This is a genomic window from Deinococcus phoenicis (assembly GCF_000599865.1).
GTDB lineage: Bacteria > Deinococcota > Deinococci > Deinococcales > Deinococcaceae > Deinococcus > Deinococcus phoenicis.
This window is the reverse complement of record NZ_JHAC01000025.1, coordinates 110,422-166,536: the sequence shown is the minus strand read 5'-3', so window position 1 is coordinate 166,536 and position 56,115 is coordinate 110,422. Positions and strand designations below refer to the sequence as shown.

Sequence of the window (56,115 nt, the reverse complement as noted above, 5' to 3'; positions counted from 1 at the left end):
ATGGCCCGCGTGCGCGAGGCCCGCCCCGGCACCATCGAGACGGCGGCCCAGGAACAGTTCGTGTACGATTTCGCCAGCCGCTAGCCTGCCGCATCCCCGTCTCCGAGGAGGACCGACCCATGATCACCGTCGCCAACCGTATTGCCGTCAAGCCCGAGTACCATGACCAGTTCGAGGCCCGCTTCCGCGACCGCGCCGGACTGGTGGACGGGATGCCCGGCTTTCTCGCCAACCACGTCTTGCGCCCCACGCGGGAGGGGGAACCGTTCGTCGTCCTGACCTTCTGGGAGAGCCGCGAGGCGTTCGAGGCCTGGACGCAGAGTGACGCTTTCCGGCAGGGACATGCCCGCAGCGGCAGCCTCCCCAAGGACGCCTTCAGTGGGCCGAATGTGCTGGAGGTCCATGAGGTGGTGCAGAGCAGCGGCATCCCGGCCTCGGCGCCCATCGCGCCTCACTAAGGCGGCGTGGCGGAACAGCTGCTGCGTGATAGGAAGTTGAGCGGAATCTGACAGAGCTGTCAGAATCGCCCCCTAGACTGAGAACATGATGAAAGCCATGCTGACCTGCCTGGGTTGTGCGGCGCTGCTTGCCTCGTGTGCCCCCACCCTGACGGCGCCCACCCTGGGCGGCATCGTGAATGCGGGCACCGGACAAGAGGGCGTCGTCACCTTCCAGCCGGGGACGCTGGGGGCCAGCGCAGGCAGCACGCTGGGCGCCAATAATGTCACCCTCCAGATCGGGGGGCAGACGTATACCGGGCGAGCGGCGCTGCTCGACACGGCAGTCGTTTTTCCGGCTCGCGCCGCATTCGAGTTGGGGTTCGGCTTCGGCTCGGGGGCCTGGAACCCCGGGGCCGACTGGATCTGGGGCAGCCGCCTGCGAACTCCCCCCACGCCCCAGGCCACCCTGCGCACCGGGAACCTGATCGCCAAGACCGCCGGGCCTGTTCCGCTCACCCTCACCTGTTCTCTGCAAGTGGACGCCTCGGAACACGGCATCGGGGACTGCTTGGGCAGCGACGGCGCGCGGTACGCCATGCAGTTCTGAGGGAGACGGTCAGAACCAGGGGCCAGCCGGGAAAGAGCTGGCCTCTGAACCTGCACCCCATCAGTAAGCCCAGAGCATAGGTAAACCAGGAGGGGCCGGGGTACCCGTGATGGACCCCGAGAAGCGGATGGTCGATCAGGCCCTCGGTCACATTGAACAGCTCCCGCTCCAGCAGCAGCGTGAAGGCTCAGGCCACCGGGTGAGCTTGAGGTTCTCCAGCGTATCCGGCGGATGGATGGCGCTGACCCTGGGGTGCCATTGCCGCAGCCGGCGAACCGCGAGGCCGTCGAAAAAGCTGCCCGGCCCCAGCAGCAGGCCAGCTCAGCGCCGCTCGCCTGCTGGCGAATCGTGTCGCGCGCCTGACCTCGCCTGTGCCCCTGTCGCCTCCCCGCGTTCCCCTGACGGTAGGGGAGACATGGGTACTTGAGCCGGGCTTGAGCGTCGGGGGACCACAGGAGAGGGGCGGAAGCCTGAGCCTCCGCCCCTCCTGGGTTGCCGGTAGTCGGCGGCAGTGCGCCGGTCCCTGGCCTTACGCCTGCTGGTACATCACGGCGCGCTTGACTTCCTCGATGATCGTGGTGATCGGGATGTCGCGGGGACACGCCTCGGTGCAGTTGTAGGCGGTGCGGCAGCGCCAGACGCCGGTGTTCTGGTTCATGATGTTCAGCCGCTGCGGGGTGGCCTGATCGCGGCTGTCGAAGATGAAGCGGTGCGCCTGCACGATGCTGGCCGGTCCCAGGTAGCTGCCGTTCACCCAGAAGATCGGGCAGGAGGTGGTGCAGCACGCGCACAGGATGCAGTTGCTGGAGTGCGCCATACGGTCGGCCTGCTCGGGCGATTGCAGGCGCTCGGCGGGCGGGGGCGGACTCTCGTTGATGAAGTAGGGCATGATGGCCCGGTAGGAGTCGAAGAACGGCTCCATGTCCACCAGCAGGTCTTTTTCGACCTTCAGGCCCCGGATGGGTTCCACCGTGATGGTGCCGCCGTCCTTGGCCACGTCACGCAGCAGCGTCTTACAGGCCAGGCGGTTGCGCCCGTTGATCAGCATGGCGTCGCTGCCGCAGATGCCGTGCCCGCACGAGCGGCGGAAGGTCAGGCTGGGGTCGAGGTACCACTTGACGTGGTTGATCACGTCCAGCACGCGGTCGCCGGCCTGGGCCTCGACCGGGTACGTTTCCCAGTGGGCTTTGCGGTCCTTTTCAGGATCGAAGCGCAGGATTTTCACGTTCACCCGCATCATCGCCACACCTTCGGCAGCGTTCGCGGGGGCGGGATAGGTTTCAGGCATAGGAGTTCCTTTGCTTGGTGAGGCTTGTGGCCTGCCACCCGCAGCTCGTGGAAGCGAGAGAGGCTTTTTCCCCTCCAGGCCCCACGGGCCGCAGGCGGCCTAGTACACGCGGGGCTTCGGCTCAAAGGCGCGGGTGTACCCCTTGAGGGCCACTTCCTTGTAGCCGATCAACACGTGGTCATTCTGGTTCAGATCCTTGTAGGCCATGGTGTGCTTGAGCCAGTTCTGATCGTCGCGCTCCGGGTAATCCTCGCGGTCGTGGGCACCGCGCGATTCCTGGCGGTTCAGCGCGCTCGCGGTCGCGGCCTCCGCACAGTCGAGCATGAAGCCCAGTTCCATCGCCTCGATCAGCTCGCTGTTGTAGCGGATGCTGGGATCGGAGACCCCGACATTCTTGTAGCGGTCCTTGAGTTCCTTGATGATCTCGACCTGTTTTTCCATGTCCGGGCCGTTGCGGAAGATGCCGACGTTGTTCATCATCGACTCCTGCAACTCCTTGCGGATCACGGCCGAGTTGTCCTTGCCGCTGGCATTTTTCAGGCGGCTGAGCATCTCGACGCTGTCGCGCTCGGGGTTTTCCGGCATCTCGGGGTAAGCGGCCTGACGGGCATACTCGGCCGCGAAGATGCCCGCGCGGCGGCCGAACACGATCAGGTCGCCCAGGCTGTTGGTGCCCAGACGGTTGGCGCCGTGCAGCGAGACACACGCCTGCTCGCCCGCCGCGTACAGCCCTTCCACGTTCGTGCCGTTGCCGTCCGCGAAGCACAGGCCGTTGATGTCGGTGGGAATGCCACCCATCGCGTAGTGCGCGGTCGGCTGCACCGCGACCAGGTCCTTCACCGGGTCCTGACCCAGATACGTGCGCGCCAGGTCGGTGATCTCGGCCAGCTTGCCCTCGATGACCTCGCGCGGCAGGTGCGTGAGGTCGATATGCACGGCGTCCTTGTCGCGGCCCACGCCCCGGCCTTCCCGGATCTCGGTGATGATGGAGCGCGAGACGATGTCGCGCGGCGCGAGGTCCTTGATGGTCGGCGCGTAGCGTTCCATGAAGCGCTCGCCGTCGGCATTGCGCAGAATGCCGCCCTCCCCGCGAATGCCCTCGGTGACCAGAATCCCCAGCTTGGCGAGGCCGGTGGGGTGGAACTGGTAGAACTCCATGTCCTCCAGCGGCAGGCCCTTGCGGTAATAGATGCTCATCAGGTCACCGGTCAGCGTCAGGGCGTTGGAGGTGATCTTGTAGACGCGCCCGTAGCCACCCGCCGCCAGAATCACGGCCTTCGCGTGGAAGGTGTGAATCTCGCCCGAGGCCAGGTGATAGGCCACCACGCCGCAGCAGCGCCCGTTCTCGATAATCAGGTCGGTGACGTGGAACTCGTTGTAGAAGGTGGTCCCGGCCTTCACGTTCTGCTGGTAGAGCGTTTGCAGAATCATGTGCCCGGTGCGGTCCTGCGCGTAGCAGCTGCGCTCGACCGCCGCCTTGCCGAACTCGCGGGTATGGCCGCCGAACTTGCGCTGGGCGATCTTGCCTTCCGGCGTGCGCGAGAAGGGCAGGCCCATGTGTTCGAGTTCGTAGACCGCCTCGATGATGTCCTTGGAAAAGATTTCCGCCGCGTCCTGGTCGGTGAGGTAGTCGCCACCCTTGACGGTGTCGAACATGTGCCATTCCCAGTGGTCCTCGGCGACGTTGCCGAGCGCCGCGCCGATGCCGCCCTGGGCCGCGCCGGTGTGGGAGCGGGTGGGATACAGCTTGCTGATGCAGGCAACCGACACGTTGCCCTTGGCGGCGTAGAGGGCGGCCATCAGTCCCGCGCCGCCCGCGCCGACCACCAGTACGTCGTAACGATGGTGCATATCAGTCCTTTGGTATGGAAGCTAGATAGAAAACTAGATAGAAAAGAGGCCGACCGTACCGAGCGTAAAGATCACGGCGCAGACGGTGTAGAAGATGCCCTTGACCCACGCGCGGTTGGGGCGTGAACGCACATAGTCCTCGATGGAGTAGCGCGCGCCGTTCACGCCGTGCAGCATGGCCAGCAGCAGGATCAGCCAGTCGTAGAACTTCCAGGCCGGATTCGAGAGCTTATTGACGACCGCGTCGAACGTCGCGTCGGATTCGCTGACCTGGATAAAGGTCATGTAGATGTGGCCCAGGATCAAGAAGATCAGGATCAGGCCGCTGATCCGCATGAAAATCCACCAGTTCAGCTCGGCGTTGGAGTGCGACTGCTGCCGGGCGTCGGTGAGGGTGCGTGCACGGATCATCAGTAGCCTCCCACCAGGCGCGGGTACAGGCGGACAGCCGTATACAGGGCCGCCAGCACGCTGATCGCCAGCACGCCGTACCACATCTGCCGCTGGTACGCGACGCCGGTGCCGGTAAAGTCCATCACGATGATGCGCAGGCCGTTGAACGCGTGGTACACCACGCCCGCCACGATCAACACCAGCCCGATGCGGAACAGCCAGAAGTCATACAGCCGGTGAACGGTCATGTAGGCGTTCTCGCCGAACATGAACAGGCTGATGCTGATGACGTGAATCAGCAGGTAGGCCAGAATGGCCAGCCCGGACAGGCGGTGAAGCAGGAAGGCCCACTGCCCTTCTCTTCCTCGGTACATTCCCTCTTCCTCCTCTTGCTCTTGCGCCTGCGTGCCTGCGCACTTTCCCCAGGTCAGGGCGGCGGGTTGCCGTGTGGGTGTGGCTTTAGGCCACCTTGACAGACGGCCCGAGCATACCACTCGCCCCTGCCGGTCTAGCCAGGGTGTCCCGCCTACGGGAATGCCCCCGGGCCGGTTCTGTGTCACTGCTGCGGTAAAGGCGCGGCGGGGCGGCGGTGAAATCCGGCCTTCCGGCCCTCCCCGGCCACCCTCCCCGTCCATCCGCGCTAGGGTGCGTATATGACGCGGCAAGGCGCGCCCACCCCTCCTCCTCCTTCTCCGGCAGATGTCGAGTACGTTCGCAAGTTGTCTCTGGCCATTCTCAGCACCCTACAGACCAAGGGCCTGCTGAGTGCCGACGAGGTGGACACCATCCTGATCACGGCCCGGCGCGCGGCCCAGGGGGTGCCGGGCCACACTCAGGCCGGTCAGAGTGGTCAGAGTCAGGCTCAGGCGGGCCAGGGGCAGCTCGACCCCGGGAGCAGCGGTCTTCCCAGGGACATCATGCAGGTCATGGTCCAACCGTCCCCGCCCCCGTCCAGCTTCACGTGGAGGGTCGGCACGCCGCCTGCCAACCCGGACACCACCCCGAAAGCGCAGGAGAGTCGGGAGCCGGACAAAGCGGAGGCCTCCGCAGAGGAGCAGGCGCGGCCCCTCTTCATCGACATCAAGCTCGACTGAAGCAGGGTTGGGGCTACCTGTCATTTCGACGGGCGGGCCGCAGCGTGGCAGACACAGGCCCGGGACGCCCGAGGTGCGCCGTAGAGACATCAGAGAACGGGAGCGCGGGCACTCGCCTCACGCTCCCGCTTCCCGCCTGGCCTTTAGAGGTTGACGGTGTCGTTCTTGCCCAGGTCCGTGGCGGGTTTGCCGGTCACGGCACCGCGCGCCATCTGGAACAGCGTCTTGATCTTGCCGTCGCTTTCCCAGTATTCGGCGCCGTGCGCGCTGATCTTGATCAGCTGGATGTTGGGATCGTCGATGCCCTGGGGAAAATACGCCTTGTAGAAGTCGCTCCAGAGTTCTTCCAACTTGGCGCGGTCCTCCACGAGCTGGGCCGTGCCACCGATGCTGACATAATTGCCCTTGCCGGGGTCCGAGTAGCTCACGTTGACCTGCGGCCGGGCCGCCATGCACTGCACCTGCTCGGTGTCCTTGCCGCCGATGAACCACACGTCGCCGTCGAACTCGGTCTGCTGGGTGGTCATGGGGTGCGCCTTGAGATGGCCCTGATCGGTCGTGACCGTCAGCATGGCGAACTTCACGCCCTTGATGATGCCGCCCAGGGTCTTGATGCTTTCCTCGCGGGTGGGTTGCTCGCTGTGCTCACTCATGGCCCGAGCATGGCAGGTGGCCTGCCTCACGTTCTGGCACAACGGGCACCGTCTAAAGGTTCCCGTCAGGTTGCGTGAGCGCGGGTGCGGACGACCTCCGGCACGTTCCGCACCAGGATGACCCCGGCCAGAAAGAACAGCGCCGCGATGCCGAAGACCAGGGTGTAGCCCAGGTTCCCGCCCTGCGCGTTGCCCCAGTCCAGCAGCGCACCTTGCGGCGCGCTGGAGAGCTGCGGCGCGACAAAGGCCACGTGCCAGATGCCCATGTCACGGGCATAACTGCTGGCGCTGGGCATGGCGTCGCTGCCCAGCGCCCAGTCCACGCTGGTAAAGGCGCCGAAGCCCAGGCCGAAGAACACCGCCAGCGCCAGCGCGACCGGGTAACTCGGCGCGATCAGCAGCAGCAGCGCGGCGGCCGCCATCGCTGTGCCCGCCACATAGATCACTGGCTTGCGGCCCACCCGGTCACTGATCCGCCCCCCGATCAGCGCCGAGACGATGCTCCCCACGATGATGCACACGAGCATGATGCTGGTGCTGGTCTGTGCGTCCCGCTGCCGCAGCACGTCCACGTTGTAGTACTGAAGGAACGGTTGCACGCTGTATTGCCCCAGCGCGAACAGCACCCGCGTCACGAACACCCACAGGAAGGGCTGATACGCGAACAGTTGCCGCCACGAGAAGATGGGGCCGCCGGACGCCTGCACGGGCTGGTCCACCTCGGCGGGCACGCCGCGCAGCGTGATCAGCGCCGGAACGAACAGCACCAGCGCGATCAGCGCGAAGGACACCAGCACCGGCAGATGCAGCAGTCCGACCACGAAGGCGGTGACCGCCCCCAGCAGTTGCCCGACCGCCTGGAGCAGCCCCATCACGCCGCTGTAGCGTCCGCGCTGCTCAGGCGGCACCAGCTGGGGAATCAGGGCGCTATAGGGCGCCGTCGCGTAGTTGTTTCCGAACTGCACCAGCAGGAAGCCCAGCACATATACCCAGAAGCCGCCCATGCCCCCCAGCGCCGAGGCCGCGAACGCCATCACCGCCAGGCCGACCAGATTCACGCCCAGGCCCAGGCGGATGTACGGGAGCCGCTTGCCCGTGCGGTCGCTGCGCGCGCCGATCAGGGGCGGCAGCACCAGCGCCATCACCGCACCCACGGCGGTCAGAACCCCCAGATATGTCCCTTTTTGCCCCTCGCCCACGAAACGTACGACGTTGGCGGGCATCAGGATCAGCAGCAGCAGCAGCCAGTGAAAGGCGGTGCCGAACCAGAAGGCGGACAGCACCCACGGATTGACGCGCGGGGCCGCGGAAGAGAAGGTCGTCATGTGCGGCGAGTATAAGCCGCCCCTTCAGCCACCCTTCACGCCCCCGCCGGGATGTGGTGAAGGCAGCAGTTCCCTTCCGGAAACGCCGGTCAGACTGCGCCCATGACCCCACGCCTGAACCTGCAAGACGCCCTGGCCGCCTTCCGCACTGCCTTCACCTACGACCACCCCGAGGGCCTGACCATCACGCCGCAGGTGGAGGGCGGCACCCTGCGCGTCGAGGTGCGTCATCAGGACGTGAACGCCCTGCGCGGCTTCGACGTGGTGGCCGAGCCGCTGGAAAGTGAGGAACGGAACGCCGCGCAACTCGGGGAGGACGTGGCGCGGGTGGTGGAGCAGGAACTGATGTACGGCCAGCTTCCCGCCGCTGATGAGGACGGCGCGTTCCGGCGCATCGTGGTGTGAGGCGGAGCGGAGGGGCGGGCCGGTGAGTCTGGTCCGCCCCTCCCGCGTTCCCCTCAGCGCACCCGCTTGAGGTACGCCTCGCCCCTGGGCGTGAGCTTCAGCAGGTGCAGCGGCGCGGCCTCGCCGTTCGCGTTGCGGCACATGCTTTTCAGGGCGCAGGGACCGCAGGCGCAGCCTTCCGTCTGCGGAGCGGCCTCCTGCACATAGCCGCCCGTTTGCAGGGTGAGCAGCATCCCCGAGAGCGCCGCCTCGCTGCTGCCCAGCGTGCGGGCCAGTTCGGTAGGGGTGCGCGGCTCACCCGCCACCGCGCCCAGAATGGCGGCCAGCGGCGCGGTCACAGCAGTCCCCGCATCACAGCAACCTCGCCGCGATCTGGTACACCAGGAAGGCCGCTGCCCAGGCAATCGCCAGCTGATACGCGACTGTCACCCACGCCGTCCGCCGCCCATGCTCCTGCGCGAGTGCCCCGACGGTGGCGATGCACGGCGTATACAGCAGCACGAACACGAGGTACGACAGCGCACTGGCCGGGGTAAAGGCCCGCGCCAGCGCGGCGGCCAGCGGCGTCTTCGCGTCGGCGGTCGTGTCGGCGCCCAGGTGCGGCAGGGCGACCACGGTCGGAAGCGCGGCCACGCTGGTCTTGACCGCCTCCCAGGTGGCCCCCAGCGCCTGCTGCGCGCCGGCCAGCAGTCCCACCGGAGCCGGGGCGGCGGCCTGTTCACCCAGGTAAATCTGCCCCAGCGTGCCCACCACGACCTCCTTGGCCACGAAGCCGGGGACCAGCGCCCCGGTCGCCTGCCAGTTCCCGAAGCCCAGCGGCGCGAAGATGGGCGACATGGCCTCGCTGACCCGCCCGAAGAGGCTGTCTTGCGGTGCGACGGTGGCGAACTTGCCGCCCGCCACCGCCGGGAGCGCCAGCAGCAACCACACCACCGCGACGGTCGCCAGCACGGTCGTCCGGGCACGCCTCGCAAAGCTCGCGGTGCGGCGCCAGGCGTGCTTCCACAGCACCTTCCAGGCGGGGAAACGGTAGGGCGGCAGCTCCAGCAGCACCCCGCCCCCCTCGGCGGGCAGCGAGGTCCGGCGCAGCAGCAACCCGAAGGCGAACGCGACCGCCATGCCCAGCACGTACAGCGCCCAGACCAGCCAGCTGCCCGACCTCGGGAACAGCGCGGCGGCAAACACCACATACACCGGCAGCCGCGCCGAGCAGCTCATGAAGGGCAGAATCATGCTGACCAGCACGCGGTCGCTGCGGCGTTCCAGTGTGCGGGTGGCGTACACGGCGGGCACGTTGCACCCGAAGCCCAGGATCAGCGGGATAAAGGCCCGCCCGTCCAGCCCGATGCCGCGCATGGCCCGGTCCATCAGGAAGGCGGCGCGGGCCATGTAGCCGCTGTCTTCCAGAAAGCTCATGGCGAGGTACAGCACCAGCAGCGTGGGCAGGAAGCTCAGCACCGTGCCCACGCCGGGAATGATCGCGCCGACCACCAGATCGCGCCCCAGCGGGAACCACGCCAGCGCGGCGGCGGCCCACCCGCTGAGCGTGTCTTGCAGCGGCCCGCCAATCAGGTCCACGAAGGGCGAGGCCACGCTGAAGGTCAGGCGGAACACCAGCAGCACCAGCGCCAGGAACAGCGGAATGCCCAGCCAGGGGTGCAGCGCCAGCCGGTCCAGCCGCTCGCTGAGGGTGCGCCGCGCCTCCGCCTGCGGCACCGCCACCCGCGCCAGGTCGCCCGCCCGAGCATAGCGGGCCTCCGCGATCTCGATCAGGGCGTCCACGCCTTGTGTGTCCAGCGCGGCCAGATGTGCGTCCGCCGCGTCCAGCAGGGCCGTGTGTCCAGTCGCCGCCAGCCGTCCGCGCACGCTGGGGTCCCCTTCCAGCAGCGCCAGCGCGAGGTAGCGGTGCGCGTGGGGCGGCAGGGTGGGGACCTGTTCCATCCGCGCCATCAGGTCGTCTACAGTGGCCTCGATGGCCTCCGGGTAGCGCACGCCGATGCCCAGGGTCGCCCCCCTGAGCGCCCGGTCCAGCAGCGCCCCGGTCCCCTGGCCCCGGCTCGCCACCGTTTCCACCACCGGCACGCCCAGCGCGCGCGAGAGCGCCGCCGCGTCCACCGTCAGGCCCTTGTCGCGCGCCTCGTCCACCAGATTCAGCGCGACCGCCAGCGGCACCCGGAAGTCCAGCAGTTGCAGCGTCAGGTAGAGGTTGCGTTCCAGATTGCCCGCGTCCAGCACGTTGATGACCGCGTCCGGGGCCTCGTCCAGCAGGGCCGTGCGGGTAATCAGCTCCTCGGGGGTGTGCGGGCTGAGCGAGTACGCGCCGGGGAGGTCGAGCAGATAGACCGGGCGGCCCCCGTGCGTCAGCCGGGCTTCCCGCTTCTCGATGGTCACGCCCGACCAGTTGCCGACCTTGAGGCGGGTGCCCGCCACCGCGTTGATCAGGGTGGTCTTGCCCACGTTGGGATTGCCGACGACCACCACACGCGGCTCGCGGGCGGCGCGCAGCTTCTCGACGGTGGCCGCGCAGGTGGCCTCGTCGGGCACCAGCAGGGGAGGCGCGGGGGGCAGCAGGGCCGTCATGCGCGCACCCGGATGCCGCTCAGATCCGCCGCCCGCAGCGCCAGGTCGGTGCCGTTGACGCGCACCTCGACCGGGTCGCCCATCGGCGCGCGGCGCACCACCGCCACCCGCGCTCCCCGCACGAAGCCCAGTTCCAGCAGCCGGCGCCTCAGCGGATGCCGGGCGTCCAGCGCCACCACGTGCGCCGCCTCGCCAGGCTTCAGTTCATTCAGGTTTCGCTCGTCCACCTTTGCCCCCAATACCTGACCAGTGTACTCGGGATTAAGAGAAAGACAAGGGGGCAGAGCGGGGGGCTGTCTCCGTCACTCTCCACTGGGTTGGCCCGCGTCCAGCCCCGCCCAGAACGCCCGCAGATCCGCGGCCAGCGGCGCGGAGGCCGCGAACTGTGCGCCCGACCAGGGAAAGGCGATGCGGGCGGCATGCAGCGCCTGCCGGGGCAGCAGCAGCCGCGCCGTGAGTTCGGGGGTCTGCCCCGTTTCCATGAAGTCCAGAAAGGCCTGCGGGTCGCGCCCGTAAATCTTGTCACCCACCATCGGCAGGCCCAGGTGCGCGAGGTGCGCGCGAATCTGGTGCAGCCTTCCCGAACGCGGGTACGCCTCCAGCAGCGTGAAGCCGGCCCGGCGTTCCACCACCCGGAAGTCGGTCACGGCGGATCGCCCGTCCGGCACGACCGCCTGCCGGATCACGACCCTGTTGGCCCCGCCCAGCCCCAGGTCGCCCAGCGGCGCGTCCAGCGTGTACCGCTCCCAGGCAGGGGAGCCGTGCACGGCCGCCAGGTACGTCTTGCCGACCAGATGTTCCTTGAACAGGGTGAAAAAGCGCCGGGCCGCGTCCGGGTCGCGCGAGAGCAGCTGCGTGCCGCTCGTCTCGCGGTCCAGGCGGTGGGGCGGCGCGAGGGCGGCTTCGCCCGTCTCGGCGCGCATAAAGGTCAGCACGTCCGGCACGTCAACGCGCGCCCGCACCGGATGGGTCAGCCACAGCGCGGGCTTGTGGACCACGTAGAAGTCGGGGTGCTCGACCAGCACGCGCGGTTTTTCGGTGGGGGGGAGGAGGGGCGCGCGGGCGGTCATACCTCCCACACCGACCGGTAGGCCCGGTCCCTGAGCCGCTCCGAAAGGTCCATGCCGCGCTCCACGGTCTGCGCCAGCCGCCCGGCCAGCCATTCGCCCGGCACACCGTCTGCCGCCCAGGCCGCCCCGGTCGCGTAGACGAAATGCGGGTTCACCACGCAGCGAAAGTCCGTCATCAGCCCGAAGGCGAAGGCCCCGTGGCTGAGGTAGCCGTGGTCCAGGCCGCCCGACACCAGCAAGGTCACCACCCGGTCGAACCACGCGCCGTGCAGGCCGCGCTCAGGGTCGGTGCTGCCGGTCAGCTCGACCAGATTCTTTGCCCCGGCCCCCAGGCCCCAGTTGTAGACGGGAGCCGCCAGAAAGACGCCGTCCGCCTCGCGGATGGCCGCGTAATAGAGGGCGGCGTGTGGGTGCGCGTAACAGGTGCTGTTGTCGAACGGGGGAAGCGGCGTCGCGCGCAGGTCGAGCAGCGTGACCGGGTGCCCCGCCGCCCGCAGTTGCGCCGCCGCCAGCTCCGCCATCCAGCGGCTGCGGCTGACGGGATCGAGGCTGGTCGAGAGGACCGTGAATTTCACGCCGGGTAGGGTAGCAGGGGAGAGGCCGGGCGAACGGGGAACCCCCCGTGCGGGAAGGTTCCCCCTACCGCCAGCCCAGCGCCAGCAAGACCGACATGGTGTCTGTCAGCTCGCCGCCCGCCGTGTGGGTGTCCAGCCAGTCGGCCACGTCCGCCTGGAGCTGTTCGGCCAGCTCGGCGCGGGCCGCTTCGTCCAGGGCGGCCCAGGCGGGCAGGGCGGCGGCGGCCCCCTGAAGGCTGAGGGCCACGAACCGCTCCGGGAAAGGAAAGCGCACCTGGAGGGCTTCCGGCCAGACCTCGACCCGCTGGAAGCCTGCCCCGGTCAGGAGCAGCCGCAGCCGGTCGGCCTCGCCCAGCGCGAAGGGCGCCGCGTAGGCCGGGACCCCCAGGCGTTGCCGGGCCGCCTCGTTCAGGCGGTGGTACAGCGGGTTGTGCTCGATGGCCCGCGAGACCAGCACGGCCACGCGCCCACCGGGAACCAGCACCCGCCTCATCTCGCGCAGGGCGAGCGCCGGACTGGGGAAGAACTGGAGGCCCTGCTGGCAGCAGACCACGTCGAAGGCCCCGTCCGGGAAGGGGAGCGCCTGGGCACTGCCGCCCTGCCAGTCGATCTCCGCTCCTGGCGCGACCGGGACCGTCCGGGCGACCGCCAGCATGGCCGGATTGAGGTCGAGGGCGGCCACGCGCCCCTCCTGCCCCACCAGTTCGGCGGCGTGCCGCGCGACCACGCCCGTCCCGCAGGCCACGTCCAGCACCTGTTCACCCGCCTGGACGCCCGCCCGCGTCAGAAGCACCTGCGCCCACGGCCCGAACATGGCGGGCACCAGATACCGCTGATATGTCTCGGCTGACCGGAGGGCCGCTTGCTGAGCCTGTTTCTGGGCCTGACTCATGTGCTGTACCGCCTTCCCACCGGATTCGGCCCCCGGAAAGGTCTGCCTGTACTGCTCTGCCTGGGCTGGTCTGCCTGGCCTGCGCGCCTGAGCCTCCAGTGTACCGCTGCGCCCCGCATGGGCAGGTGGGCGGGCGGCTTCAGCCCTGTTCGCCAGTATTCGTCAATGTTCGGCTAAGCCACCCGGCGCACGTTCCCCTGCCGGGTGCGTTGTTATCCTCCTGCTTGACATGCCGTTCGATGCCCGCGCCCTGACTGCCCTCGATTTCCCCCGTATCCGTGACGCCCTGGCCGAGCGCAGCGCCACGCCCCTCGGGGGAGAGCGGGCGCGGCGGCTGATGCCCTCCGACGACGCGGGCCGCATCGCCCGCGAGCTGGACGAGGTGGAAGACGCCCTGTTCGGCGTCAGCCTCAGTCTGGGCGGTATTCAGGACATCCGCGACCTGCACGCGCGGGCCGCTGAGGGCCGGGTGCTGTCGGGCCAGGAGCTGCTGAACGCCGCCTACTCGCTCGACGGCGCGATGACGGTGAAGCGGGCCATCCACGCCAACTCGCGTGGGCCGCTGCGGGACGTGGCCCTGGGGCTGGGCGACCACAGCGAACTGGTGCGCCGGGTGCTGAGTTCGCTGGACCGCGAGGGCGGCGTGCGCGACGATGCCAGCCCCAGGTTGCGCGACCTGCGGAGGCGCATCGAGCCGCTGCGGGGCCGCATCCGCGAGCGGCTGGCCGCCACGCTGGAGAAGTGGTCGGACGTGCTCCAGGAACACATCGTCACCATTCGCCGCGACCGCTACGTGCTGCCGGTGCAGGCCAGCCGGGTGGGGCAGGTCCAGGGCATCATCGTGGACGCCTCGGCCACCGGGCAGACCTACTTCGTCGAACCCGCCGCCGTCACGCCGCTCAACAACGAACTCACCCGCCTGATCCTGGACGAGGAAGCCGAGGTCCGGCGCATCCTGACCGAGCTGTCCGGCCTGCTCGCCTCGGACGCGGACGTGCCGATGACCCTCGCCACCATCGGTGAACTCGACCTGATCGCCGCCAAGGCCCGCCTGGCCCGCGACTGGCGGCTGAACCGCCCGGAGTCGGTGCCGGGGGACACCTACGACCTGCGGGAAGCCCGCCACCCCCTGATCGAGCGTCCCGTCGCCAACGACATCCGGCTGGGTGAGACTCGGCTCCTGCTGATCACCGGGCCGAACATGGGCGGCAAGACGGCCACCCTCAAGACCCTGGGCCTGGCGGTGCTGATGCACCAGTGCGGGCTGTACGTGGCCGCCGCCAGCGCGAAACTTCCGGTGGTGCGCGACGTGCTGGTGGACATCGGCGACGAGCAGAGCATCGAGGCCAGCCTCTCCACCTTCGCTTCTCACCTCAAGCACCTTCGCTTCGTGCTGCGCCACGCCGCACCCGACACGCTGGTCCTGATCGACGAGCTGGGCAGCGGCACCGACCCCGACGAGGGGGCCGCGCTGGCGCAGGCCTTGATCGAGACGCTGCTGGCGCAGGACGCGCGCGGCATCATCACCTCTCACCTCTCGCCCCTCAAGCTGTTCGCGCTGGAGACGCCGGGGCTGAAAAACGCCAGCATGGGCTTTGACCTGGCGACCCTGGCCCCGACCTACCATCTTCAGGTGGGGCAGCCGGGCCGCAGCTACGCCCTCGCCATCGCCCGGCGCATGGGCCTGCCCGCCGAGGTGCTGGCGCGCGCCGAGGCCCTGCTCGGCCCCGACGCGGGCCTGATGGAACGGATGCTGGAGGGCCTGGAACGCGAACGCGCCGACCTCGCTACGCAGCTCGGAACGGCGGATGCCGCCCGCCGCGAGGCCGAGGCCGAACTCGCGCGGGTGCGGCAGGAGCGCGAAACGCTGGAGCAGCGGCGCAACGAGATGCTGGCGGAAGCCGCGCAGAAGGCCGAGACGCTGTATGCCGACGCCATCGAGCGTGTCCGCACCCTGCGTGCCCGCGCCCAGGAGGACAGCGCCCGCCCGCGCGTGATGCAGGAACTGCGCGAACTGCGCACGGCGGCCCAGAAGGCCAGGCCCGCGCCCCCAGTCCCCCGCGAGGACCGGGGCGACCCCATCCGGGTGGGCAGCCGGGTGGACGTGCCCGCCTACGGGGCGGCCGGGCAGGTGCTGGAACTGCGCGGCGACGACCTGGTGGTGCAACTCGGCGTGATGAAGGTGGGTGTCAAACGCCGCGACGTGCGGCTGAAACAGGACCCCAAGCCCAAGGTGGTGCGGTCCTCCTTCGGCACGGCGCCGACCACCTTCGACAAGGAACTGCAACTGCGCGGCCTGGGGGTCGAGGAGGCCGTCGAGGAACTGCGCACCGCGATCACCGAGGCGCACGCCCTCAAGGAAACGCCGCTGCGGGTGGTCCACGGCAAGGGTCAGGGGGTGCTGCGGCGGCTGTTGCGCGATTACCTCAAGACCGACAAGCGTGTCGAGTCCTTCCACGACGCCGAGGCGAACCAGGGCGGACACGGCGTGACCATCGTGAACGTCCGGACCTGACCCCCGCTTTCTGACGGACGGGCCACCCCGTGTTCATCAAGCTGCGCGTTCATCAAAAGGAGCCGCGAAGGCGTCAGGATGCCGGGGTGCCGAACCGCGTCTCCAACCTCGTCAAGCTCAGTGCTGCCGTCCTGTCCCTCACCGCCCCCGCCGCCGCTGCCCAGAGCAGTGCCGCAACGGCTCCGGCGCTCCGGCTGCCCGCCAACTACTTCTCGCGGTTCGGGGGGGCCGAGGTGGTCACGGGACTCGACGGCGGGGTCACCTTCGGCGTGCGCGGCTTCCCGCTGCCTTTTCAGCAGGACGTGCGTCTGCTGGTCGTGAAGCACCCCAGGTACTGGGAATATGGCCTGAGCACCCGCAGCAATGACACGACGCTCGCCGCAGGCGTCTTCGACAACGGCCTGAATGCGGCGGTGGGGATCCCCAGGCTGGAAATCACGCACGACCCCTGGAAGGGCACGCAGTACAGCGGCCGACTTCAGGGCAGCGGCTATTATTCCCGCTTCACGGGCGGCTACGCCTTCACGGCCGCCCAGGACCGCGTCCGTGTCCTGAACAACGTGGGGGTGGCGTTCCAGGGGGACGTGGCCGCGCCCTACAGTCAGACGGAAATCGGCGGCGGCTATGGCCGGGCCTTCGGCAAGGTGAACGCGGGCTTCGGCAGCGCCGTCCGCCTGTACACCTTCCCGGTGCAGAAGCAGGCGCAGGGCAGCCTGGAATTCTCGGTCAACGCGAACACCACGCCGGTGGCGGGCCTTACGCTGGCCGCCTCGCACTTCGAGCGGTTCGTGGCGGGCAAGGTCGCGATTCCCGACCTGAACCTGGGGCGCTACCAGGAAACCAATGCCAGCATCACCTACCGCCTGCCCGTCGCCGGCGAGCCGGGCGCGTTCGGCCTGGGGGCGGTCCGCAGCCGGGTCGTCCGCTACTGGCAGGACGACAAGACCGACCTCTACAACGATGTGCTGTTCCGCGTGAAGGCCCTGCCCAGCCTGGTCGGGGCCAGCGTCGGGTACGAGTGGACCCGGGATGGCAAGGACAACAAGTGGCTGTTCAGCCTGGTCTTCTTGCCCAAATAGGGCGGCGCGTCCAATAAGGACAGCGTGACAGCGTGTCCGGGGCGGCCCCTCCCCTGCGCGCCGTCCTCAGCACGCCACTCTGCCCCGAAGTGGAGGGGTCAGCCGACCGGGGGACCTCTCGGGGCCATGCTCCGGGCTGTGGTACGCTCCCTGGCCGATGAGTGCCCCTCCCGCCGCCCCGCGCCTGACCTTCACCCTGCTCGCGCCGGGGGCGGCGGCGTTTCTCACGTTGGGCGTGCTTCAGGCCATGTATGGGGCGGCCTTTCCCCTCTTTCAGGAGCGGTACGGCGTGGGGGCGGCGGTGGTGGGCTGGGTGGCGAGCGCGCATTTTATGGGGTCGGCGGTCGCGCCGCCGCTGGCCGGAGCCGCGCTGACGCGGGTCAGCCTGCGGACCGTGGTGGCGGGCAGCACGCTGGTCCTGGCCGCGGGCGTGACCGGAGTGGCCCTGGCGCCCACCTGGGCTGCGGCGGTGGCCGGGGCGCTGCTGGGGGGGCTGGGGCTGGGCGGCGTGAGTGCCGCGCTGAACGCTGCTTACGCGAGCATCGGAACGCGGGCCGTGAACCTCGTGAACGCGGTGTTCGGTGTGGGCAGCATCCTGTCACCGCTGCTGGTCTTTGCGCTGGGTCCGCGCTCGCTGGCGTGGCCTTTTCTGGTGGTGGCGGCGCTGAGCCTCGGCACCCTGCTCGTCACTCGGGTCTGGGGCGTGCCCGCCCTGCGGCCCCCGGACCGGACGGGCACGGCCGCGCGGCCCGGCCTGAGCTTCGTGCTGTTCGCCCTGTTGATCGGTGTGTATGTGGGGCTGGAAGTGGGCTTCGGCGCGTGGCTGGCCCGGCATCTGGAGGGAGGAGGCCACGCCCGCCCCGCCCTGATCCTGAGCGGCTACTGGGCGGGGCTGACCGCCGGGCGCGTCCTGACCGGCCTGCTGGGTGAGCGTGTCGCCGCGCCCCGGCTGGTGCTGGCGGCGGCGCTGCTGGCCACGCTGACGGCCCTCGCCGCCACGCTGCCGCCGCTCGCGCCGCTGGCCTACGTGCTGGCGGGTGTGTCCCTGGGTCCGGTCTTCGGGACCACCCTGGCCTGGATGACCCGCAGCCTCCCGGCGGTGCTGGTGCCCTACCTGCTGGTTGCCGGATCACTGGGCGGTGTCCTGGCGCCTGCCGGGCTGGGGGTGTTGTTCGCCCGCTTCGGGGGGGGTGCGGTGCCTCTCACCCTGGCGGCGCTGGGGCTGGTTCTCACGGGCCTGGTGCTGCTGACCACCCGCGTGACCCGCTCTGCCGGAGCAGGGGCGGCCCCCTGACCCCGGCGCGGTGTCTGGGGTGGCCCCTCGGAGGCACCCCTCGGCGTCGGGCGCGCGGAGTTCGTTGCCCCCGAAACGCGCCTGTGGCAGAATGCTCACCGATTCTCAGAAATCCGTTCCCTATCCCCATCCCCCGCACGCAGTTCCCGAGCATTCGGCAGTGGAGGTCAGAAGTGGTACAGGCGACCAGGCAAGTCAAACTCACGCGCGAGGGCTTCGAGCGCCTTCAGCGGACGCTCGACCAGGAGCAGACCCGCCTCGCGGAAGCGACCCGCATTCTTCAGGAACAGATGGAAACCAGCGCCGACAACGAGGACACCGGCCTGGAGGACGCCAAGCGCGAGAAGCTGGGCATCGAGGCGCGCATCGAGGAACTCGAAGACACCCTCGCCCGCGCCACCATCATCGAGGATCACGAGAACGCGGGCCGGGTGGAACTCGGCGCGGTGGTGACCCTGGCGAACGAGGCGACCAAAAAGGACATGCGGGTGCAGGTCGTCAGTGCCCCCGAGGCGACGGTCCTGGGCGGCTCGCTGCCGCGCATCAGTGAGGAAAGCCCCGTCGGCAAGGAACTGATGGGCCGTAAGAAGGGCGAGACCTTCGTCGTGAATCTGGAAAACGGCAAGCAGGTGAAGTACAAGGTCAAGACCATCGAGTACTGACCGCAACTGCACGGGGCAGGGGACCGGGGGCGCAGGCCCGGGTGTCCTCTGCCCTCCACGTTCTGGCCGCTGTCTCCCCCTATACTTCCCCCCATGTCTGGTGACGCCCCTACCCCTGATCCCCGCCGCGCGGGCCTGCACGAGCAGACCGTCAGCCGCCTGAACAACCAGGGCGCGCTGCACGAGGCGGGGTTCGAGACGCATCCCTACAGCTATCCGCAGACGCACCATGCCGCTGACGTGCTGGCCGCGCATCCCGCCGGCGCAGACGGCAAGCTGGAGCCGGGACAGGAATGGCCGGGGGAAAGCTACGCGCTGGCGGGCCGCGTGACGCTGATGCGGCACATGGGCAAGGCCGCCTTCGCGGACCTCACGGACGAGCACGGCCGCATTCAGCTGCACTTCAGCAAGCAGGACACCGCGCAGTTCGACGCCACCAAAAAGATCGACCTGGGCGACATCATCGGGGTCACGGGCTTTCCGTTCGTCACGCGGACCGGGCAACTCACGCTGCGGGTGACGTCCTGGCAGCCGCTGGTCAAGAGCCTGCACCCCCTCCCCAGCAAGTTTCACGGCCTCCAGGACGAGGAGTTGCGCGCCCGCCGCCGCTACCTCGACCTGATGGTGACCGAGGGCGCGCGGCAGAAGTTCCAGGCCCGCAGCCGCATCATCCGTTACATCAGGAACGAATTGGACGCGCGGGGCTTCATGGAGGTGGAGGGGCCGACCCTCCAGGTCACGGCGGGCGGTGCGGAGGCCCGGCCCTTCATGACGCACCACAACGCGCTCTCGCACGACTTCAAGTTGCGCATCAGCCTGGAGCTGTACCTCAAGCGGCTGCTGGTGGGCGGCTTCGAGCGCATCTACGAGATCGGGCGCGTGTACCGCAACGAGGGCATCGACCGCACCCACAACCCCGAGTTCACCATGCTGGAGCTGTACTGGGCCTACGTGGACTACTCCGATATCGCCCGGCTGGTCGAGGACCTGCTCAGCGGGCTGGCGCAGGAACTGCACGGGGCGTACCGCTTCGGGTACGGCGGCAAGACGCTGGACTTCACGCCGCCCTTTGCGCGGGTGGACTACGTGGGGGCGCTGCGCGAACACGTGCCGGGGCTGGACTTCGACCCCCTGGACCTGGATCGCCTGCGCGAGTTCAGCGACGCCCACTTTCCGCAGTGGAAGGACGTTCCCGCCTACAAGCTGCTCGACAAGCTGTTCGGCGAGTTCGTGGAGCCGCTGCTCACCAACCCGACCTTCGTGATGGACCACCCGGCGGTCATCAGCCCGCTGGCCAAGGGGCACCGCACCCGCCCCGGCCTGACCGAACGCTTCGAGGTGTTCTGCTCGGGCTTCGAGCTGGCGAACGCTTTTTCGGAGCTGAACGACGCTTTCGACCAGCGCGCCCGCTTCGAGGCGCAGTCGGCCCGCCGTGACGCCGGGGACGACGAGGCCCACGCCCAGGACGAGGATTTCCTGCTGGCGCTGGAGTACGGGATGCCGCCTGCCGGGGGCCTGGGCATCGGCATCGACCGACTCGCCATGCTGCTCACGGACAGCGACTCCATCCGCGACGTGCTGCTGTTCCCGCTGCTGCGCCCCGAAGGGCAGAGCCAGACGGAGGACGCCGGAGAGCCGCCCGCCCAGGGCTGAGGGCCGGGACAGGGCAGAGGTCGGAGGAGCTTCCCCTGGCCTCTGCCCTTCTATGCGGGAAGGCAGGAGAGAAATAGGCTCCAAACAGTTAATTTGTTCATTTGACAAACAAAATTGAGAAGGCGCACCATGAGGGCCTCAATAAGACACCCTCATCCGCCGAGGCGGACTCTGTCTCTGTCCGCTGCTCTGGAGTTCTCTGTGACGTATGCTGCGCCCCTGCCCGATACGCTCGATCTGGCCGCGATTCGCGCCCGCCATACGCTGCTTCTGCTGGCCCGGTTGTGGCAGGGCAACCGGGCGCGGGTGGACCTGGCGCGGGAGCTCGGGCTGTCGCGCAGCGCCATCAGTTCCATCGTCACGGAACTGATGGAGGCCGGGTTGATCCACGAGGCGGGGCACCGCGCTGCCGGAAAGGAAGCTTCCGAAAGCGGCGAACCGGGCAAGGCGAGAGGCGGGCAGGTGGGCCGCCGCGCCACCCTCCTCGCCCTGAATACCCGCGCCGCCTACCTGCTCGCGGTGGACCTGGGGGCCAGCCATGCCCGGGTGGACCTGCTGGACCTGCGCTGCACCACGCTGGCGACCCGCAGCGTGACCCACGACATCCTGCGGGGTCCGGCCAGCACGTATGCGCTGCTGGCGGACCTGGCGCAGGCTGTGCTGGTGGAGGCGGGCGTGCCGCGTGAACAGGTGGCGGGCGTCGGTGCGGGCGTGCCGGGTCCGGTGGATCACGCGACGGGCCGCGTCGTGCAGCCGCCCAACATGCCCGGCTGGGACGGCGAGAACGTGATGGCCGGTCTGGAAGGCGCGCTGGGCCTGGGGACCCGCGTGGACAACGACGCGAACCTGGGTGCCCTGGCCGAGAACCGCTTCGGCGCGCACCGGGGCGCACCCGACCTGATCTACGTGAAGGCCGCGACCGGCATCGGGGCGGGGGTGCTGCTGGGGGGACGGCTCCACCGGGGCGTGCGGGGCGGCGCGGGCGAGATCGGGCACATCAGCATCAACGAGCAGGGACCGGTGGGCCGCAGCGGCAACCCCGGCAGCCTGGAAAGCTATGCGGCGGCGCAGGTACTGGTGGAGACGGCGACCGCCCGCCGCGCCGCCGGGACGCCCACGGCCCTCCCCGATGCCCTGACCCTCGCGGACCTGATCGCCGCCGCCGACACCGACCCCCTCGCGCGCGCCGTGTGGGCCGAGGCTGGGCACCACCTCGGGGTGGCGATCAGCACGGCGCTGAACCTGTTCAATCCCAGCGCCGTCGTGATCGGCGGGCGGCTGGCCCAGGCGGGCGAGGTGTTCTTGCACGCGCTGCGCCGCAGCGCCCTGAGCCGCACCATGCGGATCAACGCGGGCGGCACCCGCATCGACCTCAGCACGCTGGGACCGGACGCGGGCGTGCTGGGCGCGGGCGCGATGCTCCTCGACCACCTGTTCACACCTGCCGGTCTGCGGCATCTCTACCGGGTCGCCGGGTCGGGCCGGGACCCCCCTCACGCCCGGCCTGTGGCCCCACCCACTCCCCCTGCACTTCCCTTTTCCCTCGGAGGAACCCCATGAACCGGATCCAGATCAAGAAGGCTCTCCTGATCGCTGCTGCCCTCGCCGCCACGTCCAGCGCTGCCGCCGCCGGCAAACTCGAAATCTTTTCCTGGTGGTCCGGCGACGAGGCCCCGGCGCTCGACGCCCTGGTCAAGCTCTACAAGCAGAAGAACCCCGGCGTCACGGTGGACAACGCGACCGTCTCGGGCGGCGCGGGCACCAACGCCAAGGCCGTCCTCAAGACCCGCATGCTGGGCGGCACGCCCCCCGACTCCTTCCAGGTCCACGCCGGACAGGAACTGATCGGGACCTGGGTGGTGGCGAACCGCATGGAAGACCTCAGCAGCCTGTTCAAGTCCGAGGGCTGGACCAAGGTGTTCCCTCAGGACGTGATTGCCCTGCTTTCGAGCAAGGGCGGCATCTGGAGCGTGCCCGTCAACGTCCACCGCAGCAACGTGATGTGGTACAACCCCGCCAAGCTCAAGGCCTGGGGCGTCACCCCGCCCAAAACCTGGAACGAGTTCCTGACCACCTGCGCCAAGCTCAAGGCGAAGGGCGTCGCGGCGCCCCTGGTCGTCGGTGAGAACTGGACGCAGCAGCACCTCTGGGAAAACGTGATGATCGGCACGCTTGGATCTCAGGGCTGGAAGGACCTGTGGGCCGGGAAGCTCAAGTTCACCGACCCCAAGGTGGTCGCGGGCTTCACCACCTTCGGCAAGGTGATGGACTGCGCCAACAAGGACGCCAGCGGCCTGAGCTGGCAGCAGGCCAGTGACCGCATCGCGGACGGCACCAGCGCCTTCAATGTCATGGGCGACTGGGCCGCCGGGTACTTCACCACCACCAAGAAGCTCGCCCCCAACACGGGCTTCGGCTGGACGACCGCCCCCGGCACCAGCGGCACCTTCGTGATGCTGGCCGACTCCTTCGGGCTGCCCAAGGGCGCCAAGGACCGCGCCGAAGCCATCAACTGGCTGAAGCTGGCGGGCAGCAAGCAGGGCCAGGACGCCTTCAATCCCCTGAAGGGCAGCATCGCCGCGCGCACCGACAGCGACCTGAGCAAGTACAACACCTACTCCAAGAGCGCCGCGGCCGACTGGAAGAAGAACAAGATCGTGGGCAGCATGGTTCACGGCGCGGTCGCGCCCGAGAGCTTCACGAGTGCCTTCGGCGCGATCATCGACCAGTTCGGGGCCAGCAAGAACGCGCAGGGGGCCGCCGCCGCCGCGCAGCAACTGGCCGACCGCTCGGGCATCGGCAAGTAAGGGCGGCTTGAAGGTCGTGGGCTGTGGGGAGAGCTGTTCCTACAGCCCACAACCCACGCCCCACACTCCGAAAGCCCCGCAACCCGAAAGGAGGTGACCCTACCTGAAAGGCCTTTCCCGTGACCGCCTGTGGTCCATCGCCGTCCTGCTGCCCAGCATCCTGCTGCTCGGCGTCTTCGTGTACGTCTTTATCGGGCGCACCATGTATGTCAGCCTGACCGACTGGGGCAACGATCCCGCGCAGGCCCTCGCCCTGAATCCGGTGATCCGCTGGGTGGGCCTCGCCAACTACCAGGACCTCTTTACCGGCTTCCTCCAGGGCCGCTTCCGGCAGGAGCTGGTCAATACCATCTTCTTCACGCTGTTTTTCATCCTGGGTTGCCTCGGGCTGGGGCTGGGGCTGGCGCTGATTCTGGACCGCAACCCCCGGGGCGAGGGGCTGTGGCGGACCATCTTCCTGTTCCCCATGAGCCTGAGCTTTATCGTGACCGGCACCATCTGGCGCTGGATGCTGCAACCGCAAGGAGGCCTGAACCAGTTCCCGACGGTGCTGGGCCTGCCGGCGGGGTCGTTCGGCTGGCTGAGCAGCACCGATTCCATCTGGAAGTTCGACTGGAACAAACTGCCGCTGTTGACGGCCAGCGTCGTCGCGCTGGTGCTGGTGTGGCTGGCCGTGCGGGCAGTCCGCGCCGGTGACCGCACCCGCGCCGTCGTCGCCGGACTGTGCGCCGCGCTGCTGCTGGGGTGGGCGCTGCTGGTCGCGCCGAATCTCAAGCTGCTGCCTGCGCCCGAAGCCCACGGCTTCAATCTCGCGCTGATCGGCATCATCGTCGCCGCCGTGTGGCAGATGAGCGGCTACACGATGGCGCTGTATCTGGCGGGCCTGCGCGGCATCCCCGAGGAGCTGCGCGAGGCGGCGCGGGTGGACGGCGCGAGCGACTTCGGGATGTACCGGCACGTCATTTTCCCGCTGCTGGCGCCGATCACCCTCAGCGCGATGATCATCCTGGGGCACATCAGCCTCAAGATTTTCGACCTGGTGTACGCGATGGCCGGGCCGGACAACACCTATACCAGCGTGCCCGCGCTGAACATGTACCTCACCTCTTTCCGGCAAAACCAGTTCGCGCTGGGCGCGGCCATCGGGACCATCCTGCTGATTCTGGTGGCGTTCGTGATCGTGCCGTACCTGAGCAGCTCGTTCCGCAGTGAGGAGGGGCACGCGTGACCACCACCGTTCCCACCTCGTCCGCCCAGCCCGCGCCGGTGCCCCGCCGTGCCGGTCTGGGCCGGGTCGGGCTTTACGTGCTGCTGGTCGTCGCAGCGCTGTTCTTCCTGTTGCCGGTCTACCTGCTGATTGCCACGGCCCTCAAGACGCCGGACGCCATCAATCTGGCGACCACCTGGCAGTGGCCGCGCGCCCTCAACTGGGCCAGCTTCACCGAGGCGTGGGGCAAGGTCGGCGGAAATGTCGGCAACAGCCTCTTTCTCGCGGTCGTGTCCACCATCCTGGCCGCCTTGCTGGGATCGCTGAACGGCTACGCGCTGGCAAAGTGGAAGTTCCGGGGCGCGAATACCCTCTTCGCGCTGATGCTGTTCGGCATGTTCATTCCGTATCAGGCCGTGCTGATTCCCCTGTTCCAGTTCGTGAAGGCGCTGGGGCTGTACGGCAGCATCTGGGGCCTGATTCTGGCGCATGTCGTGTACGGCCTACCCATCACCACCCTGATTTTCCGCAACTACTACGCCGAGGTGCCCGACGCGCTGGTCGAGGCCGCCACCATCGACGGGGCGGGCTTCTGGAGCATCTACCGCCAGGTGATTCTCCCGCTCAGCGTGCCCGCCTTCGTGGTCGTGATCATCTGGGAATTCACGCAGGTCTGGAACGAGTTCCTGTTCGCGGCGACCCTCACCAACACCAGTTCGCAGCCCGTCACCTACGCGCTGTCGCAACTGGCGGGCGGGCAGGCCGTGAGCTGGAACCTGCCGATGGCGGGCGCGATTCTGGCCGCGCTGCCCACGCTGCTGGTATACATCCTGCTGGGCCGCTACTTCGTGCGCGGCCTGCTGGCCGGGAGCGTGAAGGGGTAGGGGAGAGAACGGCGAGCGGGGCCAAAGCAGCCGGGCATGCCTGTTCCACCTGGGAGGCATGCCCGGCTGCATGGTAGATCTGGTGTCTCCTGTCCTCCGGACGGGGTAAGCTGACCGGTACGTCATGTCCATTGCCCATTCCCAGGTGGCCCAGGCCCAGGTGGTCTTCGTCGTGTCCCACGACCGGGCGCACGCCGAATTGCTTGCGCCCGCGCTGGCGGACGCCGAGGTCTTCTCCATCCCCGATGCCGAGACGCTGCTGCGTGAGGCGCATGTCCGCCCGCCCGCAGTGGCGCTGCTGTACGCCGACACGCGCGGTGTGCCCCTGGCCGAGGTGCTGCCGCTGCTGCGCCAGCGCGCCGAACTGGCGGGGACCTACTGGCTGGCGGTGGGCAGACAGGGCCTCGGGGCGCTGCTGGCCTCGGGGGCGGACGCGCTGGTCAGCGACGCCACGCCGGTCGGCGCGCTGGCCCTCCAGGTGCGCACGCTGCTGGGCCGCGCCGCCCAGCACCGCGACCTGGAGGGCCGGATCGCGCAGTACCAGCGCCGTCTGGAAACCTGGGAACACGAGGAGCGGGTGCGCGACCAGCTTGTCCATATGCTCGTCCACGACCTGAAAAATCCCATCGCCGCCGTCATGGGCCTGCTGGAAGTGGTGGAGGACGACCACCGCGTCCCCGACGACGCCCGCGACCTGGTGAAGGTGGCCCGCGACGAAACCGGGCACCTGCTGCACCTCGCCGTGAACATGCTCGATGTCCGCAAGATCCAGGCGGGCAAGATGCACCTGAGGCCCGAACTGGTCTTCAGCCCGATGTTCGAGGAAGTGGTCGAGCAGGCGCGCGGCGACGTGGGCAGCGGCCTGCGTGACCGGCACATGCAGGTGGAGGTGGCGCCCAACCTCAGTCCCACCCGCGCCGACCCGGAAATCCTGCGCCGCGTCCTGGCCAATCTGGTCAGCAACGCCCTGAAACATACCATCACGGGCGGCGTGATCCAGCTTCACATCTGGCAGAACGAGGACGAGACGTACGTCACGGTCCGCGACGACGGTGAGGGCATCCCCGCCGAGGACCTGCCGAACCTGTTCGCGGCCTTCGAGCAGTCGCGCCTGACCCTGCATGGCCGCTTCGACACCGGCATGGGCCTGGCCTTCTGCAAGCTGGCCGTCGAGGAACACGGCGGGCGCATCTGGGCCGAGTCCGAACGGGGCCGCGGCTCGACCTTCACCTTCACCCTGCCCCTGGCCCAGGACGGCGAGGACGATGATTTCGTGGAACTGCTGAGCTGAGGCCGGGGAAATCCCGAGAGGACAGCCGGCAGCAGCGCCGCAGTCTGGCGTCCGGGAGACAGGTCCGGTCGGTTAGGCCGCGAGCGCCTGAGCGACCGGGCAGCACAGATGCCGCCCGCCTGTTCCGGGCCGGGTCATTCCGTGCGGCCCGGGTCTTTCGGCGGCGCGCGAACCTGGGCGTGGCGCCCAGGTTCGCGCCGCCCAGAACGTGTTTTCGTGCTAGAACATGAGGCGTACCACAAGTCGGTTGCAGATTCGGTTCGTCAGGCCCGCGTCTCTTTTTTTCGAGCTACTCGTGCGTTTTTTCACGAGCTGTTAGGAGAGAAAGAGACAGAGGCGGAAGGGAGACTCCCATCGAGTACGCGAATTTCGTGATCATGCTGCTGGTGGCGCTGGGGATCGGCATCCTGGCGGTCATTGCCAGCGCCATCCTGGGGCCGAAGAAAGCCACCCGTGCCAAGCTGATGGCCTACGAGAGCGGCAACGACCCCGAGGGCGGCGTGGGCACCGGCCAACGCTTCCCGGTGCATTTCTATCTGGTCGCCATGCTGTTCATCGTCTTCGACATCGAGACGGCCTTTTTCTACCCGCTGGCGGTGGCCTACCAGAAGCTGGTGCCGTTCGCCTTCTGGGAAGCCCTGACCTTCGTGGGCCTGCTGCTGGTCGGGTACTACTACATCCTGAAAAAAGGGGTGCTGGAATGGGCGTAGGCGCTGCGCGCTGTCTGACCGTCAAAAGGTCTGACCGTCTAAAAAAGCCGATAGCCTTTGCGGTCAGACCTTCAGACGGTTTGACCGTCAGACCCAAGCCGGACTTGCAAAGCCGTGAAACGGAGGCTTGCCCATGGCCCTGAAGGAACTCTTCGACCGCGACTGGCAGGAACTCGAATCCGAGGGGGTCCTGTTTTCCAGTCTGGAGAAGCTGGTGGCGTGGGGGCGCAGCAACAGCCTGTGGCCCGCGACCTTCGGGCTGGCGTGCTGCGCCATCGAGATGATGAGCAGCACCGACGGGCGCAACGATATGAGCCGCTTCGGCTCGGAGGTCTTCCGCGCGTCTCCCCGGCAGGCGGACGTGATGATCGTGGCCGGGCGGCTGTCCAAGAAGATGGCCCCGATCATGCGCCGGGTCTACGACCAGATGCCCGATCCCAAGTGGGTAATCAGCATGGGGGCCTGCGCGAGTTCGGGTGGCATGTTCAACAACTACGCCGTCGTGCAGAATGTGGATACCGTGGTGCCGGTGGACGTGTTCGTGCCCGGCTGCCCGCCCCGCCCCGAGGCCCTGATCTACGCCGTGATGCAGCTTCAGAAAAAGGTGCGTGGCGAGGCCTACGACGAACGCGGCCAGGAACTCCCGATGGTGGAGGCGTGGACCAGATGACGGAGCGGCCTGAACCCATCGTCTTCACCGCCTCTGCCGGAGCGGGCGTGACGGACCCCCGCGACGTGACCGGCCTGATGGCTGAACTGGGCCTGGAGGCCGAGCGCAGCACCGAGCCGACGGCCCCGGTCCCCCCGGAGCGGCTGCGTGAGGTGGCGTTGGCCCTCAAGGAACGCGGGTTCATGTTGATGGACAGCGTCGGCGTGGACTACGGGGCCTACCCGGAGCGCAGGCCCGCCCGCTTCGCCGTGCTGCACAACATCTATCACCCGGAAGACCACCGCCGCCTCTTCCTGCGCGTCTGGCTGGAGGAGGGGCAGCCCTTAGACAGCCTCTATCCCGTCTGGCGGGCCGCGAACTATCTGGAGCGCGAGGTCTACGACCTGATCGGCGTGGCGTTCGTCGGCCACCCCGACCTCCGCAAGATCCTGACGCCCGACGACCTCGAAGGCCACCCGCTCCGCAAGGACTTTCCCATCGGGGAGTCGCCCACCCTGTTCCGCGAGGGACGCTTTATCGACCCCGCCGCCTTCCGCGCGGGCCTCAGCGGCCAGAACGCGGGCCTGACCGGCTGGCGCGGCGAACTGCGCCGGGGCCAGGGCGAGGACCGCGTGCCGCCGGTGATGCCGGAAGGGGGGCCGAAGTGAAGCGCGCTGGCGCGCGGTCTGACCGTCTAACCGTCGAACGGTCTGAAGGCGTTGGACTTCTGGCGGTTCGACCGTTCGACCGTTTGACCTTCAGACAGGCGCCACCCCAGGAGGTGCCCGCATGACGACCGAGCCACTGACCCCCCCCACCGGCGGCGCCCTCCTCCACACCGAGATCATGAGCCTGAACGTGGGGCCGCAGCATCCTAGTACGCACGGCGTGCTGCGGCTGGTGGTGGACATGGACGGCGAGTATGTGGTGAAGGTCACGCCGCACATGGGCTACCTGCACACCGGCTTCGAGAAGACCTTCGAGCACCGCACCTACCACCAGGGCGTCACCTACGCGCCGCGCACCGATTACCTGCACTGCTTCGGCCACGAACTCGCCTACGTGCTGAGTGTCGAAAAGCTCCTCCAGGCCGAGGTGCCCGAGCGCGCGACCACGGTGCGCGTGATCCTGCACGAACTCGGGCGCATCCACTCGCATCTGGTGTTCGTGGGAACGGGCCTGCTCGACCTCGGCGCGCTGACCCCTTTCTTCTACGCCTTCCGTGAGAAGGAGGCGTTGCAGGACCTGTTCGAGGCTGTTTGCGGCTACCGCATGAATCAGGGGTATTTTCGCGTGGGCGGCCTCGCGCGCGATATCCCCGAAGACTGGCCCGCCCGCGTCGCCGCCTTCCTCGACACCTTCGAGCGCGGCGTGGACGAGTACGAGACGCTGTTCGCCAGAAATCCGATCTTCCTCGACCGGGCGACCGGTGTGGGCGTGATTCCGCGCGACGTGGCGATCGACCTGGGCCTGACCGGGCCGAACCTGCGGGCCAGCGGCGTCCCCCTCGACCAGCGCAAGGCCAACCCCTATTGCGGCTACGAAACCTACGACTTCGAGGTGCCCGTCAGCCAGGCCGGGGACAGCCTCGCCCGCTTCCAGCTGCGGCTGCTGGAGTTCCGCGAGAGTGCGAAGATCGTGCGCCAGGCCCTGAAGCGCCTCACGCCCGGCCCAGTCAAGGACCCCAACCGCAAGATTTCGCTCCCGCCCCGGCACGAGCTGGAGACGAGCATGGAAGCGGTCATCCACCACTTCAAGCTGGTCACGGAGGGCTTTCACCCCCCGGTGGGTGAGGTGTACGTCCCCACCGAATCGGCGCGGGGCGAGGTCGGCTACTACATCGTCTCGGACGGCGGCTCGATGCCCTACCGCGTGAAGATTCGCGCGCCCAGCTTCGTGAACCTTCAGGCGCTCGAATACGCCTGCGTGGGCGCACAGTTCGCGGACCTGATCACGATTCTGGCGACGATCGACCCGGTGCTGGGGGATGTGGACCGGTGAGGAACCTCAGTGTCACGGGTTCGGACATGAGGCGCGGGTTGCTCCCTGACCTCCTACTGGGAGGCGTCCCAGGGGTAGTGCTCTTGTTCTACTCCGGCGCGGTTGTGATGGGCAGCTTCGTGGTGTTGAGAGAAGCGTCGTTCGATGGCGTGGGCCTGTCCGCACAGATGTTCTTGCTGGGCATGCTGGGCGTGTTCGCCTGCCTCTCGCTTCTCGCGGTGCTGCTGCGTTTTGCTCGGGGAACGCAGGCGTCACTCACGCCCCGAGTGGCCGTTTCCCTGCGCTGGGGATTGGGAGCGGGCATCATCCTGACCGCCGCTGTGATCCTCCTGCTCGTGTTGGACCTCTTTCAAAGGGGAACGGGTGTGGACGGCACCACGGCGCTGATCTGCGCGTTGTTCCTGGCTCCCGCTGTGGTGGCGGCCAAGTATATCCGGGTACTTCAAAAGGTTGGAGGCTAGGCTTGTCCTACTTTGCAGACAAACAACCCCTCGTGACGGACATCTTCAGTCGCTACCCGGCCTCTCCACAAGGCCGACGCTCGGCGCTGATGCCGCTGCTCCGCGAGGTGCAGGACGCCGAGGGCTTCGTGTCCGAGGCGCGCATGGCCGAGATCGCGGGGCTGTGCGGCACCACAGCCACCGAGGTCCGCTCGGTCATGAGCTTCTATTCGACCTATCACACCCTGCCCACCGGGCGGTATCACCTTCAGGTCTGCTCCACGCTGATGTGCGCGCTGGCGGGGAGCGATGAACTGTGGGACCACCTCGTTTCGGTGCTGGACGTGCAGCCCGGCGAGGTCAGCCCGGACGGGCGCTTCAGCGTGCAGAAGGTGGAATGCCTCGGCTCGTGCGGGACGGCCCCGGTCGTGCAGCTAGGCGACGAGGGCTATTACGAGCAGGTTACCCGCGCGAAGTGTGACCGCCTGCTGGCCGCCATGCGGACAGACGCCCCGCCCCCGCCCGACAACCCGGTGCCCGTCACCGTGCGCGAGGACGGGCGGCAGATGCTGGCGAATGGCGAACGGGTCGGGGCCAGCATCGCGGACCTTGCTCCCGTGGGCAGTGCCATGTCAGGGGGTGAGGCGTGACCGTCGCGGAACCCGCCCCCAAACCCATCACCAGTGGCAAGGATCCCCGCTTCGCGCCTACCCTCTACGCCCATGTCGGGCAGCCGGAAAGCTGGACGCTCGACTACTTCCAGCGTCACGGTGGGTATCAGGGTGTGCGCCGGGCCTTCGCCATGGGACCGGACGCCGTCATCGAGGAAGTCAAGAAATCCGGCCTGCGCGGGCGTGGCGGCGCGGGCTTCGCCACCGGCCTGAAGTGGTCCTTCATGCCGCTGAAGGACGGTAAACCGCACTACATCATCTGCAACGCCGACGAATCCGAGCCGGGCAGTTTCAAGGACCGTTACCTGCTCTCCGAAGACCCGCACCAACTGATCGAGGGCATGCTGATCGGCGGGTACGCCATGCGCGCTTCGGTGGGCTACATCTACATTCGCGGCGAGTATGTCCACGCCGCCGAGCGGATGTGGGCCGCGATTCAAGAGGCGCGGGCAGCGGGCCTCCTCGGCAAGAGCGTGCTGGGCAGTGGCTTCGACTTCGACCTGCAAGTGCACCGGGGGGCCGGGGCCTACATCTGCGGCGAGGAAACCGCGCTGATGAACTCCCTGGAAGGGCTGCGCGCCAACCCGCGCCTCAAGCCGCCCTTTCCCGCCGCCGCCGGGCTGTATGGGCTGCCGACCACCATCAACAATGTCGAAACCTTCTGCGCGGCCACGCAGATCCTGAAGTACGGCGCGGACTGGCATGCCCGCATGGGCACCGAGAAATCCAAGGGCATGAAGCTTTTCCAGATCAGCGGCCCGGTCGCGCGGCCCGGTGTGTACGAGCTGCCGCTGGGCACCACCTTCCGCGAGTTGATCTACGACTGGGCGGGCGGCCCGCTGGAGGAGATGAAGGCCATCATCCCCGGCGGCTCCAGTTGCCCGATGCTCCCCTGGGACGACCGTGTGCTGGATACGCCGATGGAGTACGAGAGCGTGGCCGCCGCTGGCTCCATGCTCGGCACGGGCGGCGTCACCCTGATTCCGAAGGCCGACTGCATCGTGAACGCGACCTGGAATCTGGTGCGCTTCTACGGGCACGAAAGTTGCGGCAAATGCACGCCCTGCCGCGAGGGCATCAGCTCGTGGATGACCCGCATGTACGAGAAGCTCTCTCGCGGGCACGGTCAGCCCGGCGACGTGCAACTGATCCTCGACATGAGCGACAACATCGGCGGCCGGAGCTTCTGTGCCCTGGCCGACGCCTGCCTGGGGCCGGTGCTGAGCAGCATCAAGCTCTTCCGCGAGGAATACGACCAGCTGGCGCACACCGAGCAGGCGATGTATCCGGCGCGGCGGCGGTGGAGGGACTCGTGAAGCGGCTGACTGCCCGGTGTCCAACCGTCGAACGGTCTGACCGTCTGACCGCCGAAGCCCCCACGCCTTTAGACCTTTCGACTCTTAGACCTTTAGACGCCGACCCTAGGGAGGCCTTATGAAAGTCGTTGTCGACGGCACCGAACTCGACCTCCCGGCGGGCACCAGCGGGATCGACGCCGTGTTCGCCGCCGGGCGGGACGTGCCGTATTTCTGCGCGCACCCGTACCTCTCGCCCGTCGGGGCGTGCCGCATGTGCCTGGTCGAATCCGGTTCGCCGCGCAAGGAGAAGGACGGCACCTTCACCCTGGACGAAGCGACCGGGCAGCCCAAAATCTTCTGGTTCCCCAAGCCGATGGCGGCCTGCACCATGCAGGCGACCGACGGCATGCACATCCGCACCGCCAAGACTTCGGACGTGGTGGCGAAGGCGCAGGCGGGCATGATGGAGTTCACGCTGCTGAACCACCCGCTCGACTGCCCGACCTGTGACAAGGGCGGCGCCTGCGAGCTTCAGGACCGCGCCTTCGAGTACGGCTACGGTGCGAGCCGCTTCGGCTTCGACCGCCGCCATGCCGACAAGCACTACCCGCTGTCCGACTTCGTGATTCTCGATCAGGAACGCTGCATCCACTGCAAACGCTGCGTGCGCTACTTCGAGGAAGTGCCGGGTCAGGAGGTGCTGGACTTTATCGAGCGCGGCGGGCACACCTTTATCGACACTGGGGAAGGCGGCCTGCCCACCGGCTTCCAGGGCAACATCACCGACATCTGCCCGGTGGGGGCGCTGCTGGACAACGTGGCGCGCTTCCGGGGCCGCAACTGGGAATACGACCACACGCCCACCACCTGCACCCTCTGCCCGGTGGGCTGCTCGGTCACGCTGGACGCGCGCAACGGCCGGCTGGAACGCGTCGTGGCGGGCGAGAACCGCGAGGTGAACGAGGCCTGGATCTGCGACGCGGGCCGCTTCGGGCATGTGTTCGCCTCCGAGGAGCGTCTGACCGTGCCCCTGATCCGCGTGGACGGCCAACTGCGCGAGACAGACTGGGATGGGGCGATTGCGGCCATGCAACGGGGCCTGGGGGGGATGAGCCTCGCCGACCTCGCCCTGTACCTGAGCGCCGACAGCACGCTGGAGGAAGGGGCGGCGCTGGAGGCCCTCGCGGGGCTGACCGGCACTCCTTCGGTGGACCACTGGCCGCGTTACGGGATGAACGTGGAGACGACCGCCACGCTGACGGACGTGGCGACCGCCGACGCGGTGATCGTGCTGGGGGCCGATCTGGGCGAGGAAGCCCCGGTGCTGGAACTGCGCGTGCTGGAGATGCTGCGCGGCGGCATCCTTCCGCCCGAGTTTCCGCACGGCACCGCGATTGCCGACCTGCGTCTGGTCGAGCGCCCCACCCGGCATCCCGAACGCCTCGCGGTGATCGGTGGGGAGTCGCGGCTGTCGGCGCACGCGGGCCTGCGCGTCTCGGCCAATGGGCACAATGCCCTCGCGCGGCTGATGAGGCCCGACACGGACGAGTTGCGCGCGGCGGCGGGGCTGTTGGCGGAGGCGAAGAAGCCGGTTCTCATCCTCGGCGCAGATGTGCTGAACAGCGTGACTCAGGACTTCACGGCAGCGCTGGCCGACCTCGTCACCCGCACGGGCGCGAAGGTGCTCCCCATCTCCGCCGCGCCGAACAGCAAGGGACTGGCGCACCTGAACCTCGTTCCCCGTGCGGGTGGCCTCGGGTATGACCGGCTGGAGGAGGCGCGGGCGGCCTTCATCTCGCGGCTGGACCCCGCCGCTCACAGTTTGCCGGGGCGGGCACGCGGCTTCACCATCGTTCACGACACGCACCTGACCCGTACGGCGCGGCTGGCCGATGTCGTCCTCCCCGCCGTCACCAACTACGAGAAGCGCGGGACGACGGTGAACCTCGAAGGTCGCCTCCTTCCGCTGCGGCAGGCGGCGCTCAGCGCGGGCGAGGGGGCCGACCTGATCCGCACCCTGACCGCGCTGGCCGAGGTGCTGGGCGTGCGCGCTCCGGTGCGCGGCCTGAAGTCGGCCCAGGCCCTCCTGCAAACTCGCCTCGGCGTGGACGTGACCGGGCTGCCGAACGGCGGCGTCATCCGCCCGCTCGGCCAGCGGTTCGAGGCCCCCGCCGGGCAGGTCTATGCCCCGCGCCTTTGGAAGGAACGGATGCACCCTGATCCCGAACGCCGGGGAAGCGGCGTGCCGGACCGCGAAGACCGTATTGCTACCTGGGAACTGCCGATGCACGACCCGGCGCTGCAACCGGGAGGGGACGACTGATGCCCGACTGGCTCGCCCAACTCCTCGTCACCCTGCTCAAGGCCGTGCTGGTGGCCCTGGCGCTGCTGACGACCTTCGCCTACATGACCCTGATCGAGCGGCGGCTGCTGGCGCGAATGCAGATTCGCATCGGGCCGAACCGCGTGGGGCCGATGGGCCTCCTGCAACCGCTGGCGGACGCCATCAAGAGCATCTTCAAGGAAGACCTCAGCGTCACGCTGGCCGACAAGCTGGTGTACACGCTCGCGCCCATCGTCGCCATCGGGATGGCGCTGACGGCCTTCGGGGGCATTCCCGCCGGGCCGCCCCGCAGCCTGTTCGGGGCCGATCCCTGGGTCTACAACCTGGACGCCGGGATTCTGGTGCTGCTGGCGCTGACCAGCATGGGCGTGTACGGCATCTTCCTGGGCGGCTGGGCCTCGGGGTCCAAATACCCGATTCTGGGCGGCCTCAGAAGCAGCGCGCAGATGATCTCCTACGAACTCGGCATGGGCCTGAGCATCCTGGGTCTGCTGATGCTGGTGGGCAGCACGTCTTTCCGCGCCATCGTGGAGTGGCAGGCCCTGAACGGCTGGCTGATCCTCTTTCAGGTGCTGGGCTTTGCTCTCTTTCTGGTCAGCTCCTTCGCGGAGACCAACCGGACCCCCTTCGACCTGCCGGAAGCCGAGCAGGAACTGGTGGCGGGCTACCTGACCGAGTATTCCGCGATCAAGTGGGCGCTCTTTCAGATGGCCGAATACGTGAACATGATCACCGCCTCCGCCGTGATGTCCACGCTGTTTTTCGGCGGCTACCGGGGGCCGGTGTTCCTCGACGCGCTGATTCCCGGCATCTCGGGCTGGCCGATTGTCTGGCTGGTCGTGAAGATCGCCTTCTTCCTGTTCCTGTTCATCTGGGTGCGCGCCACCTTGCCCCGCCTGCGCTACGACCAGCTGATGCGCTTCGGCTGGAAACTGGTGCTGCCGGTTGCGCTCCTCAACACGCTGATGACCGCCGCGTATCTGGCCTTTGCGCGCGGCACGGGCCTGTGGCTGCTGGGTCTGCTGAGCCTGGGCGGCCTGCTGCTGCTGTTCGTTCTCAGCGACCGGGTGCGCGGGTTGTGGAACACGCCCACGCAGCGCCGCGACAGGGAAGCGGCGGCGGTTCGCACGTCGGGGGGCGACTGAATGCAGAGCCGTCCGCTTTCGGCCGTCCGCCGCTGGCACCTTCTCGTCCCCGATCACTCTGCCGGAGGTTCATATGGGCGTTCTTGAAATCGCCAAGGGCATGGGCGTCACGCTCGGGAAGCTCTTTCAGAAGCCGGTCACGGTCAGCTACCCCGAGCAGCGCGCGACCCTTCAGCCACGTTTCCGGGGGCGGCACGTCCTGACCCGTCACCCCGGCACCGGCCTCGAAAAGTGCATCGGCTGTAGCCTCTGCGCCGCCGTGTGCCCCGCCTACGCGATCTATGTGGAGGCCGCCGAGAACGATCCCCTCAACCCCACCAGCCCCGGCGAACGCTACGCGAAGGTCTACGAGATCAACATGCTGCGCTGCATCTTCTGCGGCCTGTGCGAGGAAGCCTGCCCGACCGGCGCGGTGGTCCTCGGCAACGAGTTCGAGATGGCCGACTACCGCTACCGCGACTTCGTGTACGGCAAGGAAGACATGCTGGTGGGCGTGGAAGGCTCCCTGCCCCAGCGCCGCGAGGCCGCGCACACCGGCAAGCCCGTCCGCCTCGGCTTTCAGGTGCCGCAGGGCGCGAGGCCCGAACTGGAGGGGGTGGAGTACCCGCGATGAGGCAGAGAGCAGAGAGCTGGCGCTGTCTAACCGTCACACCGTCTGACCGTCTGAAAAAGTCGGCGGCCTTTGCGGTTAGACCTTTAGACGGTTTGACCCTTAGACCCAGCCCGCAGGTGCGCCCATGATCGCCTTCATCCTCCTGGGTGCCCTCACCCTGGTCGGTGCAGTCATCACGGTCGCGGCGCGCAATGCCGTTCACGCGGCGCTGGGGCTGGTGGGCACGCTGCTGAGCGTGGCGGGGCTGTTCGCCAGCCTGAGCGCGTCCTTTCTGGCAGCGACGCAGGTGATCGTGTACGCCGGGGCGATCATGGTGCTGTTCCTGTTCGTGATCATGCTGCTCAACGCAAATGCGCCCGTGCGGGGCCGTGACCCGGTGCCCTTCGTGCGCGAACTGGCCGGGATCGGCGGCGTGGTGCTGGCGGGGGCCTTCGCGGTGCTGGCCTTTACCTACAAAGACCCCCGGCCCCTGGCGGAAGGCGTTGCGGCGACCCGTGGCGGCGGGGCCGGGCCGGTCGGTGAAGTGCTGCTGACGCGCTTCCTGCTCCCCTTCGAGGCGGTCAGCATCCTGCTGCTGGTGGCGATTGTGGGCGCGGTGGCGCTGGTGAACCGGCCCGCGCCGCAGCCGGACGGTGTGGCGGATACCGGGGGCCTGACGCTGCCGACCTCCCCCGACCTCCAGTCCGAAGCCCTGTTGCCGGAAAAGGTGCGTGCCTGATGGCCCCGACCGCCTATTACATCGCCCTGTCGGGCCTGCTGTTTGCCATCGGCATGATCGGCGTGCTGACCCGGCGCACCGCCATCATGGTCTTTCTGAGCGTCGAGCTGATGCTGAACGCCGCGAACCTCGCGCTGGTGGCCTTCGCCCGCGCCTGGGGTGACCTGACCGCCCAGACCGCCGTCTTCATCGTGATGACGCTGGCCGCCGCCGAGGTGGCGATCGGCCTCGCCATCATCGTGTCTATCTTCCGCAAGCGCGAGACCACCAACGTGGACGACCTCGCTGGCCTGAAAGGCTGAGTGGCGCGTGCCCCTGTACCTGCTTCCTCTCTTTCCGCTGATCGGCTTCGCGCTGCTGATCCTGTTTCCGCGCCTCTTTCCCGGCAGGGCGGCGGGCTGGCTGGGGTCGGCCACCGTGCTGGCGAGTTTCGTCGTCGCTGGAGCGCGCTACCTCGGCCAGACGGACACGCCCGCCCACGAGGTCCTGTGGACCTGGCTGCCGAACATGGCGCTGAACGCCAACCTGTCCGCCGGCTTCTACCTCGATCAGCTCAGCGCCCTGATGGCCCTGATCATCACCGGCGTCGGTTTCCTGATCCACGTCTATTCGGTCAGCTACATGGGCCACGACCCGAAGTTCACGCGCTTTTTCGCGTTCATGAACTTCTTCGTGGCGATGATGCTGATTCTGGTGCTGGCCGACTCCTACCCGCTGATGTTCGTGGGCTGGGAGGGCGTGGGCACGGCGAGTTATCTGCTGATCGGCTTCTGGTTCAGCGGGCGCAACTCCGAGGCGTCGGATAAGGACCTGCGCGGGGCCAGCGACCGCGAGGGCGTCGCCAACTCCAACGCCGCCCGCAAGGCCTTCATCATGAACCGCATCGGGGACCTGGGCTTCATGCTGGGGATGTTCCTGCTGTTCAAGCTGTACGGCACGCTCTCGATTCCCGAACTCGCGGCGCGGGTGCCAGGCGCGCAGGTGGCGACGGCGGGCATCGAACTCGCCTGCCTGTTCCTGCTGGTGGGCGCGATCGGCAAGAGCGGTCAGCTCCCCCTCACGACCTGGCTGCCGGACGCGATGGCGGGTCCCACGCCCGTCTCCGCGCTGATCCACGCCGCCACGATGGTCACGGCGGGCGTGTACCTGATCACGCGCAGCCACTTCCTGTACGATCTCGCGCCCGTCGCCTCGACCTGGGTCGCGTGGGTGGGCGGTCTCACCGCGCTGTACGGGGCACTCTCGGCCCTGAACCAGCACGACATCAAGAAAATCCTGGCGTACTCCACCGTCTCGCAACTGGGCTACATGTTCATGGCGGTGGGCCTGCACGCCTACTCGGCGGGCGTGTTCCACCTGCTGACGCACGCTTTCTTCAAGGCGCTGCTGTTCCTCTCGGCGGGTGCGGTCATCCACGCGCTGCATGAGGAACAGGACGTGCGCGCGATGGGCGGCATGCGGAAGTTCATGCCCTTCACGCATATCGCCGCACTGATGGGTGTCCTGGCTATCTCGGGCATTCCGATCTGGAGCGGCTTTTTCAGCAAGGACGCGATTCTGGCCGCCGCCTACACGTCCAGCCCGCTGCTGTACGTGGTCGGGCTGGGGGTGGCGCTGCTGACCGCCTTCTACATGGGCCGCTGGTACTTCCTGGTCTGGCGCGGTGAGTACCGGGGCCACGTTCCGCACCCGCACGAGGCCGACGGGCTGATCAAGGTGCCGCTGGGCATTCTGGCGGCGCTCGCCACGCTGGGCGGCTTCCTGAACGTCCCGGCCTTCCTGGGCGGCGGGCACGCCTTCGACGCCTACCTGGGCCGCGCCATTCCCGTTCACCTGCACGAGATTCCCGCCGCGACCGAGTGGCTGCTGACCCTGCTGGCGGTGGCCGCCGGGGTGGGCGGGCTGCTGTGGGCGCTGGCCGAACACCGCCGCCGCAGCCTGGCGGACGGACCGCTGGGACAGATCAGCAGCAACGCGCTGTATCTCGACCGGGTGTATGACGGCCTGATCGGGGCGCCCAGCCGCGCCATTGCTGAGGGCCTGGACGTGGTGGACCGGGGTGTGGACGGCACCCTGGCCGGGATTGCCCGCACCAGCGCCGCGCCCGGAGGCCTGTTCTCGCTCTGGCAGAGCGGCTTCGTCCGCGCCTACGCCGTCTCGATGCTGCTCGGCACGGCGCTGATTCTGGGGTACTGGGCCATCAAGACGATTGGAGGCGGGGCGTGAGGGGAGCGCGGTACGCGGTATGCGGTGCGCGGGTTGACGCCTCGGCCCCGCACTCTTCCCTGCACCGTTTGACCGTTCGACCGTTCGACCTGCCCGGAGGGCACCCATGATCCACCTGATGATTTTCCTGCCCCTGCTGGGCAGCCTGCTGCTGCTCGCCACGCCAAAACGCTGGCGGGACGAGGTGGCAGGTTTCGTGGCGGCCCTGACGCTGGGCCTGGGCCTCCTGATCTGGCGCGGCGGCGGCGCGGAGGTGTTCCGCGTGGACTGGATTCCGGCGCTGGGCGTCACCTACTCGGTGGCGCTGGACGGCGTGAGCCTGACGCTGGCGCTGGTGACGGCCTTCATGTCGTTCATCGCGGTGCTGTACGCGGCGCGGCGGATCAGCAATCCCGGCACGATGCTCTCGCTGGTGCTGGCGATGGAAACGGGCCTGCTGGGCATCTTCGCGGCGCGTGACCTGCTGCTGTTCTACGTCTTCTTCGAGACGGCGCTGCTGCCCGCCCTGCTGATGCTGGCGATCTACGGCAAGCCGAACCGGATGCGCGCGCTGGTGAAGTTCGCCGCGTACACACTGTTCGGCAGCCTCCTCATGCTGCTCTCGATCATCGGCGTGAAGGCGTACGGGGGCAGCCCAACTTTTGCGCTGGCCGACCTGATCCAGAACCCGGTGAAGGGTGCGGCGCAGACCTGGCTGTACCTGGGCTTCCTGGCGGCGATGGCGGTCAAGCTGCCGCTGTGGCCGCTGCACGCCTGGCTGCCCGACTTTCACGAGCAGAACCATGACAGCGGCGTGCCGGACGTGATGGGCACGCTGTACAAGGTGGGCGGCTACGGCCTCTTCCAGTTCGGGCTGCCGCTGTTTCCCGACGCCTCCGAGCAGCTCCGCCCCATCCTGATGGGCCTGGCCGCCTTTACCGCGCTGTATGCCGCCTGGATCGCCTTCCGGCAGACCGACTGGAAACGGCTGATCGCCTACGCGGGCCTCTCGCATATGGGCTTCGTGGCGCTGGGTGTCTTTTCGCTGAACGAGACGGCCACCATTGGCGCGATGTACCTGCTGGCCTTCCAGAACGTCTATACGGGCGCCCTGTTCCTGGCGGTCGGGATGCTTCAGGAGCGGGTCGGCAGCGTGCATACCCGCGTCGGCGGCGTGATGACGCAGGCGGGCGCTCTGGGCGGGATGACGCTGGCGCTGTGGTTCGCCTCCATCGCTGTGCCGGGCCTGGCTGGATTTGTGGGCGAGTTCAGCGTGCTGCTGGGGGCGTATCAGGTGCAGCCCTGGCTGGCCTTTATCGCGGGCCTGTCCACCATTGCCGCCGCGGCCTATGCCCTCACCGCGTTCCAGACGACCTTCTGGCAGGGGCGTCCGCTGGGGGCGGTGCGGGTGGCCGACCTGCGGCACACCGAGTGGCTGGTGCTGGGGCTGCCGCTGGCGGTCGCCGTCTTCTTCGGGGTGTATTCCGCCCCGGCCTTGAACCTGATCCAGCCCGCCGTGCGCGGGGTTCTCGCTGGCCTGGGAGGTCAGTAGATGTTGCAAGTGCCTGACGTTCACCTCGCGCCCATGCTGCCTATCCTGATCGTGCTGGCCGGAGCACTGGCCAGCACAGTACTGGGCTTTCACCTGCCCCGGCGGGCGCTGACGATCATCAACCTCGTCATGCTGGTGCTGAGCGGCGTCAGCATGGCGTATCTCTGGAACAGCGGCGCGGCGGCCTTCGGCGGCTCGCTGCAAGCCGACAACGCCGCGATTCTGCTGGGAATCACCATCCTGATCGGCAGCGCGATGACGCTGCTGGTCAGTCTGGACACGGCCTACCGCGCCCGCGTCAGCTTCCCGGAGTTCGACGCCATGCTGATGTATGCGGTGACCGGTACGCTGCTGATCGCCTTTTCGGGCGACCTGATCACCATGCTGATCGGCCTGGAGATCATGAGCCTCAGCGGCTACGTCCTCGCCACCCTCCAGGACTCGCGCCCGGCGGAGGAATCGGGCCTGAAATACTTCCTGCTGGGCGCGGCGGGCAGCGCCATCCTGATCTACGGGATCGCCTTCGTGTACGGCGCGACCGGCAGCCTGAACTATGCGGGCATCGCGGCCAAGACGGCAGGGCTGACCCCCGAAAACGTGGGCATCCTGGTCGGCGGGGCGCTGCTGCTGCTGGCGGGCTTCGCGTTCAAGGTCGCGCTGGTGCCCTTTCACCAGTGGACGCCGGACGTGTACAGCGGCGCGCCGACCAGCGTCAGCCTCTTTCTGAGTACGGTGGTGAAGGTCGCGGCCTTCGCGGGGATGCTGCGCGTGTTCGGCGGGGCGCTTCAGAACGCCCCCGGCTGGGCCTCGGTCCTCCAGATTCTGATCGCGGCCACGCTGATTATCGGCAACGCCGCCTCGCTCTTCCAGACCAACTTCAAACGGATGCTGGCGTATTCGGCGGTGGCCCACACCGGTTTTCTCGCCCTGACGCTGCTCGGCACGCCTGCGCTGGGCGGCGCGGCCATGACGTATTACCTGCTGATCTACACGCTGATGACCGCCGCCTCGTTCGCCATCGTCGCGGCGCTGCAACGCAGCGAGAAGGGCATGGAGATTGGGGATCTGCGCGGCCTGTACTACCGTCATCCGGGTTACGCGGTCGCGCTGGCGGTGTGCCTGGCCTCGCTGGCAGGGTTGCCGCCCTTCGCGGGGTTCTTCGGCAAATATCTGGCGTTCCAGGCCGCCTTCCAGAACGGGTACGTGTGGCTCTCGGTGCTGGCGGCCCTCGCCAGCGTCGCCGCGCTGGTGTACTACCTGCGTCCCGCCATGCTGATGTTCATGCCCGACCGCACCCCCGCCCGCGAGTACCAGCATGGCGAGCGCCCCGCCACCACCTTCACGGTCGCGCTGGGTGTGGTCGGCGTGACGGTGCTGGGTATCCTGCCGAACCTCTGGTATGGGTGGGTGGCGAATCCGGGCATCTGGGGTGCTTTGGCGGGGAGGTAGGTTGTGGGCAGTAGGTTGTAGGAAAAGATCAGGGAGGGGCCGTCAGAATCATGCTGGCGGCCCCTCCTGACCTTCCCGCCCCGCTCGGATTTCAGGTTTGCGTGTCAACCTTTCAATCGGAGTCGGAGTCCGGATCACTCCCCCTGTTCGCGCTGGTACTTCATCCGGTAGCGGCTGCGGCTGGCGGCCTCGATCAGTTCGGTGGGGGTGCGGACCTCGGGGCCGGTGGTCGCGCCGCCGACACTGGCGCGCAGGGACAGGTCACGGTAGGTGAAGTCCTCCAGGGTCCGCTGCACCTTCTCGGTGAGCGGTCCGAGGTCCCCGGGACCGGTGTTGTCGAGCAGCACGGCGAACTCGTCGGGACCCCAGCGGAAGACCACGTCGCCCCGGCGTTTGTGGGTCTGGAGGCGGGCCGCCAGGCCGCGCAGCACCTCGTCCCCGGCGGCGCGGCCATACGTCTCGTTGACCCGGCGAAAGCCGCTGAGGTCCACCAGCAGCAGGCCGATGGGGCGGCCCTGGCGGCCCGGCCAGCGGTGCTCGACGGCCCGGGTAAAGGCCAGGCGGTTGCCGAAGCCGGTGAGCGGATCGCGGGTGCCCAGGTTCCGCAGCGTCCACCAGCGTTCCAGGCCGACCAGGGCGGTTCCCAGAATCGCGGCGAGCGAGACGGTCATTCCCGGAAACAGCACGTTGACCTGCCAGAGCGGCACCGCCAGTCCCAGCGCCGCCAGCGCGATCACGAAGCCCCACAGGCCCCGCACCAACACGGCCCCGACCGCCACGGCCACACACAGCAGCAGCGTGAGCCACAGCGGCAGGCGCAGCAGGGGCGCGCCCAGCAGCGTGGACACCGCCCTGGCCTGGAGCAGCACGGCGGGCGTGACCTCGCCAGCGGCGTCGCGGCGCGTGGCTCCGGGCAGGCTCTCGGCGGTCAGGCCGATCAGCACGACCCGGCCCTGGAGGTCCCCGAAGCGCACGTTGCCGTTGACCACGTCGCGGAAGGGAATGATCGACAGGCGGGCGGGGTCGCTGCGCACGTGGCGCAGCAGCCGGGGCGTGGTGTCGAGCGGCACAGGTTGCCCGGCATTCACGGCGAGCTGGCGCGCGAAGCTGGGTCGCAGCGCGCCGCTGCGGTCCTTGTAGGCCGTCTGGAAACTGCGGACCGTGCCGCCCGGTCCGGTATTCAGCGTGTTGACGCCCGTCGGTGAGCGCCAGCCCGGGGGCAGGTCGAGGGTCTGGCCGGGGGGAGTGGCGAGGACCACGTTCGGGCGGGAAAAGAGGTCGGCCAGCCCCGTCTCGCTCTGGGCCAGGTCGGACAGCCCCACGTCGAGGCCGATGGTCTGAACGCCCGCCTCATCGAGCGTGCGCAGGGCCTGCCCGTACAGTTCGCGCGGCCAGCCGGACAGCCGGCCGTAGTCGCGCAGCGAGGCGTCGTCGATCCCGACCACCACCACGCGCGGGTCGGGCGGGCTGGGAAGCGCGCGGTTCAGGCTGTCCCACAGCCGGTCGTCGTTCGGCAGCAGCAGCGCCAGCCCCGCCGCGAGCAGCGCCGCCGCCGGCACCATGTAGCGCGTCAGCGAGCGTTCAGGGGAGGACCGCATGAGCCTCGTTTCCCGCCTCGTCCCGGACACTCAGGCGCGTGGGCGTGCCCGGTGCGGGGGCGGGCAGGGGCAGCCGGAAGGTGCCCTCGCCGCCCGTCAGCGTGACCGTGCGGGTAAAGCTCTCCCCGCCCAGCTGCACCGTGAGGCTCAGCCGCCCGCGTCCCCCCGCCGGTCCCGCGTCGCGTACGGTGCCGCTGACCAGCAGCAGGCTGCCCTCGTTTTCCGCACGCAGATCGCTGAGGGTGGGAGGCGTGCGGTCGAGGGTCACCCGCAGCGTCCGGGTCCTGACCTGGCCGCGCCATTCGGCCCGCACCACGACCGTATGGGTGCCCTCGGACAGCGGCGGAGCAGAGGGGAGCAGCTGGAAGTGCCCCGTCCCGCCGACGGGCGTCAGGGGGAAAGTGCGGGTTCCCACCTGCGCCGTGACGCGGGCACCCGGCAGGCTGGTCGCGCTGAGGGTCAGGTCGCGCAGGGGGTGCGGGGCCGGGTCGACCTGCAAGGTCAGCGGCTGGGTCCGTTCGGCGTCGAGGGGCTGATTGAGGTGGCCCAGGGCCGCCGGACCCCCCGCCTGCGCGCCGCTCCCGAACACTCTGACCAGGCGGCCCGCCTCCACCTGGAACACGCTGCCGCGTGCGGCGGTACTCAGGATGGAGGCGCTCGCGGCGGCCTGTGCCGTCCCGCCGGAGGTGCCGGACACCACGTTCCAGGCGCTCCCGCGCGTGAGTTGCAACGTCACCTCCTGGCCCCGGGCGGTGCGCTCGCTGCCGCGCACGCCCAGTTCGCTCTGTGCCTGGAGCCGCAGGTAGCCGCCGCCCGTGAAGCCGACCTCCGCCCACGCGCCGCTCCCGGTGAGCAGGCGCTCGCCGGCCTGCAAGACTTCCCCCACCCCCGCGATCTGCCGGGTTCCCCCGCTGGCGACATAGACCGGACCACGGGTGGCCTGCACCGTCGCTTTGCCCAGCCCGGTGAACTGCGCGGCGTACCAGGGGTCCGTCTCCGTGAAGGGCGTGACCTGTCCGGTCTTCAGGGCGGCCTGCTGCCCCGCCGCCAGCCGAATGACGCGCGCGCCGAGTGCCAGCCGGGCGTTTCCTCCCAGCACGGCGACCCGCCCCGGCCCGCTTGCCCCGCCCAGGTCCACGCGCGCCTGCGCGCCCCGCTCCAGCACCAGGTGGTTGCCCAGCACATGCACCCCGACCGGTCCCCCCAGCAGGAACTGCCCGCCTTGCAGGTCCGCCTCACCCTGGAAGACGCGCAGGCGGGAGGTGGGGCCGACCAGGAGGGTCCCCGACCGGCCCCCGGCGGTACTCGCCAGCCAGGCCCGGCCCGCGCCCGTCCGCAGCCCCAGCCGCACCGGAGAACGGTCGCTCACGGCCCGCCACGCGCCCCCCTCCAGCAGCACCTCGGCGCGGCCCAGGACCTGCTGAACCGTCAGCGGAACGGCCTGGGCCTGTGCGGGCGCTCCGCCGATGGGCAGCCCGGTCGTGAGCAGCGCAGCCAGGGCCAGACGCAGAGGCGGGGCGGTTCGGGCGGCGGGCAGCCACGGGGCAGCAGTGGCTCTCATCGCCTCAGTCTACAGAAAGGAGCTGGGCGAGAGGGGCAAACCGCCGGGAAAGACCCGTGACGGGCGGGCCGCGAGCGAAACCGGCCAGACCCTATCCGGCCCCTATACTGCGGGGCGTGCTTGTTGCCGTTCAGGACGCTACCAAGGAGTACGGGCCGCTCACCGTCCTGTCAGAGATCACGTTCGCCGTGGAGCCTGGCGACCGGGTGGGCCTGGTGGGCCGCAACGGGGCGGGCAAGAGTACCTTGCTGCGGCTGCTGACCGGCGAGGTGCTGCCCGACGGCGGGACGGTCCGGCGCGCGCCCGGCGTCCGGGTCCGCGCGCTGAAACAGGACCCCACCTTTCCCCCGGACGCCACCGTGGACAGCGTGCTGGAAGCGGCCTTCCACGATCTCGACGCGCTGGAGGCCGAGCTGAGTGCCGCCGCTGCGGCCATGGACAGCGGCACCCCCGAAAGCGTGCTGCACCACGAGGAAGTCCTGGAACATTACGTGCGCCGGGGCGGCTTCGAGCGCCGCAGCCGCAAGGAGGCGGTGACGCTGGCCTTCGGGTTCCGGGGCCGCGAGAATGACCCGGTGTCCGGCCTGTCGGGCGGCGAGCGTACCCGGCTGGGCCTGGCCGCGCTGCTGGTCGAGAACCCCGACGTGCTGCTGCTCGACGAGCCGACCAACCACCTCGACATCGTGATGGTGGAGTGGCTGGAAGCCTTCCTGGGCCGCTACCCGGGCGCGGTGCTGGTCATCAGCCACGACCGCGCCTTTCTGGACACGGTGACCAACGAGACGGCCTATCTGCGCGGCGGCACGCTGCGGGTCTATCCGGGGGGGTACACCACCTTCCGCGAGACGCTGGACGCCGAACTCGAACAGCAGGCCGCGCAGCACGCGCAGGACGCCCGGCAGATCGCCAGCCTCCAGGCCAGCGCCGACCGCATGAAAATCTGGGGCCTGGGCATGAGCAAACTCGCGCGCCGCGCCAAAGCCATGCAGGCCCGCGTGGACCGGATGCAGGCCCGCGCGACGGCGGCCCCCCCAACCGACGAGCGCACCACCCGCATCACCTTTCACGCCCCTGGGAGCGGTGACGTGGTACTGGACGCGCGGCATATCAGCAAGTCGCTGGGCGGGCGCACCCTCTTCCGCGACGTGAGCGTGCAGTTGCGTCGGGGCGACCGCGTGGCGATCATCGGGCGCAACGGGGCGGGAAAAACCACGCTGCTGCGCGCCCTGCTGGGCCTGATCCCCAGCGACGATCCCCCGAATGGCCCCCACGCGCGCGTCCTGACCGGTGCCCGCGTCAGCGTCGGCTACTACGATCAGGCCCTGCGCGGCGTGGACCCCGACGAAACCCTTTACGACGTGGCCCGCGAGTACGTCCAGAAGGACCAGGAGGCCCACGACCTGCTCGGCACCTTCATGTTTCCCTACGACCAGCACGACAAGCAGGCCCGCATCCTCTCGGGCGGCGAACGTGCCCGCCTGGCGCTGCTCAAGCTCGCGCAGGAAGACCACAACCTGCTGGTGCTCGACGAGCCGACCAACCACCTCGACATGGAGATGGTGGAGGCCCTGGAAGACGCCCTGACCGCCTTTGCGGGCACCCTGCTGATGGTCAGCCACGACCGCGCCTTTATCGAGGGCCTGGCCGACCGCATCTGGCTGATCGAGGACGGCCAGTTCTACGAGTACCCCGGCTGGGAGGACTACAAGGCCAAGCACCGCCCGGTTCAGGTGGAAGAGGCGCAGCCGGAGGTCAAGTCGGCTCCCAAACCCGCCGCCCCCAGAGGCAAGGGTCTGTGGCACCTCAAGCGCGAGGTGGAGGCGGTCGAGGCCGACATCGCCCGGCTGGAAGCTGAACTCATGGACGCCCAGGCCGCCCTCGCCAGCGCCCCGCCCGACGCCGATTTCGTGACGCTGGGGCAGGCCGCGCACGACCTCGAAGCGCAGTTGGAAGAGAAGATGCACCTCTGGGGTGAAAAGCAGGCGGAGGTGGAAGCGCGGGGGGGCTAAGTTGTCTGGAGGTTGGACAGCGTTTACGCTCGGGGAGTGAAACGTAAGGGCAACGATTATGCCGCGTGGTTCGGAGTGGGTGAGCAGCAGGTCATAAAGGTGCCGGGTGGTTCGATTGTGGATTATCGCCCTGGCATGGTTGAAACGCCGTTGGATGTGACCATTCTCGGTCAGACAGTCCGAGTTTTGGCTAGCGGATACCGCTGGGTAGACTTTATTCCTACCGCCGGGCATCATGCCCTCAAGGTCCAAATGAATGAATGGGGCGTTCCGCTGCAACTGTATGTGGACGTTTTCCGAGAGTCTGGCATTGACGGTAATGGGGTGCCCTGGATCAATGACCTCTATCTGGATGTGGTGGCGCTTTGCGAAGTGCGTCTGGATGGGGAATGGCACGTAACAAAAGCCGAAATTATAGATGCGGATGAGCTGGAAGACGCTCTGGCGGAAGGCCGTGTGAGTCAGGGGGATGCAGAACTATCCTGGGAACAGGCCCGTGTGGCGGAGGCGGCGTTACGGGAGCAGAACTTCGCTTTGGTGGAAGTCATCAGGCAGTACGTTCGGGGCGCGTCTACCTGAACACGCCTTCTTATTCCCCCGTCGGAAAGGTATCCGGCACCTCCCCCTCCGGCTCTGCGCCTGCCGCTCCGTCCAGCGGCACCACCGCGCTCGTCTTGTCGAAATGGAGGAGAGCGTCGTACATCTCGCTCAGGCGGGTGTGGACGTAGTGGCTCCAGCGTTCGGTCTGCGGGGCGTAGATCACGCCGATGAAGCGTTGCAGCCGCTCGGGGCGCAGGCCGTCGGTCGCCGCGTTCTGCTCCCGCAGGTCGAGCCAGAAGTCACCCCCGCTCACCTCGTGAAACACGTCCTCGACGCTGCCCGGCAGGCCCGGGCGAACGCGTTTGGTGCGGGCGGGCGTGTCCCAGTCGTCGGCGGCGGTGACGGTGCCGTGGTGGGTACTCAGCCCGACGATAAAGGTGTCCTCGGGCCAGCGTTCGCGGGTCAGTTGCCCCAGGTTGAGTTCGCCGCGCAGCCAGCCCATTTCACTGGCGCGGGCGTCGCCCAGGTGCGAATTGTGCGCCCAGACCACGATCTTCTGCGGGCGGCCCTGGCTCTCGCCGTGTCGGGCGAGCGCCTCCAGCGTCTCGGCCATGTGAGCATCGCGGATGTTCCACGACTCGTCGCGGCCCCGGAACATCGCGCGGTAGTAGTTCTCGGCGTTCAGGGCCAGCCGCGCGTTTTGCTCGGCATAGAAGTGTTCGTCCCCGCCCAGTGGCCCCCCGGCCAGTTCCGCCTCCCGCCGCTGGAGTTCCAGGAGTTGCTGCACGGCGGCGTCCTCGCAGGGTTCCCGGCGCCCATACTCGGTGGCGTAGCCGTAGGCCTGCGGATTCTCCCCGAACTGCTCGAAGCAGGCGTAGCGCTGCCTGGCCCGCTGCGCCGCTTCGGGGTCCACCCCTTCCAGATATTCGACCACCGCGTTCATCGACCGGTGCAGGCTGTAGAGGTCCAGGCCGTAGAAGCCGGCCACCCCGTCCGGATAGCGCTCGTTGTGGTCGCGCAGCCAGTCCACGAAGCCCTGCACGTCCTCATTGCGCCACATCCATTTGGGGAAGCGCTGGAAGTCCCGCAGGGCCTCCAACGCATTCTCGTCCTCGCCCTGGCCGCGCACGTAGCGGTTCACACGGTAGGCGTCGGGCCAGTCGGCCTCCACCGCGACCGCCGTGAATCCCTTTTCCTCGATCAGCCGCCGGGTCAGCCGCGCCCGTTCGCGGTAGAACTCGTGGGTGCCGTGTGAGGCTTCCCCGATCAGCACGAACCGCGCGTCTCCGATGCGGTCTAACAGATCGTCGTAGTCGTCTGCGGCTCCGGTCAGTGGGCGGGCGACGGCACGCAGGGCCTGAATGAGGGCAGCTTCGGGATGGACGCGCTGGGTCATGGCTTCACTCCTCGGGCTGGACTGTGCTGGGTTGTGGAGAGGCGGCGCGCGTCAGCAATTCACGCACCTCCTCGTCGCTGGTTTGGTGAAAGTCCCGGTAGAACTGGCCCACCGCCATGAAGTCCGGCGGAGTGAGGAGGCAGACCACCTCGTCAGCCTCGGCTTTCAGGGTACGGCAGACCTCGGGCGGGGCCACCGGCACGGCGACCACCACGCGGGCGAGGGAGAGGGCACGGAGCGCTTTCAGACCCGCGCGCAGGGTGGCCCCGGTCGCCACCCCGTCGTCCACCAGCAGCACGGTGCGGCCCTGGATGGGTGCGGGCGTGCGCCCCTCACGGTAGGCGCGTTCACGGCGGGCGAGTTCGGCCTGTTCGCGTTTCTCTGCGGCGGCGATGGCCTGGGGCGTCACCCCCGCGCGGCGCACCACGTCCTCGTTCAGGACACGCACGCCGCCGGAAGCAATGGCCCCCATCGCCACCTCCTCGTATCCGGGCACGCCGAGCTTGCGCACGAGGAACACGTCCAGCGGAGCCTTCAGCGTGTGCGCCACCTCGTAGGCCACCGGCACCCCACCGCGCGGCAGGGCCAGCACGGTCGTGTCCGGCCAGGGATGGAGGTCGAGCAGTCGGGAAGCGAGTGCCCTCCCGCGTCCCGGCGGTCGAGAAAGCGGTCCTGGGGCATGGGGAACCTCGTTCCCGATTGTGGTCGCCCCGGCCGGATGCTGCCAGCCGGGTTCGCTTCATGGCGTGTTGGCGGGGCGCTCATGCGCCACATCGTTCAGGCCCGGGCCGACGCCCGGACCACGAACGGTGCCTGTAAATCGTTGTTGTCCACGACCACGCCCGCGTGCCGCTGCGGATCGGCCTCGCGGAAGTACAGGCGGTTTCCCTCCACGTAACGGTGGTTGGACTCCGCATGCGGGTCGGGGGAGCCGTACCCCGGTCCCCGCGCCGCCCCGCGTGGCACGGAAATCTCGAAGTCCACATGCAGGAAGACCGAATCGTCCCACAGGTCCCGCAATTCGGGGCGGTGCAGAAACAGCCCGTCGAGGAGCAGGATGCTGCCTTCTTCGGCCACCCGTTCCGGCAGTTCTACCGGCGCGTCGGTGACATGGTCGAAGATTGCTGGCCGGTAGCGCCCGGAGCCGCCCGGCCCGAGGGGACCGAGCAGCGCCGCCCGCAGGCCCGGACAATCGTAGGAATCGCGGTAGAAGCCTTCCGGCGAGGTGCGGCCCCGCCGGTAGCGCACGGCTCGGGGCGCGTGAAAGCCGTCCACCGAGGCGTGGATGACCGTTCGCCCCCGCGCCCGCAGCACCTCCGCCAGTTCGTCCGCAAAGGTCGTTTTTCCCGCGCCGTCCACCCCGTCCACCGCCACCCGCAGGACCGGGCGGGCAGGCTGGGCGTCCAGCCGGTCCGCGAGGTCGCGCAGCAGGGCCGCCCGCCGACTCAGAGTTTCAAATCCCCCTTCTCCGTCACGCTGAGGCCCTGCGCCACATCGCGCGAGGCCGTTTGCCGCTCGCGGTCCAGGTACGTCTGCGCGTGGCTGACCTCGCGGTCGAGGACCTGAATGGTGTCCTTGAAGCGGTCGAGGGCCTGCGCGCGGTAGGTGCTGATGGCGTCGAGCGCCCCGTACACCTCGCGGAAGGCGGCCTGGATGACCTGCGGGTCCACCGTCGCGCTGCCCGCCTGCTTCTGGATCTCGGTGGACTGCTGCCGCAGCAGGCTGGCCGTCGAGCCGATCATGCGCCCGGTCGTGTCGTTGAGCGCGGTGACCTGCCCCAGCACCGCCTGCTGCGTGCCCAGCGCCTGCGCGACCATAATCGCGGTCCGCAGCGCGCTGACCGTGGTCGTCGTGGCCCGGTCCACCCCCTTGATCAGTTCGAGGTTGTTGCGCCGCACCAGGTCCAGCGCGAGGTAGCCCTGAATCCCCACCGCCAGTTGCGTCAGCAGATCGGTCACGCGCTGGCGCACGGCGAACAGCAGCTCCTCGCGGACGATGCGGGCCTTTTCGGGGTCGTTCTGTTCCAGCAGGGCGAGGCGCTGCGTCAGGGCGTCGTCCACCGCCTTGCCGACGTGGGCGTACTGCCGCAGCTTCTGCATCGTTTCCCAGAGGTGGACCTTTTCGGTCTCGATGCTGGCGTTGTCGCGCCGCAACTCGTCCTGAGAGCGGTAGAGCGTTTCCAGAATCGCGTTCAGGTGGCTCTGGGCGCTCTGGTAGCGGTCCAGTGCGTTCTGCGCCTTGCGGCCCCCCGGCAGCTTGCCGAAAAAGCCGCGCACGGTCGGCGTGCGGCTGGGGTCGAGGTCCTCTACCGTGCGGCGCAGGTCGGTCAGGCCCCTCAGGATGTCGCTGCCCTCGGCCAGCGCCCCGGCTTTGGTCGTTCTGAGGGGGCGCTCCAGCATCCGGCTCGACACCTGCGCCGCCGCGCGCTGCTCGGGTGCCCCGAGGTCATGCACGGCGTCCAGCTTGCGTTTGAACTCGGGGCTGTGCGTTCCGGCGTGCAGCACGTCCTCGACGAAGGCGCGCGCCAGCGTGTCCAGCCGCGCGCGGTCCTCGCCGGAGAGCGGCACCATGTCCGGGGCGTCCTGCGCGGGGACGGCGGGGACCGCTTCCGGCGCATTCAGCAGCGATTCGGGCGGCGTGAGGGGACCGGGCCTGTCAGCACTCATGCCCCACAGTACGCACCGGGGACGTGAGAGGTTGCATCCGGCAAAAGGCGGAGGGAGCCGAACTGCCCCCCGCTGCCGGGGAGGGGCCGCCGGGCAGAGGAGGGCGCAGAAGGGATCACAGAAGGGATCGGGGTCAGCGCAACGTGACCGGCACCTCGGGCGGGCGAATGGTGACGTGGCGGTCCCAGAACACGGCGCGCAGCGTGTAACTGCCCGCAGGCAGAGGCTGGCCGCTCGCGTCCTTGCCGTCCCAGCGCAGGCTCAGCACGTCGCCCGTCTGGCCGGGGGCCACGTCGGTGATGACCAGTTGCATGGTGCAGATGGTGTTGGTCAGGGCGGGGCGCACGATATTCCCGGCGGCGTTCAGCACCTCGAACTTGAGGTCGCAGGCCCCGTGTTCCAGGTGAATGGCCGTCTGCCCGGTGTTGGTGAGTTGCAGCGTCCAGACGCCCTGGGTGCCGCGCGTCAGCGTGGACGGCCCGGCCAGGACAGCCCGGTGCGCCTGCCCCAGCGCGGGGCCGACCGGCAGGCTGGAGGGCGTGGGGCGGGGGGTGGAGGTGGGAGGCGTGACGGGCGCTGTGGGCGCGGGCACGGGGAATGTCGGCGCGGGCAACGTCGGCGCAGGCAACGCGGGGGCCGACCCGCCCGGCGGAAGCGCGGGGATGTCCCGCACGTCGATGGCACAGGCGAGGGTGCCGCAGGTCAGGGCCAGCGTCAGCAGCAGTCTGGAAATCATGCCCCAGCGTCTCCCGCCGTCCCTGACGCTGCATGAGCCACCCTTCAGGTCCCCCGTATACTCCCTTTCATGATGAATGCCGGCATGATTGACGCGGCCCAGATCGAGCATCTCGCACGCCTCGCCCGTCTGGAATTGACCAGGGAGGAGCGGGAGACCATGCAGACGGACCTCAACAGCATCCTGGGGTATTTCGAGCAACTCAGCGCGGTGGACACCAGCGGCGTCGAGGAAATGCAGCGCCCGGTGGACCTCGTGAACGTGCTGCGCGACGATGTGCCCGGGGCCACGTTCGGCCCGGACGTCGTGGCCGCCCTCGCCCCCGAAGTGCAGGACGGCTTCGTGCGCGTGCCCCGCACCGTGGAGGCCGACTGATGGCCGGCCTCAGGGGCGGCCCTTCGCCTTTCTTGCAGACGGCTGACCGTCTCTGGAGGCTCTGATGCTCGACCTCAAGTTCATCCGCGAGAATCCGGGGGCGGTCCAACACGCCACCGAGGTCAAGGGCGTGAAGCTGGACCTGGGCGAGCTGCTGCGGCTCGACCGCGAGCTGGTGGCCCTCAAGCAGCGCGTGGAGGCGATGCAGACCGAGCGCAACGCGAACGCGAAGCTGGTCCCGAAGGCCACGCCCGAGGACCGCCCCCACCTGATCCAGAAGGGCAAGGACCTGGCCGAGGAACTGCGGGGCCTCGAACCGCAGCTCCGCGCCCACGAGGACCAGCTCCGGCAACTGCTGCTGCGCGTGCCCAACATCCCGCACCCCAGCGTGCCGGTCGGCAAGGACGACACCGAGAATGTCGAACTGCGCCGTGAGGGGCAACTCCCGCAGTTTTCCTTCCCGCCGCTCGACCACGTCGAACTCCTCGAACGCCAGGGCTGGGCCGACCCCGAGCGTGTGGCGCGGGTGAGCGGCAGCCGCTCGTATCTGCTCAAGGGTGACGCGGTGCTGCTGGAAATGGCCGTGCTGATGTTCGCCATGGACTTTCTGCGCGGGCGCGGCCTTACGCCGCTCAGCACCACCGCGCTGGTGCGGCCCGAAACCTTTGTCGGCTCGGGCCACTTCCCCGGCGGCGAGGATCAGGTCTACAAGATCGAGGGCGACGAACTGATGCTGGCCGGGACCGCCGAGGTGCCGGTGAACAGCCTGTACGCGGGCGAGCAGCTCCAGGGCGAGCAATTGCCGCTGGCCTTCGCGGCCATCAGCGCCGCTTTCCGCAGCGAGGCGGGGTCGGCGGGGCGGGACGTGCGCGGGCTGATTCGCGTCCATGAGTTCCGCAAGGTCGAGCAGTACGTGATGACCCACGCCGACGAGGCCGAGGCCCTGCGCTGGTTCGGCGTCATTCTGGAGAATGCCGAGGCACTCCTGCGGGCGCTGGAACTGCCCTACCGCGTCGTCCAGAACTGCACCGGCGACATGGGCGCGGGCAAGGTGCTGATGTACGACATCGAGACCTGGGTGCCCAGCGAGAACCTCTACCGCGAGACGCACTCCTGCTCCTACCTGGGCGACTGGCAGGCCCGCCGCACCGGCCTGCGCTACCGCGACGAGGCGGGTAAGCTGGTCTACGCCCACACGCTGAACAACACCGGCATTGCCGCCCCACGCATCCTGGTGCCGCTGCTCGAAAACCACCAGCAGGCCGACGGGACCATCCGGGTGCCGCAGGCGCTGCGCCCCTACCTGGGCGGGCGGGACGTGCTGGGCGTGCCGGTGCGGGAAACGGCGGAGGCATAGGGGGCTGCTCTTTTGCCACCCAGAGGGTCGGGTCAGGTCGCCCGGCCCTTTTTCCTGTAGCTTGCGGCACATGCGGGCGCGTTGGCTGTTGGCTCTGGTTCTCGGTCTGTCACTGAAGGGCGCGGCCTTCGCAGGCGGCGCAAACGGCCCCACCGCCTGGCTGGGCAACCGGGTGGACGTGGCGCAGACGGCGTTCTGCCGCGTGAACCGTTGCAGGTTGGAGAGCGTGCGGCAGAACACCGAAGCCTATGAGGGCTGGCATGACGGGACGCATCACATCTACCGGCTGCGCGGGGGCGAGCGGCTGGAGGTGGCGGTGCGGCCGGGTGGCTGGATCAGCAACGCCTTTTTGTTCTTTCCGAACCCACCCACTCTGAACGGTCGGGCCGCCATCACACCGGGCGGGCACCGTCTGGCCGCCGAGTTCCTGAGTGCCGTCACGGGGCGGTGGTTTTCTGCGGGGGCCGTGGCGGCTTGTGACCGCGCGGGGCAGGCGGCGCTGGCCCGTGACCCGGACGTCTACGGTCCCCCCGAGGCCCTGAGCCGCTGGACGACCCCGGCGGGTCTGCCCTACCGCGCCCGCTGCGGCGTGACCTGGCAGCTCGGTGTCTGGGCCGGGTGGCAACAGGCCTGAAGGTTCCCCCGGTCACCCTCCTCACCCCTCACCCGTTACCCTGTCCTATGGACATTCCGCCCGAGGTGCTGGCACAAACCCAGGCCCGCTTCATCCGCCGCGACGCCGAACGGGGGCAGTGTCAGGCGAAGTTGGACGCGGGGGGGCCGCTCGCCGCCGACTCGCAGGGGCGCGTGGAGGCCCGCCTGACCCGGCTGGGGGTGCCTCTCCCCGAGGCGCGGGCCGTGGCGGAAGGCCACGAGGATGCCCTGACTGTCGCGGCCCGTCTCCCCGACGACGCCCGGCTGCCGCTGGAACGCGTGATCGGGGCGAACGACCTGGTGGGCGTGGCTTACCTGGACCTGGCCCGCTCGGCGGCGCGGGCGGTGGGGCGCATCGTGCTGAAGGACGCGCGGGGCCGCACGCTGGGCTTCGGGACCGGCTGGCTGTGCAGCCCCCACGCCGTCCTGACCAACCATCATGTGCTGGAGGACGCGGGGGCCGCCCGTCCATCCGTCATCGAGTTCAACTACGAACTGAAGCCGGACGGCACGCTGCGCGACCGGGTCACGCTGACCCTCGACCCGGACGCCCTCTTTCTGACCTCGGTGCCGCTGGACTACTCGCTGGTGGCAGTGCGGGGGGAGACGTCCGCTTTCGGCTGGCTGCCCCTCTTCGGCACCACCGGCAAGGTGCTGGTGGGCGAGGCGCTGAGTATCATCCAGCACCCCAGCGGCGAGCCGAAGCAGGTGGCGCTGCGCGAGAACCGGCTGGTGGACCTGCTGCCCGACTTCCTGCACTACGAGACCGACACGGCCCCCGGCTCCAGCGGCAGCCCCGTGTTCAACGATGCCTGGGAGGTCGTGGCGCTGCACCACAGCGGCGTGCCCCGCACGGACGCCCA

Annotated in this window: 55 protein-coding genes (2 of these 55 cut by a window edge); 36 read left to right on the top strand and 19 right to left on the bottom strand. The window is 68.7% G+C overall.

The window, feature by feature from the left end; all coding sequences use genetic code 11:
• The 3 genes from DEIPH_RS08330 to DEIPH_RS08320 form a co-directional block, all read left to right on the top strand.
• On the top strand, positions 1-84 hold the 3' portion of the coding sequence (locus DEIPH_RS08330) for a cyclin-dependent kinase inhibitor 3 family protein (protein ID WP_034356662.1). The gene continues 456 nt to the left of window position 1, outside the view; 84 of the gene's 540 nt are visible here — the last part of the coding sequence; its start codon lies off the left edge, out of view; its stop codon occupies positions 82-84.
• Between the two features lie 35 nt (positions 85-119).
• Positions 120-458 carry an antibiotic biosynthesis monooxygenase family protein gene (locus tag DEIPH_RS08325; protein ID WP_034356660.1) on the top strand — a complete coding sequence of 113 codons (339 nt, stop codon included), beginning with the start codon at positions 120-122 and terminating at the stop codon, positions 456-458.
• 85 nt (positions 459-543) lie between these two features.
• Positions 544-1,047, top strand: coding sequence for a hypothetical protein (locus tag DEIPH_RS08320; protein ID WP_034356657.1), 504 nt, complete (start codon positions 544-546; stop codon positions 1,045-1,047).
• A 529-nt stretch (positions 1,048-1,576) separates the two neighbouring features.
• Here DEIPH_RS08320 and DEIPH_RS08315 read toward each other — a convergent pair.
• The 4 genes from DEIPH_RS08315 to sdhC all read right to left on the bottom strand — a co-directional run bounded on the left by DEIPH_RS08315 (position 1,577) and on the right by sdhC (position 4,953).
• Positions 1,577-2,335, bottom strand: a complete 759-nt coding sequence (locus tag DEIPH_RS08315) for a succinate dehydrogenase iron-sulfur subunit (protein ID WP_034356654.1) — start codon at positions 2,333-2,335, stop codon at positions 1,577-1,579.
• A 99-nt stretch (positions 2,336-2,434) separates the two neighbouring features.
• Positions 2,435-4,186 carry a succinate dehydrogenase flavoprotein subunit gene (sdhA, locus tag DEIPH_RS08310; protein WP_034356651.1) on the bottom strand — a complete coding sequence of 584 codons (1,752 nt, stop codon included), beginning with the start codon at positions 4,184-4,186 and terminating at the stop codon, positions 2,435-2,437.
• Positions 4,187-4,219: 33 nt separating this feature from the next.
• Positions 4,220-4,597, bottom strand: a complete 378-nt coding sequence (locus DEIPH_RS08305) for a succinate dehydrogenase hydrophobic membrane anchor subunit (RefSeq protein WP_034356648.1) — start codon at positions 4,595-4,597, stop codon at positions 4,220-4,222.
• Positions 4,597-4,953, bottom strand: a complete 357-nt coding sequence (gene sdhC, locus DEIPH_RS20965; protein ID WP_034356645.1) for a succinate dehydrogenase, cytochrome b556 subunit — start codon at positions 4,951-4,953, stop codon at positions 4,597-4,599. The genes DEIPH_RS08305 and sdhC overlap by 1 nt, the downstream gene beginning before the upstream one ends.
• Positions 4,954-5,232: 279 nt before the next feature.
• Here sdhC and DEIPH_RS08295 point away from each other — a divergent pair, with 279 nt between their 5' ends.
• Positions 5,233-5,673 (top strand): hypothetical protein, encoded by a 441-nt coding sequence (locus tag DEIPH_RS08295; RefSeq protein ID WP_152544860.1) that lies wholly within the window; start codon positions 5,233-5,235, stop codon positions 5,671-5,673.
• Positions 5,674-5,816: 143 nt separating this feature from the next.
• Here the strand turns inward: DEIPH_RS08295 and DEIPH_RS08290 are convergent, their stop codons facing one another.
• The gene (locus DEIPH_RS08290; RefSeq protein WP_034356639.1) at positions 5,817-6,326 is read right to left on the bottom strand and encodes a pyridoxamine 5'-phosphate oxidase family protein; all 510 of its coding nucleotides are present in this window, start codon (positions 6,324-6,326) and stop codon (positions 5,817-5,819) included.
• 65 nt (positions 6,327-6,391) lie between these two features.
• A complete protein-coding gene (locus tag DEIPH_RS08285) occupies positions 6,392-7,651 on the bottom strand; it encodes an MFS transporter (protein ID WP_034356637.1) in 1,260 nt (419 codons plus the stop codon).
• Positions 7,652-7,753: 102 nt separating this feature from the next.
• Here DEIPH_RS08285 and DEIPH_RS08280 point away from each other — a divergent pair, with 102 nt between their 5' ends.
• Entirely contained in the window at positions 7,754-8,056 is a 303-nt protein-coding gene (locus DEIPH_RS08280; protein ID WP_034356634.1) for a hypothetical protein, read from the top strand.
• 53 nt (positions 8,057-8,109) lie between these two features.
• Here the strand turns inward: DEIPH_RS08280 and DEIPH_RS08275 are convergent, their stop codons facing one another.
• The 6 genes from DEIPH_RS08275 to DEIPH_RS08250 form a co-directional block, all read right to left on the bottom strand.
• Positions 8,110-8,394 carry a helix-turn-helix domain-containing protein gene (locus DEIPH_RS08275; RefSeq protein WP_034356631.1) on the bottom strand — a complete coding sequence of 95 codons (285 nt, stop codon included), beginning with the start codon at positions 8,392-8,394 and terminating at the stop codon, positions 8,110-8,112.
• A 13-nt stretch (positions 8,395-8,407) separates the two neighbouring features.
• Positions 8,408-10,636 (bottom strand): ferrous iron transport protein B, encoded by a 2,229-nt coding sequence (gene feoB / locus DEIPH_RS08270; RefSeq protein ID WP_034356628.1) that lies wholly within the window; start codon positions 10,634-10,636, stop codon positions 8,408-8,410.
• Positions 10,633-10,863 (bottom strand): FeoA family protein, encoded by a 231-nt coding sequence (locus DEIPH_RS08265; RefSeq protein ID WP_034356875.1) that lies wholly within the window; start codon positions 10,861-10,863, stop codon positions 10,633-10,635. Before DEIPH_RS08265 ends, feoB begins: the two co-directional genes overlap by 4 nt.
• Positions 10,864-10,938: 75 nt before the next feature.
• Entirely contained in the window at positions 10,939-11,706 is a 768-nt protein-coding gene (locus DEIPH_RS08260) for an RluA family pseudouridine synthase (RefSeq protein WP_034356625.1), read from the bottom strand.
• The gene (locus DEIPH_RS08255) at positions 11,703-12,281 is read right to left on the bottom strand and encodes an NADPH-dependent FMN reductase (protein ID WP_034356622.1); all 579 of its coding nucleotides are present in this window, start codon (positions 12,279-12,281) and stop codon (positions 11,703-11,705) included. Before DEIPH_RS08255 ends, DEIPH_RS08260 begins: the two co-directional genes overlap by 4 nt.
• 64 nt (positions 12,282-12,345) lie before the next feature.
• Positions 12,346-13,173, bottom strand: a complete 828-nt coding sequence (locus DEIPH_RS08250) for a class I SAM-dependent methyltransferase (RefSeq protein ID WP_051517245.1) — start codon at positions 13,171-13,173, stop codon at positions 12,346-12,348.
• A 229-nt stretch (positions 13,174-13,402) separates the two neighbouring features.
• Between DEIPH_RS08250 and DEIPH_RS08245 the strand changes: the two genes are divergently transcribed.
• The 25 genes from DEIPH_RS08245 (at position 13,403) to DEIPH_RS08125 (ending at position 42,360) form a co-directional block, all read left to right on the top strand.
• Positions 13,403-15,688 carry an endonuclease MutS2 gene (locus DEIPH_RS08245; RefSeq protein WP_200868165.1) on the top strand — a complete coding sequence of 762 codons (2,286 nt, stop codon included), beginning with the start codon at positions 13,403-13,405 and terminating at the stop codon, positions 15,686-15,688.
• An 86-nt stretch (positions 15,689-15,774) separates the two neighbouring features.
• The gene (locus DEIPH_RS08240) at positions 15,775-16,767 is read left to right on the top strand and encodes a hypothetical protein (RefSeq protein ID WP_235183201.1); all 993 of its coding nucleotides are present in this window, start codon (positions 15,775-15,777) and stop codon (positions 16,765-16,767) included.
• 157 nt (positions 16,768-16,924) lie between these two features.
• Positions 16,925-18,061 carry an MFS transporter gene (locus tag DEIPH_RS08235; RefSeq protein WP_034356616.1) on the top strand — a complete coding sequence of 379 codons (1,137 nt, stop codon included), beginning with the start codon at positions 16,925-16,927 and terminating at the stop codon, positions 18,059-18,061.
• Positions 18,062-18,234: 173 nt separating this feature from the next.
• Positions 18,235-18,723, top strand: a complete 489-nt coding sequence (locus tag DEIPH_RS08230; RefSeq protein WP_034356613.1) for a GreA/GreB family elongation factor — start codon at positions 18,235-18,237, stop codon at positions 18,721-18,723.
• A 93-nt stretch (positions 18,724-18,816) separates the two neighbouring features.
• Entirely contained in the window at positions 18,817-20,376 is a 1,560-nt protein-coding gene (gene lysS, locus DEIPH_RS08225) for a lysine--tRNA ligase (RefSeq protein ID WP_034356611.1), read from the top strand.
• A 201-nt stretch (positions 20,377-20,577) separates the two neighbouring features.
• Entirely contained in the window at positions 20,578-21,936 is a 1,359-nt protein-coding gene (locus DEIPH_RS08220; RefSeq protein WP_235183200.1) for an ROK family transcriptional regulator, read from the top strand.
• Positions 21,933-23,183: an ABC transporter substrate-binding protein gene (locus DEIPH_RS08215; RefSeq protein WP_051517244.1), complete on the top strand. Its 1,251-nt coding sequence runs from the start codon at positions 21,933-21,935 to the stop codon at positions 23,181-23,183. The genes DEIPH_RS08220 and DEIPH_RS08215 overlap by 4 nt, the downstream gene beginning before the upstream one ends.
• Before the next feature lie 178 nt (positions 23,184-23,361).
• A complete protein-coding gene (locus tag DEIPH_RS08210; protein WP_235183199.1) occupies positions 23,362-24,411 on the top strand; it encodes a carbohydrate ABC transporter permease in 1,050 nt (349 codons plus the stop codon).
• Positions 24,408-25,274: a carbohydrate ABC transporter permease gene (locus DEIPH_RS08205; RefSeq protein WP_200868164.1), complete on the top strand. Its 867-nt coding sequence runs from the start codon at positions 24,408-24,410 to the stop codon at positions 25,272-25,274. The genes DEIPH_RS08210 and DEIPH_RS08205 overlap by 4 nt, the downstream gene beginning before the upstream one ends.
• Before the next feature lie 124 nt (positions 25,275-25,398).
• Entirely contained in the window at positions 25,399-26,565 is a 1,167-nt protein-coding gene (locus DEIPH_RS08200) for a sensor histidine kinase (protein WP_034356607.1), read from the top strand.
• 377 nt (positions 26,566-26,942) lie between these two features.
• On the top strand, positions 26,943-27,275 hold the full coding sequence (locus DEIPH_RS08195) for an NADH-quinone oxidoreductase subunit A (protein ID WP_034356859.1): 333 nt from the start codon (positions 26,943-26,945) through the stop codon (positions 27,273-27,275).
• A gap of 133 nt (positions 27,276-27,408) precedes the next feature.
• The gene (locus DEIPH_RS08190) at positions 27,409-27,945 is read left to right on the top strand and encodes a NuoB/complex I 20 kDa subunit family protein (RefSeq protein WP_034356604.1); all 537 of its coding nucleotides are present in this window, start codon (positions 27,409-27,411) and stop codon (positions 27,943-27,945) included.
• Positions 27,942-28,592, top strand: a complete 651-nt coding sequence (locus tag DEIPH_RS08185; RefSeq protein ID WP_034356856.1) for an NADH-quinone oxidoreductase subunit C — start codon at positions 27,942-27,944, stop codon at positions 28,590-28,592. The genes DEIPH_RS08190 and DEIPH_RS08185 overlap by 4 nt, the downstream gene beginning before the upstream one ends.
• A gap of 121 nt (positions 28,593-28,713) precedes the next feature.
• Positions 28,714-29,925 carry an NADH dehydrogenase (quinone) subunit D gene (gene nuoD, locus DEIPH_RS08180; RefSeq protein ID WP_034356602.1) on the top strand — a complete coding sequence of 404 codons (1,212 nt, stop codon included), beginning with the start codon at positions 28,714-28,716 and terminating at the stop codon, positions 29,923-29,925.
• Between the two features lie 83 nt (positions 29,926-30,008).
• The gene (locus DEIPH_RS08175) at positions 30,009-30,386 is read left to right on the top strand and encodes a hypothetical protein (protein ID WP_152544859.1); all 378 of its coding nucleotides are present in this window, start codon (positions 30,009-30,011) and stop codon (positions 30,384-30,386) included.
• Between the two features lie 2 nt (positions 30,387-30,388).
• A complete protein-coding gene (gene nuoE / locus DEIPH_RS08170; protein ID WP_034356598.1) occupies positions 30,389-31,015 on the top strand; it encodes an NADH-quinone oxidoreductase subunit NuoE in 627 nt (208 codons plus the stop codon).
• Positions 31,012-32,352, top strand: a complete 1,341-nt coding sequence (gene nuoF / locus DEIPH_RS08165) for an NADH-quinone oxidoreductase subunit NuoF (RefSeq protein ID WP_034356596.1) — start codon at positions 31,012-31,014, stop codon at positions 32,350-32,352. The genes nuoE and nuoF overlap by 4 nt, the downstream gene beginning before the upstream one ends.
• Before the next feature lie 118 nt (positions 32,353-32,470).
• A complete protein-coding gene (gene nuoG, locus DEIPH_RS08160; RefSeq protein ID WP_034356592.1) occupies positions 32,471-34,657 on the top strand; it encodes an NADH-quinone oxidoreductase subunit NuoG in 2,187 nt (728 codons plus the stop codon).
• Positions 34,657-35,823, top strand: coding sequence for an NADH-quinone oxidoreductase subunit NuoH (gene nuoH / locus DEIPH_RS08155; protein WP_034356589.1), 1,167 nt, complete (start codon positions 34,657-34,659; stop codon positions 35,821-35,823). Before nuoG ends, nuoH begins: the two co-directional genes overlap by 1 nt.
• A gap of 73 nt (positions 35,824-35,896) precedes the next feature.
• Positions 35,897-36,436: an NADH-quinone oxidoreductase subunit NuoI gene (nuoI, locus tag DEIPH_RS08150; protein WP_034356586.1), complete on the top strand. Its 540-nt coding sequence runs from the start codon at positions 35,897-35,899 to the stop codon at positions 36,434-36,436.
• Positions 36,437-36,560: 124 nt separating this feature from the next.
• Positions 36,561-37,154: an NADH-quinone oxidoreductase subunit J gene (locus DEIPH_RS08145; RefSeq protein WP_034356584.1), complete on the top strand. Its 594-nt coding sequence runs from the start codon at positions 36,561-36,563 to the stop codon at positions 37,152-37,154.
• The gene (gene nuoK, locus DEIPH_RS08140) at positions 37,154-37,456 is read left to right on the top strand and encodes an NADH-quinone oxidoreductase subunit NuoK (RefSeq protein ID WP_034356581.1); all 303 of its coding nucleotides are present in this window, start codon (positions 37,154-37,156) and stop codon (positions 37,454-37,456) included. Before DEIPH_RS08145 ends, nuoK begins: the two co-directional genes overlap by 1 nt.
• A 7-nt stretch (positions 37,457-37,463) precedes the next feature.
• Positions 37,464-39,380 carry an NADH-quinone oxidoreductase subunit L gene (gene nuoL / locus DEIPH_RS08135; RefSeq protein WP_034356578.1) on the top strand — a complete coding sequence of 639 codons (1,917 nt, stop codon included), beginning with the start codon at positions 37,464-37,466 and terminating at the stop codon, positions 39,378-39,380.
• A 106-nt stretch (positions 39,381-39,486) separates the two neighbouring features.
• A complete protein-coding gene (locus DEIPH_RS08130; protein ID WP_034356576.1) occupies positions 39,487-40,911 on the top strand; it encodes an NADH-quinone oxidoreductase subunit M in 1,425 nt (474 codons plus the stop codon).
• Positions 40,912-42,360 carry an NADH-quinone oxidoreductase subunit N gene (locus DEIPH_RS08125; protein WP_034356573.1) on the top strand — a complete coding sequence of 483 codons (1,449 nt, stop codon included), beginning with the start codon at positions 40,912-40,914 and terminating at the stop codon, positions 42,358-42,360. It begins immediately after the preceding gene.
• A 134-nt stretch (positions 42,361-42,494) separates the two neighbouring features.
• Here DEIPH_RS08125 and DEIPH_RS08120 read toward each other — a convergent pair whose 3' ends face one another.
• Positions 42,495-43,958: a CHASE2 domain-containing protein gene (locus tag DEIPH_RS08120; protein WP_034356571.1), complete on the bottom strand. Its 1,464-nt coding sequence runs from the start codon at positions 43,956-43,958 to the stop codon at positions 42,495-42,497.
• Positions 43,942-45,519: a FecR family protein gene (locus tag DEIPH_RS08115; RefSeq protein WP_051517243.1), complete on the bottom strand. Its 1,578-nt coding sequence runs from the start codon at positions 45,517-45,519 to the stop codon at positions 43,942-43,944. The genes DEIPH_RS08120 and DEIPH_RS08115 overlap by 17 nt, the downstream gene beginning before the upstream one ends.
• A 116-nt stretch (positions 45,520-45,635) precedes the next feature.
• On the opposite strand from DEIPH_RS08115, the gene DEIPH_RS08110 reads away from it, so the two are divergent.
• Together DEIPH_RS08110 and DEIPH_RS08105 are read left to right on the top strand one after the other, a co-directional pair.
• The gene (locus tag DEIPH_RS08110; protein WP_034356568.1) at positions 45,636-47,528 is read left to right on the top strand and encodes an ABC-F family ATP-binding cassette domain-containing protein; all 1,893 of its coding nucleotides are present in this window, start codon (positions 45,636-45,638) and stop codon (positions 47,526-47,528) included.
• Positions 47,529-47,564: 36 nt separating this feature from the next.
• Entirely contained in the window at positions 47,565-48,107 is a 543-nt protein-coding gene (locus DEIPH_RS08105) for a DUF402 domain-containing protein (RefSeq protein WP_051517242.1), read from the top strand.
• 10 nt (positions 48,108-48,117) lie between these two features.
• On the opposite strand, the gene DEIPH_RS08100 is transcribed toward DEIPH_RS08105, so the two are convergent.
• From DEIPH_RS08100 to DEIPH_RS20795, 5 genes are all read right to left on the bottom strand, one after another.
• Positions 48,118-49,464: an erythromycin esterase family protein gene (locus DEIPH_RS08100; RefSeq protein ID WP_034356563.1), complete on the bottom strand. Its 1,347-nt coding sequence runs from the start codon at positions 49,462-49,464 to the stop codon at positions 48,118-48,120.
• 4 nt (positions 49,465-49,468) lie between these two features.
• A complete protein-coding gene (locus DEIPH_RS08095) occupies positions 49,469-50,056 on the bottom strand; it encodes a phosphoribosyltransferase (RefSeq protein WP_235183198.1) in 588 nt (195 codons plus the stop codon).
• A gap of 185 nt (positions 50,057-50,241) precedes the next feature.
• The gene (locus DEIPH_RS08090; protein ID WP_235183197.1) at positions 50,242-50,823 is read right to left on the bottom strand and encodes a nucleoside/nucleotide kinase family protein; all 582 of its coding nucleotides are present in this window, start codon (positions 50,821-50,823) and stop codon (positions 50,242-50,244) included.
• An 86-nt stretch (positions 50,824-50,909) separates the two neighbouring features.
• Positions 50,910-52,130, bottom strand: a complete 1,221-nt coding sequence (locus DEIPH_RS08085; RefSeq protein WP_034356555.1) for a toxic anion resistance protein — start codon at positions 52,128-52,130, stop codon at positions 50,910-50,912.
• Between the two features lie 133 nt (positions 52,131-52,263).
• Complete coding sequence (locus tag DEIPH_RS20795; RefSeq protein ID WP_034356552.1) at positions 52,264-52,866, bottom strand: FlgD immunoglobulin-like domain containing protein; 603 nt, start codon at positions 52,864-52,866, stop codon at positions 52,264-52,266.
• A gap of 84 nt (positions 52,867-52,950) precedes the next feature.
• Here DEIPH_RS20795 and gatC point away from each other — a divergent pair, with 84 nt between their 5' ends.
• The 4 genes from gatC to DEIPH_RS08060 all read left to right on the top strand — a co-directional run.
• Positions 52,951-53,241, top strand: coding sequence for an Asp-tRNA(Asn)/Glu-tRNA(Gln) amidotransferase subunit GatC (gene gatC, locus DEIPH_RS08075; protein ID WP_034356850.1), 291 nt, complete (start codon positions 52,951-52,953; stop codon positions 53,239-53,241).
• 64 nt (positions 53,242-53,305) lie between these two features.
• The gene (gene serS, locus DEIPH_RS08070) at positions 53,306-54,598 is read left to right on the top strand and encodes a serine--tRNA ligase (protein WP_034356549.1); all 1,293 of its coding nucleotides are present in this window, start codon (positions 53,306-53,308) and stop codon (positions 54,596-54,598) included.
• A 70-nt stretch (positions 54,599-54,668) separates the two neighbouring features.
• Positions 54,669-55,232: a hypothetical protein gene (locus tag DEIPH_RS08065; protein ID WP_034356546.1), complete on the top strand. Its 564-nt coding sequence runs from the start codon at positions 54,669-54,671 to the stop codon at positions 55,230-55,232.
• 47 nt (positions 55,233-55,279) lie between these two features.
• A protein-coding gene (locus tag DEIPH_RS08060; protein WP_034356544.1) for an endonuclease crosses the window boundary here: on the top strand, positions 55,280-56,115 show its start. The gene runs 1,108 nt beyond the window's last position; only the first 836 of its 1,944 coding nucleotides appear in the window; its start codon is at positions 55,280-55,282; the stop codon falls past the right edge of the window.

Coding starts and splice junctions, on each gene's coding strand:
- DEIPH_RS08325 (WP_034356660.1), top strand. CDS start 120: ATGATCACCGTCGCCAACCGTATTGCCGTCAAGCCCGAGTACCATGAC.
- DEIPH_RS08320 (WP_034356657.1), top strand. CDS start 544: ATGATGAAAGCCATGCTGACCTGCCTGGGTTGTGCGGCGCTGCTTGCC.
- DEIPH_RS08315 (WP_034356654.1), bottom strand. CDS start 2,335: ATGCCTGAAACCTATCCCGCCCCCGCGAACGCTGCCGAAGGTGTGGCG.
- sdhA (WP_034356651.1), bottom strand. CDS start 4,186: ATGCACCATCGTTACGACGTACTGGTGGTCGGCGCGGGCGGCGCGGGA.
- DEIPH_RS08305 (WP_034356648.1), bottom strand. CDS start 4,597: ATGATCCGTGCACGCACCCTCACCGACGCCCGGCAGCAGTCGCACTCC.
- sdhC (WP_034356645.1), bottom strand. CDS start 4,953: ATGTACCGAGGAAGAGAAGGGCAGTGGGCCTTCCTGCTTCACCGCCTG.
- DEIPH_RS08295 (WP_152544860.1), top strand. CDS start 5,233: ATGACGCGGCAAGGCGCGCCCACCCCTCCTCCTCCTTCTCCGGCAGAT.
- DEIPH_RS08290 (WP_034356639.1), bottom strand. CDS start 6,326: ATGAGTGAGCACAGCGAGCAACCCACCCGCGAGGAAAGCATCAAGACC.
- DEIPH_RS08285 (WP_034356637.1), bottom strand. CDS start 7,651: ATGACGACCTTCTCTTCCGCGGCCCCGCGCGTCAATCCGTGGGTGCTG.
- DEIPH_RS08280 (WP_034356634.1), top strand. CDS start 7,754: ATGACCCCACGCCTGAACCTGCAAGACGCCCTGGCCGCCTTCCGCACT.
- feoB (WP_034356628.1), bottom strand. CDS start 10,636: ATGACGGCCCTGCTGCCCCCCGCGCCTCCCCTGCTGGTGCCCGACGAG.
- DEIPH_RS08260 (WP_034356625.1), bottom strand. CDS start 11,706: ATGACCGCCCGCGCGCCCCTCCTCCCCCCCACCGAAAAACCGCGCGTG.
- DEIPH_RS08250 (WP_051517245.1), bottom strand. CDS start 13,173: ATGAGTCAGGCCCAGAAACAGGCTCAGCAAGCGGCCCTCCGGTCAGCC.
- DEIPH_RS08245 (WP_200868165.1), top strand. CDS start 13,403: ATGCCGTTCGATGCCCGCGCCCTGACTGCCCTCGATTTCCCCCGTATC.
- DEIPH_RS08235 (WP_034356616.1), top strand. CDS start 16,925: ATGAGTGCCCCTCCCGCCGCCCCGCGCCTGACCTTCACCCTGCTCGCG.
- lysS (WP_034356611.1), top strand. CDS start 18,817: ATGTCTGGTGACGCCCCTACCCCTGATCCCCGCCGCGCGGGCCTGCAC.
- DEIPH_RS08215 (WP_051517244.1), top strand. CDS start 21,933: ATGAACCGGATCCAGATCAAGAAGGCTCTCCTGATCGCTGCTGCCCTC.
- DEIPH_RS08200 (WP_034356607.1), top strand. CDS start 25,399: ATGTCCATTGCCCATTCCCAGGTGGCCCAGGCCCAGGTGGTCTTCGTC.
- DEIPH_RS08195 (WP_034356859.1), top strand. CDS start 26,943: ATGCTGCTGGTGGCGCTGGGGATCGGCATCCTGGCGGTCATTGCCAGC.
- DEIPH_RS08190 (WP_034356604.1), top strand. CDS start 27,409: ATGGCCCTGAAGGAACTCTTCGACCGCGACTGGCAGGAACTCGAATCC.
- DEIPH_RS08185 (WP_034356856.1), top strand. CDS start 27,942: ATGACGGAGCGGCCTGAACCCATCGTCTTCACCGCCTCTGCCGGAGCG.
- nuoD (WP_034356602.1), top strand. CDS start 28,714: ATGACGACCGAGCCACTGACCCCCCCCACCGGCGGCGCCCTCCTCCAC.
- nuoG (WP_034356592.1), top strand. CDS start 32,471: ATGAAAGTCGTTGTCGACGGCACCGAACTCGACCTCCCGGCGGGCACC.
- nuoH (WP_034356589.1), top strand. CDS start 34,657: ATGCCCGACTGGCTCGCCCAACTCCTCGTCACCCTGCTCAAGGCCGTG.
- nuoI (WP_034356586.1), top strand. CDS start 35,897: ATGGGCGTTCTTGAAATCGCCAAGGGCATGGGCGTCACGCTCGGGAAG.
- DEIPH_RS08145 (WP_034356584.1), top strand. CDS start 36,561: ATGATCGCCTTCATCCTCCTGGGTGCCCTCACCCTGGTCGGTGCAGTC.
- nuoK (WP_034356581.1), top strand. CDS start 37,154: ATGGCCCCGACCGCCTATTACATCGCCCTGTCGGGCCTGCTGTTTGCC.
- DEIPH_RS08130 (WP_034356576.1), top strand. CDS start 39,487: ATGATCCACCTGATGATTTTCCTGCCCCTGCTGGGCAGCCTGCTGCTG.
- DEIPH_RS08125 (WP_034356573.1), top strand. CDS start 40,912: ATGTTGCAAGTGCCTGACGTTCACCTCGCGCCCATGCTGCCTATCCTG.
- DEIPH_RS08120 (WP_034356571.1), bottom strand. CDS start 43,958: ATGCGGTCCTCCCCTGAACGCTCGCTGACGCGCTACATGGTGCCGGCG.
- DEIPH_RS08115 (WP_051517243.1), bottom strand. CDS start 45,519: ATGAGAGCCACTGCTGCCCCGTGGCTGCCCGCCGCCCGAACCGCCCCG.
- DEIPH_RS08100 (WP_034356563.1), bottom strand. CDS start 49,464: ATGACCCAGCGCGTCCATCCCGAAGCTGCCCTCATTCAGGCCCTGCGT.
- DEIPH_RS08085 (WP_034356555.1), bottom strand. CDS start 52,130: ATGAGTGCTGACAGGCCCGGTCCCCTCACGCCGCCCGAATCGCTGCTG.
- DEIPH_RS20795 (WP_034356552.1), bottom strand. CDS start 52,866: ATGATTTCCAGACTGCTGCTGACGCTGGCCCTGACCTGCGGCACCCTC.
- gatC (WP_034356850.1), top strand. CDS start 52,951: ATGATTGACGCGGCCCAGATCGAGCATCTCGCACGCCTCGCCCGTCTG.
- serS (WP_034356549.1), top strand. CDS start 53,306: ATGCTCGACCTCAAGTTCATCCGCGAGAATCCGGGGGCGGTCCAACAC.
- DEIPH_RS08065 (WP_034356546.1), top strand. CDS start 54,669: ATGCGGGCGCGTTGGCTGTTGGCTCTGGTTCTCGGTCTGTCACTGAAG.